The sequence below is a fragment of the Pseudoalteromonas sp. S2893 genome, from assembly GCF_005887105.1.
GTDB lineage: Bacteria > Pseudomonadota > Gammaproteobacteria > Enterobacterales > Alteromonadaceae > Pseudoalteromonas > Pseudoalteromonas atlantica.
The window spans coordinates 115,343-164,500 of record NZ_PNCY01000011.1; the positions used below are offsets into that span (position 1 = coordinate 115,343).

The 49,158-nt window shown below is 41.3% G+C and carries 38 protein-coding genes and 1 riboswitch (1 of these 39 running past the window's edge); of the genes, 12 read left to right on the top strand and 26 right to left on the bottom strand.

Annotated elements, in window-relative coordinates:
* From CWC04_RS07150 to dapB, 7 genes are all read right to left on the bottom strand, one after another.
* Positions 1 to 455: the 5' portion of a cupin domain-containing protein gene (locus CWC04_RS07150; RefSeq protein WP_138685007.1), read on the bottom strand. It extends 58 nt beyond the left edge of the window; the window shows 455 of its 513 coding nt (coding positions 1-455); its start codon is at positions 453 to 455; the stop codon falls past the left edge of the window.
* A 189-nt stretch (positions 456 to 644) separates the two neighbouring features.
* Positions 645 to 1,298 carry a 3,4-dihydroxy-2-butanone-4-phosphate synthase gene (ribB, locus tag CWC04_RS07155; RefSeq protein ID WP_138685008.1) on the bottom strand — a complete coding sequence of 218 codons (654 nt, stop codon included), beginning with the start codon at positions 1,296 to 1,298 and terminating at the stop codon, positions 645 to 647.
* Positions 1,299 to 1,522: 224 nt separating this feature from the next.
* A riboswitch (FMN riboswitch) is annotated at positions 1,523 to 1,704 on the bottom strand.
* Positions 1,705 to 1,771: 67 nt separating this feature from the next.
* Positions 1,772 to 2,830 carry a S66 family peptidase gene (locus tag CWC04_RS07160; protein ID WP_126007485.1) on the bottom strand — a complete coding sequence of 353 codons (1,059 nt, stop codon included), beginning with the start codon at positions 2,828 to 2,830 and terminating at the stop codon, positions 1,772 to 1,774.
* 354 nt (positions 2,831 to 3,184) lie between these two features.
* Positions 3,185 to 3,661 (bottom strand): transcription elongation factor GreA, encoded by a 477-nt coding sequence (gene greA, locus CWC04_RS07165; RefSeq protein ID WP_126007487.1) that lies wholly within the window; start codon positions 3,659 to 3,661, stop codon positions 3,185 to 3,187.
* 46 nt (positions 3,662 to 3,707) lie between these two features.
* Positions 3,708 to 6,926: a carbamoyl-phosphate synthase large subunit gene (gene carB, locus CWC04_RS07170; protein ID WP_024033384.1), complete on the bottom strand. Its 3,219-nt coding sequence runs from the start codon at positions 6,924 to 6,926 to the stop codon at positions 3,708 to 3,710.
* Positions 6,927 to 6,942: 16 nt separating this feature from the next.
* Positions 6,943 to 8,079: a glutamine-hydrolyzing carbamoyl-phosphate synthase small subunit gene (gene carA / locus CWC04_RS07175; protein ID WP_004588094.1), complete on the bottom strand. Its 1,137-nt coding sequence runs from the start codon at positions 8,077 to 8,079 to the stop codon at positions 6,943 to 6,945.
* Positions 8,080 to 8,443: 364 nt separating this feature from the next.
* Positions 8,444 to 9,241, bottom strand: coding sequence for a 4-hydroxy-tetrahydrodipicolinate reductase (gene dapB / locus CWC04_RS07180; RefSeq protein ID WP_138685009.1), 798 nt, complete (start codon positions 9,239 to 9,241; stop codon positions 8,444 to 8,446).
* Positions 9,242 to 9,580: 339 nt separating this feature from the next.
* Between dapB and CWC04_RS07185 the strand changes: the two genes are divergently transcribed.
* The 3 genes from CWC04_RS07185 (at position 9,581) to CWC04_RS07195 (ending at position 12,993) form a co-directional block, all read left to right on the top strand.
* Entirely contained in the window at positions 9,581 to 10,894 is a 1,314-nt protein-coding gene (locus CWC04_RS07185; protein WP_138685010.1) for a Na+/H+ antiporter NhaC family protein, read from the top strand.
* A 134-nt stretch (positions 10,895 to 11,028) separates the two neighbouring features.
* Positions 11,029 to 11,817, top strand: coding sequence for a nucleoside-binding protein (locus tag CWC04_RS07190; protein ID WP_138685011.1), 789 nt, complete (start codon positions 11,029 to 11,031; stop codon positions 11,815 to 11,817).
* Between the two features lie 162 nt (positions 11,818 to 11,979).
* Complete coding sequence (locus CWC04_RS07195; RefSeq protein ID WP_029774341.1) at positions 11,980 to 12,993, top strand: alpha/beta fold hydrolase; 1,014 nt, start codon at positions 11,980 to 11,982, stop codon at positions 12,991 to 12,993.
* A gap of 71 nt (positions 12,994 to 13,064) precedes the next feature.
* On the opposite strand, the gene CWC04_RS07200 is transcribed toward CWC04_RS07195, so the two are convergent.
* Positions 13,065 to 13,862 carry a M48 family metallopeptidase gene (locus CWC04_RS07200; RefSeq protein ID WP_004588099.1) on the bottom strand — a complete coding sequence of 266 codons (798 nt, stop codon included), beginning with the start codon at positions 13,860 to 13,862 and terminating at the stop codon, positions 13,065 to 13,067.
* 194 nt (positions 13,863 to 14,056) lie between these two features.
* On the opposite strand from CWC04_RS07200, the gene CWC04_RS07205 reads away from it, so the two are divergent.
* Positions 14,057 to 15,256 (top strand): Bcr/CflA family multidrug efflux MFS transporter, encoded by a 1,200-nt coding sequence (locus CWC04_RS07205; RefSeq protein ID WP_024033378.1) that lies wholly within the window; start codon positions 14,057 to 14,059, stop codon positions 15,254 to 15,256.
* Positions 15,257 to 15,284: 28 nt separating this feature from the next.
* Here the strand turns inward: CWC04_RS07205 and grpE are convergent, their stop codons facing one another.
* Together grpE and CWC04_RS07215 are read right to left on the bottom strand one after the other, a co-directional pair.
* A complete protein-coding gene (grpE, locus tag CWC04_RS07210; RefSeq protein WP_054983111.1) occupies positions 15,285 to 15,899 on the bottom strand; it encodes a nucleotide exchange factor GrpE in 615 nt (204 codons plus the stop codon).
* A gap of 58 nt (positions 15,900 to 15,957) precedes the next feature.
* On the bottom strand, positions 15,958 to 16,923 hold the full coding sequence (locus CWC04_RS07215) for an HrcA family transcriptional regulator (RefSeq protein WP_031289855.1): 966 nt from the start codon (positions 16,921 to 16,923) through the stop codon (positions 15,958 to 15,960).
* A 284-nt stretch (positions 16,924 to 17,207) separates the two neighbouring features.
* On the opposite strand from CWC04_RS07215, the gene nadK reads away from it, so the two are divergent.
* The 3 genes from nadK to recN all read left to right on the top strand — a co-directional run bounded on the left by nadK (position 17,208) and on the right by recN (position 20,483).
* Positions 17,208 to 18,092: an NAD(+) kinase gene (gene nadK, locus CWC04_RS07220; RefSeq protein ID WP_004588103.1), complete on the top strand. Its 885-nt coding sequence runs from the start codon at positions 17,208 to 17,210 to the stop codon at positions 18,090 to 18,092.
* 75 nt (positions 18,093 to 18,167) lie between these two features.
* Positions 18,168 to 18,734, top strand: a complete 567-nt coding sequence (locus CWC04_RS07225; RefSeq protein WP_138685012.1) for a hypothetical protein — start codon at positions 18,168 to 18,170, stop codon at positions 18,732 to 18,734.
* 75 nt (positions 18,735 to 18,809) lie between these two features.
* Positions 18,810 to 20,483, top strand: coding sequence for a DNA repair protein RecN (gene recN / locus CWC04_RS07230; RefSeq protein ID WP_138685013.1), 1,674 nt, complete (start codon positions 18,810 to 18,812; stop codon positions 20,481 to 20,483).
* A 361-nt stretch (positions 20,484 to 20,844) separates the two neighbouring features.
* On the opposite strand, the gene CWC04_RS07240 is transcribed toward recN, so the two are convergent.
* The 4 genes from CWC04_RS07240 to CWC04_RS07255 form a co-directional block, all read right to left on the bottom strand.
* Positions 20,845 to 21,864: a GGDEF domain-containing protein gene (locus tag CWC04_RS07240; protein WP_249326073.1), complete on the bottom strand. Its 1,020-nt coding sequence runs from the start codon at positions 21,862 to 21,864 to the stop codon at positions 20,845 to 20,847.
* A gap of 220 nt (positions 21,865 to 22,084) precedes the next feature.
* Positions 22,085 to 23,500, bottom strand: coding sequence for a glutamate synthase small subunit GltD family protein (locus CWC04_RS07245; RefSeq protein WP_004588108.1), 1,416 nt, complete (start codon positions 23,498 to 23,500; stop codon positions 22,085 to 22,087).
* A gap of 9 nt (positions 23,501 to 23,509) precedes the next feature.
* Positions 23,510 to 27,967: a glutamate synthase large subunit gene (gltB, locus tag CWC04_RS07250; RefSeq protein ID WP_138685015.1), complete on the bottom strand. Its 4,458-nt coding sequence runs from the start codon at positions 27,965 to 27,967 to the stop codon at positions 23,510 to 23,512.
* 844 nt (positions 27,968 to 28,811) lie between these two features.
* Positions 28,812 to 29,150, bottom strand: a complete 339-nt coding sequence (locus CWC04_RS07255) for a Grx4 family monothiol glutaredoxin (protein ID WP_004588110.1) — start codon at positions 29,148 to 29,150, stop codon at positions 28,812 to 28,814.
* 267 nt (positions 29,151 to 29,417) lie between these two features.
* On the opposite strand from CWC04_RS07255, the gene CWC04_RS07260 reads away from it, so the two are divergent.
* From CWC04_RS07260 to CWC04_RS07275, 4 genes are all read left to right on the top strand, one after another.
* Entirely contained in the window at positions 29,418 to 29,999 is a 582-nt protein-coding gene (locus CWC04_RS07260) for a Fe-Mn family superoxide dismutase (RefSeq protein WP_004588111.1), read from the top strand.
* 209 nt (positions 30,000 to 30,208) lie between these two features.
* On the top strand, positions 30,209 to 32,131 hold the full coding sequence (locus CWC04_RS07265; protein ID WP_004588112.1) for a PrkA family serine protein kinase: 1,923 nt from the start codon (positions 30,209 to 30,211) through the stop codon (positions 32,129 to 32,131).
* A 26-nt stretch (positions 32,132 to 32,157) separates the two neighbouring features.
* The gene (locus CWC04_RS07270; RefSeq protein WP_138685016.1) at positions 32,158 to 33,441 is read left to right on the top strand and encodes a YeaH/YhbH family protein; all 1,284 of its coding nucleotides are present in this window, start codon (positions 32,158 to 32,160) and stop codon (positions 33,439 to 33,441) included.
* Positions 33,442 to 33,458: 17 nt separating this feature from the next.
* Entirely contained in the window at positions 33,459 to 34,973 is a 1,515-nt protein-coding gene (locus CWC04_RS07275; RefSeq protein WP_138685017.1) for a SpoVR family protein, read from the top strand.
* A 123-nt stretch (positions 34,974 to 35,096) separates the two neighbouring features.
* Here the strand turns inward: CWC04_RS07275 and CWC04_RS07280 are convergent, their stop codons facing one another.
* Positions 35,097 to 36,062, bottom strand: coding sequence for a sensor domain-containing diguanylate cyclase (locus tag CWC04_RS07280; protein ID WP_138685018.1), 966 nt, complete (start codon positions 36,060 to 36,062; stop codon positions 35,097 to 35,099).
* Between the two features lie 3 nt (positions 36,063 to 36,065).
* Positions 36,066 to 37,070 carry a response regulator gene (locus CWC04_RS07285; RefSeq protein WP_004588116.1) on the bottom strand — a complete coding sequence of 335 codons (1,005 nt, stop codon included), beginning with the start codon at positions 37,068 to 37,070 and terminating at the stop codon, positions 36,066 to 36,068.
* A gap of 216 nt (positions 37,071 to 37,286) precedes the next feature.
* On the opposite strand from CWC04_RS07285, the gene tpx reads away from it, so the two are divergent.
* A complete protein-coding gene (gene tpx, locus CWC04_RS07290) occupies positions 37,287 to 37,874 on the top strand; it encodes a thiol peroxidase (protein WP_138685019.1) in 588 nt (195 codons plus the stop codon).
* A 113-nt stretch (positions 37,875 to 37,987) separates the two neighbouring features.
* Here the strand turns inward: tpx and adk are convergent, their stop codons facing one another.
* The 10 genes from adk to CWC04_RS07335 all read right to left on the bottom strand — a co-directional run bounded on the left by adk (position 37,988) and on the right by CWC04_RS07335 (position 49,051).
* Positions 37,988 to 38,632 carry an adenylate kinase gene (adk, locus tag CWC04_RS07295; protein WP_004588118.1) on the bottom strand — a complete coding sequence of 215 codons (645 nt, stop codon included), beginning with the start codon at positions 38,630 to 38,632 and terminating at the stop codon, positions 37,988 to 37,990.
* A 182-nt stretch (positions 38,633 to 38,814) separates the two neighbouring features.
* Entirely contained in the window at positions 38,815 to 40,728 is a 1,914-nt protein-coding gene (gene htpG, locus CWC04_RS07300; protein ID WP_138685020.1) for a molecular chaperone HtpG, read from the bottom strand.
* Between the two features lie 145 nt (positions 40,729 to 40,873).
* Complete coding sequence (locus CWC04_RS07305; protein ID WP_138685021.1) at positions 40,874 to 42,778, bottom strand: MFS transporter; 1,905 nt, start codon at positions 42,776 to 42,778, stop codon at positions 40,874 to 40,876.
* A 266-nt stretch (positions 42,779 to 43,044) separates the two neighbouring features.
* Positions 43,045 to 43,653 carry a recombination mediator RecR gene (gene recR, locus CWC04_RS07310; RefSeq protein ID WP_004588121.1) on the bottom strand — a complete coding sequence of 203 codons (609 nt, stop codon included), beginning with the start codon at positions 43,651 to 43,653 and terminating at the stop codon, positions 43,045 to 43,047.
* 6 nt (positions 43,654 to 43,659) lie between these two features.
* Positions 43,660 to 43,986 (bottom strand): YbaB/EbfC family nucleoid-associated protein, encoded by a 327-nt coding sequence (locus CWC04_RS07315; RefSeq protein WP_004588122.1) that lies wholly within the window; start codon positions 43,984 to 43,986, stop codon positions 43,660 to 43,662.
* A 59-nt stretch (positions 43,987 to 44,045) separates the two neighbouring features.
* Positions 44,046 to 46,514 carry a DNA polymerase III subunit gamma/tau gene (gene dnaX, locus CWC04_RS07320; RefSeq protein ID WP_138685022.1) on the bottom strand — a complete coding sequence of 823 codons (2,469 nt, stop codon included), beginning with the start codon at positions 46,512 to 46,514 and terminating at the stop codon, positions 44,046 to 44,048.
* Positions 46,515 to 46,517: 3 nt separating this feature from the next.
* Entirely contained in the window at positions 46,518 to 47,063 is a 546-nt protein-coding gene (gene apt, locus CWC04_RS07325; RefSeq protein WP_004588124.1) for an adenine phosphoribosyltransferase, read from the bottom strand.
* Between the two features lie 172 nt (positions 47,064 to 47,235).
* Complete coding sequence (locus tag CWC04_RS19995; protein WP_004588125.1) at positions 47,236 to 47,358, bottom strand: hypothetical protein; 123 nt, start codon at positions 47,356 to 47,358, stop codon at positions 47,236 to 47,238.
* 72 nt (positions 47,359 to 47,430) lie between these two features.
* A complete protein-coding gene (locus CWC04_RS07330; protein WP_138685023.1) occupies positions 47,431 to 48,183 on the bottom strand; it encodes an HvfC family RiPP maturation protein in 753 nt (250 codons plus the stop codon).
* A 10-nt stretch (positions 48,184 to 48,193) separates the two neighbouring features.
* A complete protein-coding gene (locus CWC04_RS07335; protein WP_502705335.1) occupies positions 48,194 to 49,051 on the bottom strand; it encodes an HvfB family MNIO-type RiPP peptide maturase in 858 nt (285 codons plus the stop codon).
* Positions 49,052 to 49,158 lie beyond the last annotated feature (107 nt).

Consider the following 49,158-nt stretch of genomic DNA (forward strand, 5'->3'; position numbering starts at 1 on the left):
CAGTCTTGACGAGCTGGTGCAAAAAAATCAATATCCACCGTATCTTGGATAAAGTGAAATTCGTGCGGTACATTGGCCGGTATTACCATCATGTCACCCGCTTTCATAAGGTATTGTTTACCGCCAGAAAACACTTTAGCCTCGCCTGACATGATCCACGTCACTTGTTCATTTGGGTGTTTATGAAGCGGTACTTTGCCGCCTTTTTTAGCCACCCATTTTACAAACGTTGATTGCGTACCATGAAAATATTGACGTGTTAAATATGGACCCATTTGCTCTTTGGGTTGGCTGTCGAGATTAAGTAAAAAAGGGGCGTTGGTAATGTGCTGATTATAACTATCCATTATGCCCATTTGGGGTGCAGGCGTTATTTGCTGTTCAAGTTTACTTTGCGCTGCCCATACGCCACTGCTTGTTAAAGCAGTTGCTAGTAAAAGCGTGTTAATTTTCATAGTTTCACCTAAATAATAAACTGTGTGCGGTTGCACTGACTATTTAGGCAAAGTTTACAGGCTGAGGATTTTTGAAAAAGCCGCCTAGGCAAGAAACATTTTCAAATAAAAACGAGTAATTAATTACTTATTACAAAACAAAAACCCAGCAATAAAGCTGGGTTTTACTTAGGTAATGCTTAAAAACGCTTAACTGACCTTTAATTCTTGCATTTGTATGTACTGTACTAAGTCTTCAATCGTTACCACTGTCATGCTGTGTTTATTAGCATAATCACTTACCTGTGGTAAACGCGCCATGGTGCCATCAGGATTAGTGAATTCACAAATAACTCCAAACGGTTTTAAACCAGCCAGCTGCATTAAATCAACAGATGCCTCGGTGTGGCCGCGGCGAACTAAAACCCCACCTGTTTGTGCTTTTAAGCCAAATACATGGCCTGGGCGCGATAAATCACTGGGTTTGGCGCTATCGGCTGTGGCGGCTTTAATCGTTGTTACTCGATCGGCTGCCGATACGCCGGTTGTAACACCGTGTTTAGCCTCTATTGTGACTGTGTAGGCTGTATTATTTTGGCTGGTGTTGTGAGTTACCATTTGCGGTAGCTCGAGCTGCTTAATACGCTCATCGCCCATACACAGGCACACAATACCGCTGCCTTCGCGGATCATTTCCGCCATTTGTTGGGTGGTTAAATGCTCGGCAGAGAAAACAAAATCACCTTCGTTTTCGCGGTTCTCGTCATCAACAACAAGTACGCCTTGGCCTTGCTGCAAAGCAGCGATGGCGTTTTCTACGCGGGTGTGGCTTTCGCCAAATTGGCTAAGTAAAGACTGAATCATTATTATATTCCACATAAAAATAAATAGATTCAGGACACTGAAAGGCATGGCAAAACACACAAACTAAATTGCGCACTTTTTGCCACTAAACAGCTTATACCAATCCGCTTAATTAAGTGATTTATTTTGAGGTTGGAAAAACGTGTCGCTCAAAATGATTAAGTATTATTGCGAATTGGTATTAAACACGCAGCCACAGGCCACGTGTTTGCATACGCTACAAGCTATATTCTCTTTCATCCGGACTATAACCGTCGGCTCTGGCATCTCACCAGATCTGCTTGACCTTTATTTAATACATTAAAAAACGATTATTAAATAAAGCGCTCGCGGGCTCGTTTTATTCAAAAACTAATGAGTAAAACATACCGCCGGTGGGGAATTTCACCCCGCCCTGAGAATGTACCGTGAAGTTATCTGTTCACGGCCTGCGCATTATACGCGTGTATTTATACGTTATTCAAAAATAAACGTTAAATAAGTTCAGTGTTTAGTGAGGCATTGAGTACGTTACCTTGGTTAATATCGGCCGTGAGTGAGCATTTTGCGCCATTAACTAAGTTTAAATTTGGCTGCACATGGCCAATATCAGCATCTATTATTACCGGGAATAAACACCCACCCAATGCCACATCTAGCGCATGGCGGTAATCAAATGCATCGTGATGACTTTGTGTTATTTCGCTGCGCCCTAAAATAAGGCCGTTAATATCATCAAATACACCGGCAAGTTTGAGCGACAGTAAAAATCGTGCCACGGTTGTAGGGGTAAGCTCTGAATTTTCTAGGTATAAAATTAGCCCTTCGTTCGCACTGTGTTTTTTAAAGTCGTGCAATGCTAAAAATGGCGAATCCAGCAATAATCCTACCGTATCAAGGCAACCGCCAAATAAGCGCCCAGACATCTCTATTGTGCGCTCATCGGTGTAATTGAGGCACTGCCACTGGGTAGGCTCGCTTGGCGCTAGCAGCTCATCGGGGTTTTGTGCGTAATTGGGTTTATTTTTTTGATAATAAGCAGAAGGTCCTTGCTCAAATTTACTTCCCGACTCGTAGGTAATGGTTTCAAAAATTTGTAAGCTGTAGGGGTTTGTTTCATCAGGGTGAAGCTGCATTAGGTTGGCACTATGAAGTGTTGCCCATTGGCACTTAGCCGTAAGTGCACAGGCAATTGTGCTCACATCAGAAAAGCCCACCAGCCATTTAGGTTTGGCCTCTTTTATGGCGTTAAAATCGAGCAGTGGCAAAATTTCCATCGCCAGCTCTCCGCCCATTGGCGGCATAATGGCGGCAACCTCATCATCTAGCAAAAAGCCCATTAATTGCTTGGCATGCGCTTTTGCATCTAATTCATCGCGGGGTTTATTTTGGCGTAAAAACTCCCCTTCTACTACCTCGTAACCACGGTGTTTTAAACCGTCTATCACTCTATCTAATCGTGCATGGTATTTTTCTTTTAAGCCCGACGAAAGCGAGCAAATAGCAATTTTAGAGCCTACTTTTAAAGGCGCTGGATAAAGTATATTAGCCATGAATGTTCCTTTTAATAAAGTGATTCCACTGTGTAAAAGCCGTTATGCATTTACACATTACCTATATGAATGTACCTATATCAACACGCACAGTCTTTATGCAATATGAATAAGCGTAGAGTGTGTTTAGCATTTATGCAGTCACCATTTTATTTATAAATTTTTTAACGGGTAATGGCGCGCGCTTTTTATAGCAATCTACTAATGCCAATCCGTTTAATTAAATAATCTATTTTGAGGGGTGGTGTTATATATGCGGTTTATGAGGGTAAGTTGGCATTAGCTAGTTTTTAGGCATAAAAAAACCGATGCAATTGCATCGGTTTTTGCTAGTACATTACTGTGAGCTAAATATTAAAGATACTCAACGTCAATGATTTCGTACTCAACGTCGCCTTTAGGCGTTTTAATGGTCACAGCATCATCTGTTTGTTTACCAATTAAACCGCGCGCAATCGGTGAGTTAACAGAAATTAAGTTACTTTTAATATCTGCTTCGTCATCACCCACAATACGGTAGGTTACTTCGGCATCTGTTTCTACATTTACAATAGTGACAGTAGTACCAAAAATAACTTTACCTGTATTAGGCATTTTAGTTACGTCAATAATTTGCACATTTGAAAGCTTAGCTTCAATTTCTTGAATACGGCCTTCACAAAAACCCTGTTGCTCACGCGCAGCGTGGTATTCAGCGTTTTCTTTTAAGTCACCATGTTCACGTGCAATCGCAATATCATTTACGATTTTAGGACGGGTAACTGTTTTTAATTCGTTAAGCTCTTCGCGCAGTAACTCTGCGCCACGAACTGTCATCGGAATTGATTGCATACTTTTCTCACTTAACACCAAGGCCTAGTGGCCTTGGTACATTTCCTTAGTTCAATCGCTGGTGTAGCTCTTGAACTGACGTCACTTTACTACGGTCGTCCGCTTGGTTAGCAGTACAGTTAGCAAATGCCGCGTTCAAGGTTGTCGTGTAGTTGGTTTTGTTTTGCAATGCACCACGACGCAACACCTTCGAATCTTCGATCGCTTGGCGACCTTCGGTGGTATTTACGATATAGCTGTACTCTTTATTCTTGATGTTATCAAGAATATGCGGGCGGCCTTCATATACTTTGTTTACACGGCGTACTTCAATACCGGCCTCTTTTAAAGCCTCTGCTGTGCCACCTGTTGCATCAATTTCAAAACCAAGGTCTGTCATGGTTTTAGCAAGTTCTACAACACGAGACTTATCGCTGTTACGTACAGATAGTAACGCGCGACCACCGCGTGGTAAAGTGTTGCTTGCACCTAATTGTGCTTTTGCGAACGCTTCGGCGAAAGTATCGCCAACACCCATCACTTCACCTGTAGAGCGCATCTCTGGGCCACGGATAGGATCCACACCTTGGAACTTAGCAAATGGTAAAACAACTTCTTTAACGCTGTAATACGGTGGAATTACTTCTTTAGTAATGCCTTGGCTTGCTAAAGACTGACCCGCCATACAACGCGCGGCTACTTTTGCAAGTGCAATACCGGTCGCTTTAGATACAAACGGTACAGTACGCGCCGCACGTGGATTCACTTCAATTAAGTACACTTTGCCATCTTTTACAGCAAATTGTGTATTCATTAAGCCCACTACGCCAAGCTCAAGTGCCATATCGGTTACTTGTTTGCGCATAACATCTTGCACTTCTTGTGATAAAGAGTGTGCAGGTAATGAACATGCTGAGTCACCCGAGTGAACACCCGCTTGCTCAATGTGCTCCATTATACCGCCAATAATTACTTGCTCGCCGTCACAAATGGCATCAACGTCCACTTCGATTGCATTATCTAAGAAGTGATCAAGTAGTACTGGCGCTTCATTTGAAGCTTGTACCGCTTCGGTCATGTAACGCCGTAAGTCTTGCTCATCGTAAACAATTTCCATTGCACGGCCACCCAGTACGTACGATGGACGCACAACCAGTGGGAAGCCAATTTCACCTGATTTAAGTAATGCTTCTTCAGTTGATGTAACTGTTGCGTTTTCTGGTTGTAGTAAATCAAGACGCTCTACTAACTGTTGGAAACGCTCACGGTCTTCTGCGCGGTCAATCGCATCTGGTGAAGTACCAATTACTGGCACACCATTCGCTTCAAGTTCACGTGCTAGTTTAAGTGGTGTTTGGCCACCGTACTGTACAATCACACCTTTTGGTTTTTCAACACGTACAATTTCTAATACGTCTTCAAGTGTAATTGGTTCAAAGAATAGACGGTCAGAGGTATCGTAATCGGTAGAAACCGTTTCAGGGTTACAGTTAACCATGATGGTCTCATAGCCGTCTTCGCGTAGCGCAAGGGCTGCGTGCACACAACAGTAGTCAAACTCAATGCCTTGGCCGATACGGTTAGGACCGCCGCCAATAACCATGATTTTGTCTTTGTCTGACGGGTTCGCTTCACACTCTTCATCGTACGTTGAGTACATGTAAGCTGTGTCTGAGCTAAATTCGGCAGCACAGGTATCAACACGCTTGTACACAGGTACAATGTTTAACTGATGACGCTTTTTGCGAATTTCGGCTTCAGATACACCAGCAATTTCAGCAATACGTGGGTCGGCGAAGCCTTTACGCTTAAGTTTACGTAAAAACTCTGCATTTAAGCCGGCCATGCCACCTTCAGCGATTTTAGCTTCGTCTTTTAAAATGTCTTCTATTTGTACTAAGTACCAAGGGTCAACTTTGGTAAGTTCAAATACTTCTTCTACGCTCATACCGTGGCGCATTGCATCGGCAATGTACCAAATACGCTCAGCGCCTGGCTCGCGTAGTTCACGGATGATTTTTTCGCGCGCTTTCGGGTCATCAAGTGCCACAATTGGGTTAAAGCCCGTTGCGCCTACTTCAAGACCGCGTAATGCTTTGTGTAACGATTCTTGCTGGTTACGACCAATCGCCATTACTTCGCCCACTGATTTCATTTGCGTTGTTAAGCGGTCGTTCGCGCCAGCAAATTTTTCAAAGTTAAAGCGAGGAATTTTTGTTACTACGTAGTCGATTGATGGCTCAAATGACGCTGGTGTTTTACCACCTGTAATGTCGTTTTGAAGTTCATCTAACGTGTAACCAATTGCTAACTTAGCGGCAATTTTAGCAATAGGGAAACCCGTTGCTTTAGATGCCAGTGCGGATGAGCGAGATACACGTGGGTTCATCTCAATGATAACCATGCGGCCATCATCAGGGTTTACACCAAACTGTACGTTTGAACCACCGGTTTCAACACCAATTTCACGCAGTACCGCCATAGAGGCATTACGCATTAATTGGTATTCTTTGTCGGTTAGGGTTTGTGCTGGTGCAACGGTGATTGAATCACCAGTGTGTACACCCATTGGGTCAAAGTTTTCGATAGAACATACAATGATACAGTTGTCTTTTTTGTCGCGAACAACTTCCATTTCATATTCTTTCCAGCCAATCAGTGATTCATCAATCAACAACTCACTTGTTGGTGATAAATCTAGGCCGCGCTCACAGATTTCGTTAAATTCTTCCATGTTGTAAGCCACACCGCCACCGGTGCCGCCCATAGTGAAAGAAGGACGAATAATACACGGAAAACCAATACGTGTTAGCGTATCGTGTGCTTCATCCATAGAGTGAGCAATTTCAGCACGTGGACATTCAAGGCCAATGTTTTTCATGGCTACGTCAAAGCGTTCACGGTTCTCTGCTTTGTCGATTGCATCGGCGGTTGCGCCAATAAGCTCAACGCCGTGTTTAGCCAGTACGCCGTGCTTATCTAAATCAAGTGCACAGTTTAATGCAGTTTGACCACCCATTGTTGGTAGTACTGCATCTGGCTTTTCTTTTTCAATAATTTTTTCTACCACTTCCCAATGAATAGGCTCGATGTACGTTGCATCGGCCATTTCTGGGTCGGTCATGATAGTCGCTGGGTTTGAGTTAACTAATATAACTCTAAAGCCTTCTTCTCTAAGTGCTTTACACGCTTGAGCACCAGAGTAATCAAATTCACAAGCTTGGCCAATTACAATTGGGCCTGCGCCTAAGATAAGAATGCTTTTTAAATCGGTACGTTTTGGCATTATTACTCCAGTTAAATTAGTTATTACGCGCTTGCATCAGGTCGATGAAGTGGTCAAATAATGGGGCTGCATCGTGCGGGCCTGGGCTTGCTTCTGGGTGACCTTGGAAGCTAAACGCTGGCTTATCAGTACGATGAATACCTTGTAGTGTTCCATCAAATAACGATTTGTGCGTGGCACGTAAGTTACTTGGTAGTGTGTCTTCATCGGCAGCAAAACCGTGGTTTTGTGCGGTGATCATTACTACATCGCGGTCTAAGTCTTTTACTGGGTGGTTACCACCGTGGTGGCCAAATTTCATTTTTACTGTTTTAGCACCTGAGGCCAGTGCTAATAATTGATGCCCTAAACAAATACCAAAAATTGGTGTATCGGTTTCTAAAAAGGTTTTAATTGCATCAATAGCGTAAGTACATGGCTCTGGATCGCCAGGACCATTAGATAAGAAGATACCATCTGGGTTTAAAGCAAGTACATCGGCGGCTGAGGTTTGCGCTGGTACAACGGTTAATTTACAACCGCGATCAACTAGCATACGTAAAATATTACGTTTAACACCGAAGTCGTAGGCTACTACATGAAACTTTTCATCATCGCTGCTAAGGGTTTTAAATCCTTGGCCTAATGTCCAGCTTGATTCGCGCCACTCAAAATTTTCCTTGGTTGAGACAACTTTTGCTAAATCCATACCTTTTAAACCTGGGAAGGTTTGCGCGGCTTGTAACGCTTTGTTTTCGTCTAACTCGTCACCGGCAATAATACAGCCGTTTTGTGCGCCTTTGTCGCGCAAAATACGGGTAAGCTTTCTGGTGTCGATGTCCGCAATACCTAAAATATTACGTTGTTTTAAGTAATCATCTAACGATTGCTCGTTACGAAAGTTACTTGCTAGCAGTGGCAAATCACGGATCACTAGGCCTTTAGCCCAAATTTGATTCGCTTCTTCGTCTTCGCTGTTGGTACCCGTATTGCCGATATGTGGGTACGTCAAAGTTACGATTTGTTCCGCGTATGATGGATCAGTCAAAATTTCTTGATAACCAGTCATAGACGTATTGAATACTACTTCACCGACTGACATGCCGTCAGCGCCGATTGCAGTACCGCGAAACACTGTGCCGTCTTCTAGGACTAACAGAGCGGATTTAGTCAAGTTAAACCTCCTAACAGTAAAAAACGGGAGTAAGCAAATGCTTAACACCCCGCCAATACCCAGAGGGATCGTCAAAACCAGATTTTTTTGTGAGCTTAAATTGTTTTACGCAGTCTTAAATGATGCCGATATAAAACGCTAAACCTTCAATCATTTTTCTTGCCTAAAACTCTTTTCATTCCCACTGAAACCCCTGGTTTTACTAGCCACTTGGGTATAATTGGAAACACGCATTTAGTAATTTTTGGCAAATTGGCTGCATTCTACATGAAGATGCTATTTAGGTCTAACGTTATTTAGATAAATACTACAAATAAGTCGTTTTAGGCAAAAATAGACCCAAACAGCTAAAAAAGTAACTAAACTACTTCAGATCTAGCACATCTTGCATATCATAAAGTCCTGCTGGTTTATTTTGTAACCACTGCGCAGCCCTTATAGCTCCTAATGCAAAGGTCATTCGCGAACTTGCTTTATGGGTTAATTCAAGCCTTTCGCCCATAGTTGCGAAATAGGCGGTGTGTTCACCTACTATGTCCCCGCCTCTTAGTACTGAATAGCCAATTTCATTTTGCGATTTTGCGGTTTCTACTTGGCTGCGGTCGTATACCGCTACTTCATCGTGATCCCACCCTTTAGCCTGTGCAATAGATTCACCAATGGCTAATGCTGTGCCCGATGGCGCATCTATTTTATGACGATGATGCGCTTCAAAAACTTCTATATCTAGGTCGTCACCAAACTTAGTGGCCGCTGTTTGCACTAGGTTAAGTAGCACATTAACGCCAACGCTGTAGTTACGCGCAAACACAATAGGAATATGTTTAGCAGCATTTTCTAATAATGCCATGTCTTCGCTAGTTAAACCTGTGGTGCCTATAACCATAGGCAGTTTTTTATCGAGCGCTGTTTTTAAGTGATTGCGCATACCTGCAGGTAACGTAAAGTCGATAAGTACATCAACATCAGCAACCTTGCTCTCGTCGCTAAAGCTAATGGCTTTGTCGGCTGCACTGTTTACTTGATTTACATTAATACCCAATAACGATGAGCTGCTGCGAACATACGCACCACCAAGTTGTGTTTGCTCTTTAATTGTCGCGGCTTCTAATAGGGCTAAGCCCATTCTGCCGTTAGCACCAAAAACACCTATTCGATTCATTGTTATTGCCTTAATCTGATTTAGTTGGATCTGTTGTTGCGTACCCTGACTAATTTGCCGACCTAAACTTGCTTTGAGCAATTATTAGCCACATATAATCGCACACCGGTAGATATTATCTAAAAGTCGTGCAATAGTCAGGTAAGCCCTTAATTAAATAATAATAACAATACCAGTTTACTTTAGCCATCTATACATTTAAACTTCTCTTTCGCGTCGATTTGGTCTTTGGCTTGCGGGCGCTGTGGTCATCTACTTTTCAATTAAAGAGTGATCTACTAAATTCAGCTAAAAGAGGAGTTTTGGCTGTGGTTATATTAACTGGTTATGAGGAATACAATGCAGCCAACATTTAATAAAAACAAAGCAATTCTATCTTTGCTTCCCCTTCTTACCTTTGTAGCCCTTTTTTTAGGCTCAGGTTTATATTTACAATCGCAAGGGGTTGATTACGCTTTTTACCAGCTCCCAGCGCCGGTTGCTATACTACCCGCTATTATGCTTGCCTTTATTTTAAACAAAGGCACTGTAAACCAATGTGTTGAAACCTTTATTAAAGGCGCAGGACACAACAACATTATTACCATGTGTTTAATTTATTTACTTGCTGGTGCATTTTCGGCAGTAGCAAGTGCCACCGGTGGTGTGGATGCGGTTGTAAACGCTGGCTTGTCACTTATTCCCCCGTCGCTGTTATTACCTGGGCTTTTTTTAATTGCTGCGGTTGTCTCTACTGCAATGGGTACATCAATGGGTACCATTGGTGCTATAGGGCCAATTGCTTATGCGGTATCCGTTAAAACAGGCATCGACCCTGCGCTAATGGCCGGTACTATAGTTTCGGGCGCAATGTTTGGTGATAACCTTTCTATTATTTCAGACACAACCATTGCAGCAACGCGTACGCAAGGCTGTGAAATGAAAGACAAGTTTAAAGAAAACTTAAAAATAGCGGTTCCTGCTGCCGTATTAACCATTGCTTTGCTGCTTTATTTAACACCTGCTCCACAAGCAGTAGAAACTAAAGATTTTGATTTATTATTAGTGCTGCCTTATGCCTTTATTTTAGTATTAGCTGTTGCCGGTATGAACGTGTTTGTGGTGCTATTTAGCGGTATTGTATTTGCTGCGCTAATGGGCTTTACCGGCAGCTACGAAGGCGCAAGCTTCGTAAAAGATATTTACAAAGGCTTTACCGATATGCAGGAAATATTTTTACTTTCTATGTTTATTGGTGGCTTATCTGAATTTATTCGTATTAACGGTGGCCTTGATTTTCTGGCACAAAAAATTCAAGCCATTACAAAAGTGATTGCCAAGTGGCACCGCAAAGTAGCTGATCAGCTTGGTATAGCTGCGTTGGTATTAACCAGCAACGTGTGTATTGCCAATAACACGGTATCAATTATTGTTGCAGGCCCTATTGCTAAAAAACTTGCTGATGATGGCGAAATAAGTGGTAAACGCTCTGCAAGTTTACTCGATATTTTTGCTTGTGTTACGCAAGGCTCACTGCCCTATGGTGCTCAAGCATTACTGTTAGGTGCTACGTTTAAAATTAGCCCGTGGGAAGTATCAACGTCATCTTACTACTGCTTTATTTTAGCCTTTACTGCCATGGCCGTTATTTGTTTGCGCCGCAATAAAGCCTGAATTTTGTGCAAAACCATATGTTGCAGCTTAATAAATAAGCTGCAACATATGTTAAAATAATAATCTACAAATCAATACCTTGTGCTATAATGCGCGCTTTCGCGTGTCACTAAAATTATAGTTAAATACAGATTATGAAATTTAAAAAAATACTTCCCCTCGTCACCCTTACGTCAATCGCTTTATCATCTTCTGCCCTTGCTGCTAATTGGAGCAGTACCGCATTACATGTTAATAATGGCGACCAAAAAAACCCATTTACCAAGCAAGAATCAGACACTACTGTTTACTCGCTGCAACATGCATCGGGCTATCATTACGGTGATAACTTTTTCTTTATTGATTACAGCAAAGACGATACAACCGACGGCTACCAAGATAGCGACTTTTACGGCGAATGGTATTCTACGGTAAGCTTATCGGCTATTAGCGGTGAGAAAATTGGCGCAGGTGCATTATTAGATGTAGGCCTTACTGGCGGAATTAACGTTGCCGGCGATGCCAAAATGATGAAATACCTACCGGGTGTTAAATTAAGCTGGGATGTACCTGGGTTCAACTTTTTTCAAACACTTGTCACTGCCTATATTGATGACAGTGAAGGCGTAGCAAAAGGCGGTGCCCCTATTGAAACTAACAGCTGGATGTTTGATGTAGCCTTTGAATACCCGTTTACCGTAGGCTCGCAAAAATTTAGCTTTAAAGGACACGCTGAGTACATTGCAGAGCGCGAAGATGAATTTGGTAACGACGTAGAAGCGTGGATACTTGCACAGCCTATTTTAGTATGGGATATGGGCCACGCGTTAGAAATGAAAGAAAACACCCTATTACTGGGTATGGAACTGCAATACTGGCATAATAAGCTAGGCACTGAGGTCACTGAATCGGTTCCACAAATACACGTTGAGTGGACTTTTTAAGCCCTTACAGTGTAAAACAGAGTCAACATTACTTTTAAACGGAGCACTTAAACAGTGCTCTTTTTTTTGCCATGAAAACTATTTAATTGAACACCCTTTAATACTTAGTTATTGTCTTACTTTAATTAAAGCCGTGTGCTTGCCTTTAATAGGAGTAAGGAAATGCCAGCGATTAAAGTTATTTGTTTGTCTGCATTATTAGCCTTTACTAATAATGCATTTGCCAGTAGTACAGAGCCCTCTAAAACCCTCTCTTACGATGCACTTTTAACAAATTACCAGTATGATTTTAAAGTAAATTATTTTGATATTGCTTCACAAAAGCAATCGCTAAAAATGGCGTATATTTATTTAAAACCCACGCAAAAAAATATGCCAACAGTGACGCTAATGCACGGTAAAAACTTTAATGCCGACTACTGGAGCCCCACAGCTCGTTACTTACAGTCGCTTGGGTTTGGGGTGCTGATCCCCGATCAAATTGGTTTTGGTAAATCTTCAAAGCCCACTAACTATCAATATTCATTTGCGGCGCTTGCGCATCATACACATGCATTAATGGACTCGCTAAATCTTGAAAAGTCGATTGTTGTTGGCCACTCTATGGGGGGAATGCTAGCGAGCCGTTTTGCATTAATGTACCCAGATACAACCACTAAACTGATTTTGCTTAATCCAATAGGGCTTGAAAACTACTTACACTATGTAAAATACAAAGACACCAACTTTTTTTATAAAAATGAGCTTAACAAAACGCCCGAAGGTGTTAAAAAATACCAGCAAAAAAACTATTACGATGGTCAATGGAATACCCAGTATTCAGCATTAACCGACTTTATTACAGGGCAAATACAAGGCCCAGATAAAGAGCAAATTGCCTGGGTTAACGCTAAAACCTACGATATGATTTTTACCCAACCGGTGATCACTGAATTTAAAGACTTAACGGTGCCCGTTAAATTAATTATTGGTACGCGTGACAGAACAGGCCCTGGCCGAAACTGGAAAAAAGACGGGATAGATTATCAGCTGGGGCGTTACGACAAATTAGGAAAACACGCTGCTGCGCTCATTCCTGATGCGCAACTGTTTGAGCTTGATAATTTAGGTCATTTACCGCAAGTAGAAGATTTTGAGCGATTTAAGGCAGTGTTTAAACAAGCACTAAGTGAGTAATAGCTTGATGCTTAATAAAATAAAGCCCCTGTAAGTAAACTGCTTACAGGGGCTTTTTATATAAAACTAATTTACAGCGTACATTGCGGGTTTTTACCCTGCGATTTAGCCGTACTTTGCTCGCTAAGAGCTTCGCTCATTTGCGCTTGTAGATTATTAATTCGATTGCTCGGTGCAGGGTGAGTAGATAAAAACTCAGGTGTGCTACCACTGCCTGCTGCGCTCATATTTTGCCAAAGCGTGACCGACTCTTGTGGGTTAAAGCCAGCTTGCGCCATTAAATCTAAGCCAATGGTATCGGCCTCTGATTCGTGTGAACGGCTAAACGGTAAAACTACGCCGTACTGCGCCCCTAAGCCTAAACCTTGCATAATTTCGTTGCGGTATTGTACATTGCCCATTTCAAGCGCTGCGCTGCCTAATTGCATACCGGTATCTAAAATTGAGCTTTGCGATACACGCTCATTTGAATGCTCTGCTATAACGTGGCCCACTTCGTGCCCTAGTACGGTTGCAAGCTGATCTTGATTGGTGGCTATTTTTAATAACCCCGTATGAACACCTATGTAGCCACCTGGTAATGCAAAGGCATTTGCCGACTCATCTTCAAATACCACGACTTCCCAATTTTGTGAGGCGTATTCTTTTGGTAAAACAGCCACGACCTTTTCAGCAATACAATTTACATACGCATTGGTTTTTGCATCTTTATTGATTGGCTGTGATTCCTTCATTTGAGCAAAACTTGCGGTGCCCATTTCACTCATTTGTTGATCTGAATACAGCGCAATTTGAGTACGCCCCGTAGGCGATGTTTTACAGCCGGCTAAAACTGCAGTTGCGAGTAAGGCAAGGGCTAGTTTTTTCATGGTGTTTCCTTCAAGTCTTTAATTTTTATTAGTTGTAGAATAGCAAACACGGTGCCAGTTTAGAATCTTTGCTCTTTATTACGCCGCTTTTTATTTTTAATAAATAAATGACCTTGCCAGACAAACTAAGTTTATACCCTTGCATAGCCCTGTTACACTATAAGCCTTGTTTTTAGTGAATGTTGAGTGACTACATGGACGCCTCGGCCTCGTCTTTTAATACCCGAATTTTGTTACCCTTGTTAGCCAGTATTGTTGCTATAACGCCGCTGGCTATAGACATGTACTTACCGGCCATGTTGGTTATTGCGAACGATTTACAAACCACTATGCCAAATGTACAAATTTCGCTAAGTATTTATTTGGCTGGCTACTCGCTAGGCATGTTATTTTTTGGCCCTATTGCCGATCAACTCGGACGACGAAAACTAGCCCGTATTGGCTTAACCTTATTTGGTGCAAGCTCATTTGCGCTGGCTTTTACCACCGAAATACACACCTTTTGGGTACTTAGAGCCGTGCAAGCATTCACCGGCGCGGCAGCCACTGTGGTTGTGCCTGGCGTAATTAGGCATATTTATCAAAAAAACACCGCTAAGGGCATGTCGTATGTATCTATGATTATGATGGTAGCGCCCTTAGTTGCCCCCTCTGTGGGGTCGTTTATTTTAGGGTTCTCGGTATGGTCAACCATATTCTTGGTTCTTGCTGCCTATAGCTTTTTAATTTTAGCGTTTGTACAAGTGTATTTAATTGATATCCCCATTCATAAAAATGAGAAAAAAGGCCTAGCCTTGTTTTTCGACAGCTATAAAACGGTACTTAGTAATAAAGATGCACGTGCAGACATATTAAGCTCTATGTTTGTCTCGTTTGGCTTTTTTTGCTTTTTAACCTCAGTGCCTTTTGTATACTTAGATTTATATAATGTATCTGAGCAATTATTTGGTATTTTATTCGCATTTAATGTCATGGCACTTATGTGTGGTAACTTTTTAAATACCCGAATTGTACCAAGAATTGGCTCTCGAAAAATGCTGTACATAGGGCTTGTATGTGGCTTTGCCTCTGGGCTGGCACTGCTTACGTTTAGCTTGTTGCAGCTTTCTTTATATTACATTGTAGCGGCCATTGCGCCTTTAATGATGAGCCTAGGGGTAACGGCGAGTAATGCTGATTCATTAATATTAATGAAGTTTGAAAAAAACACCGGTACCGCCACCGCTGTTATTGGAACGCTGCGCTTTGGCAGTGGCGCGCTCGTTGGCCCATTGCTTGCGGTGGTGCATGCAAAAAGTGCTGTGCCGTTTTCAAGCTTAATGTTTAGCGCCGTGCTATTAACTATGCTGGTGCAGTTAATCCACTATAAAATAGACAAAAAAAATGCCTCATAATGAGGCATTTTTTACAAACAGTGACTAATTAAGCGTCTGCTGCTTTAGATACCATAACCATTGCAGGGCGTAATAAACGGCCATTTAATGTGTATCCTTTTTGCATTACTGCAAGTACCGTGTTTGGTGAAACATCGTTACTTGGTTGGATAGACATTGCTTGGTGGAATTCTGGATTAAATTGCTCACCTTGTGGGTTAACAATTTCAACGCCAAACTTTGCAACCGCATCGTTAAAGCTTTTAACTGTCATATCAATACCTTCAAGCAATGGCTTTAGGGTTTCGTTTTCTTTATCAGAAAACTCAATAGCACGCTCTAGGTTATCGATTACTGGAAGTAATTCGTTAGCAAACTTTTCCAGTGCAAATTTATGTGCTTTTTCTACATCTTGTGCAGCACGACGACGAATGTTATCTACATCTGCGGCGGCGCGTACAACGCTGTCTTTTTGATCCGCAATGGTTTGCTTTGCGGTTTCAAGCTCTGCGTATAGCATTGCAATTTCAGCTTCAGGGCTTTGCTCTTGGTCTGCTTCGTGTTGCTCTGCGGCTTCTACTGCTGCTTCAACATCAGCTTCCATTTGAGCTACTTCTTCGTTTAGTTCTACTTCTTGCTCTGGGTTTTGTGTCTGCTCAGACATAAAATACGTGCTCCAATTCTTTACAACTGCGGTAATTATGGGGATTGAATAAAAAGATTCAAGAGTTAGATGGCTCTAATAATTTAAATTCTTGGATTAATTGTTCAATTTGCGCCGATTTAGGGCAAATTACGCAAAAGCGGCTTTGATACTCTTGATTTTGAAAGTACGGCACACTAATTACTATCAGCTCATTACACTCTGTAAACGGTAAGTTTTCAGTGTTTAAAACTGATACACCGTTTTTAAATGCGAGTTTATCTTCGACAAAATTTAAAAATGAAACGCCAATATTTAAGCTTTGTTCGCAATCGACCTTTTTATATAAATAGTTTTCGCCTACTACAATACTGTTATCTGATCCAAGCTTGTGACTAAGCTGGCGCGTCCACTGTGTCAGTGAGTCATGGCAATTACGCGGTGCGGTGTTTGCCATTGCTTGCATTCTGTACAAACCTTCCATTAAGGTTTGTTGGCTAAATACTGTGTTTAACCAAGTTGCAAATTGATAACGCACGGCATCTGAGGAATCATCAGGTTTGTTGATACAAATATTATGGCTTTGCCCTGCTCTATCTATTAGCAGTACAAGCCAATCGTTAGAATCAAACTCAAGCACTTCTACTCTAAACACTTGTTGTGAGCTTGCTTGAGGTAAGCCTACACAACAACATACTTGATACTTTTTACTTAAGCCATGGGCCAGCTCCACAAGTTGTGCTTGCTTTGGCTGCCAGTAATTAGCTATTTCAGCTAACGGAAAAAACTCATCAAACCAATAATCAAACCCTTGGTTTGTAGGTACACGCCCTGCCGATGTATGAGGGGAATATAACAAGCCTACTTTTTCAAGTCGCGCCATAGCATTTCGTACCGTGGCAGAACAAACCGCCATGCCTTTTTGCTTCGCTATTTTTGTTGATGGAACGGGCAACCCTTCACCATTACAATAAAGGCTCATCACTGCTGAAAAAATTTGTTGATCTCGCGGGTTTATATTCATGTTATCTACATCTTGTTGCATGAAAGAGATATCGGGGCAGTTAAAACAAATTCAAGCCTAAAGCACGCTTTAAGTGAATATGTTGTTGCATGCATTACAATAAAACACTGCTGCAACTATTTTTAAGCATTAAATACAAAAATTAAAGGGGTAATTTAATCTGTTGAGCCAATAATCAGCTCTTAGGTGAGCTTGGCAATATGCAGGCGTAATTGAATCATTATCATATTGGTAAATCTGTGTTTTCAAACACTTCTGTTTTGAGTTACCCTACAAAAATATTATTACTTTTTATTGCAGCCGTTATGCACTCACCGTTTAAAACTATTGGCCTTATAGGTAAACCAAACCACCCTAAAGCTGCGGCTACGTTACAGCGTTTACATACTTTTTTATCGGCTCTTGGCTTTACCGTGATTGTAGAAAAGCGCACCGGTGGGCAGTTATCGGATGTCCCTGATACTCATCAAGTTGACCTTGTTAGCTTAGGCGAGCAAGCCGACCTTGCTATTGTTGTAGGGGGTGATGGCAATATGCTTGGTGCTGCTCGCGTACTGGCACGCTTTGATGTAGCTGTAATAGGCGTAAACAGAGGTAATTTAGGGTTTTTAACCGACTTAAACCCAGAGGGCTTTGAAGGTAGCCTAGAGCAAGTGTTAAGCGGCGAATATTTAGAAGAAAAACGCTTTTTGCTCGAGGTGGAAGTATACCGCCATAACGAACTTAAAAGTGCGAATTCAGCCGTTAACGAAGCGGTGCTACACGCCGACAAAGTTGCCCACATGATCGAGTTTGAAGCTTTTATTAATAATGATTTTGTGTTTTCTCAGCGCTCTGATGGCTTAATTGTATCAACCCCTACCGGCTCTACAGCTTATTCTTTATCGGGTGGCGGGCCCATTTTAACACCTGAGCTTAATGCAATTTCGTTAGTGCCTATGTTTCCGCATACATTATCAAGCAGACCCTTAGTGGTTGATGCCGATAACGAGGTACGCTTAAAGTTAAGCCTTGAGAACACTGACAGCTTACAAGTCAGTTGCGACAGCCATGTAGTGCTTGCCGTTTTACCCGGCGATGAAGTGGTTATTAAAAAAGCCGACAGAAAACTGCGCTTAATTCACCCAAAAAACTACTCTTACTACAACGTTTTACGTACTAAACTTAATTGGGGCAGCCGTTTATACTAATTTTATTGCCAAGCGTAGTGCTTTAGCGCAAAATACAAGACAAATAAAAATTAATCAAACTAGGAATATCTAGCAATGACTTATGTTGTTATCTTTGCTTTGTTATTACTTATCACTTTGCTTGGCGCTTATATTAGAGTTGAAAACAATAGAAAAAAAGCGTTAGAAACCAAGAAAAAACAATTTAACGAACGTGTTGCCCAAGTAAACACTCGCCTCAAAACCAAGCTAAACAATTTATTAGAAGCCAAAATAATAAGACCTAAGTATGTAGCGCAAATTCAGGCAATTGTGACCAATTTTTTTGTGGTTCAGCCCCATACTGATGAAAACCTACAGCATTTAGAAGATATTAGCGACAGCTTAGTGAGCACGCTTTCGATTGAGTTTCAAAAAGCACTGCAAAGTGAAAACGCCCAAGCGCTACAAGATAATATACAGTACTTTGTGAGTGAGTTACCCCAGCAAGGCATACTATATAATAAAGCATTTTATCACGAAATTTTACCCTCATTGATTGTACAAATTAAAACTGACACACCTGTAAGCCCAAGCGAAAGCCTTGAAAATACTGACGAAACCCCTTCTGATGAAAGTACTGACTCTGATAGTCAGTTTTCTCAAAATGCGAGCGTTGCTTAAAAAGTAAAAAATTAATTTGCAAAAAACCTAAACACTGTATAAATTAACAGTTAATTCACTGGATGGATGAACAGTATGTTAATTGGTTTAGAAATTAAAAATTTTGCAATTGTAAGTAACTTAAGCACTGAGTGGCATAACGGCATGACGGCGATCACGGGTGAAACCGGCGCGGGTAAATCGATTGCCATTGATGCACTTTCACTGTGTTTAGGCGAGCGCGCTGAAGCGTCGGCGGTTCGCCCTGGTACAGATAAAGCAGAAGTGTGCGCACAATTTGATTTAACTGCCCTTCCTCTTGCTAAAGCATTTTTAGAACAACACATGCTAACGAGTAACGACAACGAATGCCTACTTAGACGCGTTGTATGTAAAAATGGCCGCAGCAAAAGCTATATTAATGGCAGCGCTGTTACAGCAGCTCAACTTAAAGAGCTGGGACAGTATTTAATTTCTATACACGGACAGCACGCTCATCAGCACCTTTTAAAAGCTGAACACCAGCTGCAACTGCTAGACGCCTACGCAGGCCACAACCAGCTTGTAAAAGCGGTTAGCCAAAGCTTTAAATTATATGCAAACCTGCAAAAAGAATTTAAACAGCTTGAGCAACAGCAATTACAACAAGCCGCTCAAAAACAATTACTCGAATACCAAGTTGCCGAATTAGATGAGTTTGCCTTACAAGACGGCGAGTTTGAACAAATAGAAGCCGAACATTACAAGCTGAGTAATAGCCAAACCATTTTAGAAGCCTGCCAGCGCGAACTTCAACATTTATACGAAAGTGATGAGCAAAATGCCTGTTCAATGCTGCAACACAGCGCTCAGCAATTTGCCGAGCTTGCAAATTATGACGAAAGCTTAGCAAGTGTAGCTGCATTATTAGATGAAGCCGCAGTGCAAGTTGAAGAAGCAAGCAGAGAAGTAAGAAACTACGCAGAGCAAGCCGACTTAGACCCTGCACGATTAACAGAAGTAGAAGCGCGCTTAAGTGGCGCGATGGACTTAGCCCGTAAGCATCATATAAAGCCTCAAGAGCTGGTTGAGTTTCATCAAGGTTTAACACAAGAGCTAGAGTCAATTAGTAACAATAGCTCACGTTTGGCGCAATTAGACGATGAAATAAGTAATGCGCTAAGTGCATACCAGCACGCCAGTGATCAGCTAAGCGAAAGTCGCCATAAATATGCTAATACATTAAATCAATTAATTAGTGAAAGCATGGCTAATTTATCGATGGAAAATGGGGTCTTTGAAATTCAGCTTACCCAAGAAGCTGAGCGCCAACCCAATGCATTAGGTTTTGATAGCGTCTCGTTTTTGGTCTCTACTAACCCAGGGCAGCCATTGCAACCTTTAGCTAAAGTTGCCTCGGGTGGTGAGCTGTCGCGTATTAGCCTTGCCATACAGGTGATCATTGCCCAAAAAGTGACAACACCAACGCTTATTTTTGACGAAGTGGATGTAGGTATATCAGGTCCTACCGCCTCCTCTGTAGGGAAGTTATTACGCCAACTAGGAAAATCAACACAGGTTATTTGTGTAACCCATTTACCCCAGGTTGCAAGTAGTGCGCATCAGCAGTTTTTTGTAGCAAAAGAAATAGCACAAGGCGAGACCTTTACTCAAATGCTCAGCCTAAATAAAGATGGCCGTATTAATGAAATTGCACGCTTACTTGGTGGCGATAATATAAGTAAAACCGCTAAAGCAAATGCTAAAGAGCTTATTATGGCGCACGCCTAAGTTATACTTTTGCTACAACAGTGGAGAGACGTTTTAAATGCAAAGCATGCTGATAAATTTTTGCCATGTTACTGGGTGGCTACTTGTTGTTTTAAGCTTTTTACTTATCGGGTTTAGTAAGTTTAAGCACGCAGAATTTAAGCTAAAACTCTTTAGCTTTTTAAAACTTATATTGGTTTATCAAGTAACGGTAAGTGTTTGGCAGTGGTTTATTATTGGCAACATAGTGGCTAATAATCAATGGTTACTTTTATTAGCACAGATACTGTGCAGTGCAATGTGCTATCTAAGTTTACAGCGGCGAAAAAGTAAAAGCCGCTCCAACCTTGATAGTTTTTCTATGGATTAACTAACACAAGCGTTAAGAGCAAGTTCTATTTTTACCTTGCTCTTTTGCTTTGTATAATCGCTCGTCGGCAAGCTTTATGTCTTGGGCTATGGTTGTATCTAACTGGCTTTGCACAAGCCCCATACTTATAGTTAATACCACCGATTTTCCATTCATCCGCACTGGATTTTTTTGTAATTCTGCATGAATTTTTTCTGCAATACTTTGCCCCTGATCTTTGTCGCTGTTTGGTAGTGCAATTAAAAACTCTTCACCGCCCCACCGAGAAGCAATACCTTGCTTTGGCATGCTCTTTTTTAAAATATTGGCAAGTTGGGTTAACGCTTCATCACCAAAGTCGTGGCCGTAGTTATCATTAATGTTTTTGAAATTATCAACATCAGCTAGCAAAATTACATACGGCTGCTTATTATTTTTATGAAGATGTTTAAGCTCAGCAAGTTCTTTCATCATAAAACGTCTGTTAGGTAAATCAGTTAAATGATCTATTGTGGCAAGGCGCTCATTTTTTTGACTCAGCGCGACTATTTTTTCATTGTATTTTTCGCGTGAGCGCTCATAAAAACCACTTAATAAAGCAACAATAATAAAAGAAATGACCACCCTTAGTGGAAGTGCTTCAGGCTGATAATCATAAATATTAAAGTTATCTGTAATAATAAAGCCGGCGATCACGGCAAATAAAAAGGCAACAATATCAAATGTTCCTTTTTTAAGGCCTCTAATAGAGTAAGTCACCGGTGATACAATAAATATCCAAATTGGCCCAGTACCTTCAGCTCCGCCCGAGATCACTAAGTACAGCATTAAACAGTAAAGGTTATATAAAATGGTGGTCGCTGATTTTTCGACTGCGCGGTAAAGACTAAAAGCCCACGCATAAAAACCAGCTGAAACTAGCAGCATAATACCAAGCACTACATCAGCATTAGACAATGCATTACACGCCATAGCGAAGGTAGCTATAAATCCGATGGTCGAAAAAAAGCGAACAATTAGCTTTCTTTCTCTGTTGTCTGAGTATGCATTCATATTATTATTTTTTATTTGCAAGCGAGCTTTAAAAGCTCATTTTCCGAGGATTTAAAAAAAGAAGTTAGCAGCAAGTTTGTACTGAAATAGTACTTTAAGCAAGATTTACACGTTAATTATTGGTTAATGACAATTTTTTAATACTTTTTCATTTGAAAAAAAGCAAAAAAAAGCAAGCCAGTTGGCTTGCCTTTATTATATTTAAAACTTAACGAGATAATTAAACCTCTAAATAATCCATAATACCTTCAGCAGCGTTACGCCCTTCAAAAATAGCCGTTACCACTAAATCAGAGCCTCGCACTATATCGCCACCTGCAAATATTTTCGGATTAGTTGTTTGATGAGTAAATTCACCTTGCTCTGGTGCGTTAATGCCGCCCCAGTGGTTAATTTCTACATCATACTTTTCTAACCAGTCCATTTTGTGTGGTTTAAAGCCAAACGCCATAATAACCTGGTCTGCCTCAAGTACGTGCTCAGAGCCTGGTACAACTTCTGCTCGGCTACGGCCGTTTTCATCAGGCTCACCCAGTTGCGTTTTAACCATTTTAACGCCTGCAACATGGCCATTATCGTCAAGTACAATACCCGTTGGCTGTACATTAAAGGTAAAGTTTACACCTTCTTCTTTAGCGTTTTTAACTTCACGCTTAGAGCCAGGCATATTTTCTTCATCACGGCGATAAGCACAAGTTACTTTAGCTGCATTTTGGCGAATAGACGTTCGCACACAGTCCATCGCGGTATCACCACCGCCAAGTACCACAACCTTTTGATTGGCCATATCAATGCACGCTTGGTTTTTTTCATCGTAACCCATAACGCGATTTGTGTTACCAATTAAAAATGGCAGTGCGTCGTGTACGCCTGGCGCGTCTTCGTTTTCAAGACCAGCACGCATACTCTGATACGTACCTACACCTAAAAATACCGCGTCGTAGTCAGCTAAAATTTCGTCCATAGTGATATCTACACCCACTTCAACGTTTAGCTTAAATTCCACACCCATTTCGGTGAAAATTTCACGGCGCTTTTGCATTACTTCTTTTTCAAGTTTAAAAGAAGGGATACCAAAAGTAAGTAATCCACCAATTTCTGGGTGACGGTCAAAAACCACTGGCTTTACACCGTTACGCACTAAAATATCTGCGCACCCTAAACCAGCCGGACCCGCACCAATAATAGCTACTTTTTTATCCGTCCATGTCACGTATGACATGTCTGGTTTCCAGCCCATTTTAAATGCGGTATCGGTAATGTATTTTTCAATATTACCTATCGTTACTGCGCCAAACTCTTCATCAAGCGTACATGAACCTTCACACAGTCTGTCTTGTGGACAAACGCGTCCACACACTTCAGGTAAACTGTTTGTACGATGAGAAAGCTCAGCCGCTTCTAAAATACGGCCAGTTCTAATTAGTTTTAACCATTGTGGAATGTAGTTATGCACAGGGCATTTCCATTCACAGTAAGGGTTACCACAGTCTAAACAACGGTCAGCTTGTGAATTTACCTGATTCTCAGAAAAGGGTTCGTAAATTTCCACGAAAGATTTTTTACGCGACGAGATTGGTTTTTTGCGCGGATCAACACGCTGCACGTCTATAAATTGATATACATTTTCGCTCATACTGCCCCCTTATTGCGCTTGAACACGAAGTTCTGCGCTACTGCGAGCGCGGTGCCCGAGTAAACTTTTTACATCACTTGATTTTGGTTTAACTAGTTTGAACATAGGTAAGTACAGTTCAAAATTAGCTAAAATGGTTTCTGCTCGACATGAACCCGTAAGCTCTAAATGCTCGGCAATTAGGCCACGCAAATGCTCTTGGTGCGAACTTAAATCATCAAGTGTTACTACTTCTACAAGCTCTGGATTAATGCGTTTTTCAAAGTCACTTCGCTCATCTAAAATATAAGCAAAACCACCTGTCATACCCGCACCAAAGTTAACGCCTACATTACCTAGCACACATACAACGCCGCCAGTCATGTATTCACAGCCGTTATCACCTACGCCTTCAACAACGGCTTGCACGCCAGAGTTACGTACTGCAAAACGCTCACCAGCACAGCCTGCGGCAAATAACTTACCACCTGTAGCACCGTATAAACATGTGTTACCAGCAATAGTCGCTTTATGACTTTCAAACGATGATCCCAGTGGTGGGCGTATAACAAGCTTACCGCCTGCCATGCCTTTACCCACGTAGTCGTTTGCATCGCCAATAAGGGTCATCTCTAGGCCACCGGCATTCCAAACACCAAATGATTGCCCTGCTGTACCATGTAGTTCAATAGATACCGGATCTGCAGCCATACCTTGATTGCCGTGCTTAGAGGCTATGTAACCCGACAGCATTGCGCCCACTGAACGGTCTGTATTACATATGCGGCTCACGAGCGAAATACCCGATGAGTTATCAATCGCTTGTTGCGCTTTACCTAGTAACGTTTCGTTAAGTTCGCCTAAATAGTGCGAGCTATTTGGTGCGCTGCAAAATAAGGTTTCGCCCGTTGGGTTATTTGGCTGAGCAATTACAGACGATAAATCTATTTTCTTTTGCTTCGCTGTTTTACCTTCAATCGCTTCTAATAAGTCTAAACGACCAATTAAGTCAGTTAGATTAGCAACACCTAAGCTTGCCATAATTTCACGTGCTTCTTGAGCTATAAACTTAAAGTAGTTCATCGCCATTTCTGGTAAGCCGTGGTAATGCTTTTGACGAAGTGTTTCATCTTGCGTTGCAACACCGGTCGCACAGTTATTTAAATGACAAATACGTAAGTATTTACAACCTAGCGCCACCATTGGGCCTGTACCAAAGCCAAAGCTCTCTGCACCTAAAATAGCGGCTTTAATGATATCTAAACCCGTTTTTAAACCACCATCTGTTTGCAGGCGAATACGGTGACGAAGACCATTTTCAACAAGCGCTTGCTGGGTTTCTGCAAGGCCAAGCTCCCACGGGCTACCCGCGTATTTAACTGACGTTAATGGGCTTGCACCGGTACCACCATCGTAACCTGAGATAGTAATTAAGTCGGCGTACGCTTTAGCTACGCCTGTGGCAATTGTGCCTACACCCGGCTCAGATACTAACTTCACCGATATCATCGCTTCTGGGTTTACTTGTTTTAAATCGAATATTAGCTGGGCTAAATCTTCAATTGAGTAAATATCGTGATGCGGTGGTGGTGAAATTAATGTTACACCGGGTACCGAATAACGAAGCTTTGCAATATATGGCGTTACTTTTTCGCCTGGTAATTGCCCGCCTTCACCAGGTTTAGCACCCTGCGCCACTTTAATTTGAATTACATCAGCATTACGAAGGTAGTGCGGCGTTACACCAAAACGACCCGAGGCAACTTGTTTAATACGTGAGTTTTTCTCGGTGTTGTAGCGCAACTTATCTTCACCGCCTTCACCTGAATTTGAACACCCGCCTAAGCGGTTCATTGCAATGGCAAGCGCTTCATGCGCCTCAGGCGAAAGTGCACCAATACTCATAGCTGCAGAGTCAAAGCGCTGGTATAAAAATTCAGCCGGCTCAACATCATCAATGCTAATGCCTTTTTCTGGTAATTTAAGCGCTAACATATCGCGCAGCGTTGCAATAGGACGGTTATTAACTAAATCAGCATAGGCTGCGTAGTCTTTATAATCGCCTGAACGTACGGCCTTTTGTAGCGTTTGAATAACATCTGGGTTGTAAGCGTGGTATTCACCACCGTGAACGTATTTTAATAAACCGCCATGGCTCAGTAATTTACGCTTACTAAAAGCAAGTTTATGTAGCTTTTGCTGATCAATATCAAAATCGCTAAAACAGGCGCCTTTAATACGACTTGCCACACCTTTAAAGCACATGTCTACCATAGCATCAGATAGACCAACCGCTTCAAAAAGCATTGAACAACGGTACGATGCAATTGTACTTATGCCCATCTTAGACATAATTTTGTACAAGCCTTTATTAATGGCTTTTCGGTACGAAAGCGTCACTTCGCAGTACGATTTATCAATCACTTTACTGTCGCTCATCGCAACCAGTGACTCGTATGCAAGGTATGGGTAAATTGCGGTGGCACCGAAACCAAGTAATACGGCAAATTGGTGTGCATCGCGTACGCTACCCGTTTCAATAATAATATTAGACTCACAACGTAAGTTATTATCTACTAGACGTTTTTGTACAGCACCTACCGCCATAGCAGCAGGAATTGGTAATTGGGTTTCGCTAAAGTTACGGTCAGATAAAATAAGCATTACACAGCCGGCTGCTGCTTTTTCTTGTGCAGCGTCGCAAATACGTGCAACCGCTTTTTCTAAACCTTCCTCTGCTGTGTATGTAATATCAATTTTACAGTAACTGTAATGCTCGTCATCGGCATTTAGTAGCTGCTGCATGTCTGCATACATTAAAATTGGCGTATCAAACTGTAGGCGCTTAGCGTGGCCTGTAGTTTCATTAAATACATTTTGCTCACTACCAATACACGTTGCCAGTGACATTACGTGGTTTTCACGCAGCGGGTCTATTGGCGGGTTAGTCACTTGTGCAAACTTTTGGCGGAAGTAATCGTACAATGAACGATGCCCTTCGCTAAGTACTGCAAATGGCGTGTCATCACCCATAGAGCCTGTTGCTTCTTGGCCGTTTTCACCCATTACGCGAATAACACTATCGAGCTCTTCGTTAGTGTAACCAAACATTTTTTGGTATTTAACAAGTGTTTCGTCATCAAATGAGCGATTACCCGCATCTTGCTCGGTAAGCTCTTCAAACGGGGTTAAACGTTTAACGTTTTCTTCAAGCCATGACTTATAAGGATGACGCGATTTTAAATCTTGGTCGATTTCGTCTGAGTGCCAAATTTTGCCTAATTTAGTATCAATTACTAACAGCTCACCTGGTCCTACACGGCCTTTTTCGACCACTTCATCTGCAGTGTAATCCCAAATCCCTACCTCAGAGGCAAGTGTAATAAAGCCATCTTGAGTAATAACATAGCGCGCTGGACGCAGGCCATTTCTGTCAAGGTTACAGGCTGCAAAACGCCCATCAGACATAACAATGCCCGCAGGGCCATCCCACGGTTCCATGTGCATAGAGTTAAAGTCGTAAAATGCGCGTAAGTCATCATCCATAGCACGGTTCTTCTGCCATGCAGGTGGCACAAGCATACGCATAGCACGGAATAAATCCATGCCACCTGCTAAAAACAGCTCCAGCATGTTATCTAAGCTTGAAGAGTCAGAGCCGGTTTCGTTTACAAACGGCGCTGCACTTTGTAAATCAGGAATAAGTGGTGATGAAAACTTATACGAACGTGCACGAGCCCATTGGCGGTTACCCTCAATGGTATTAATTTCACCATTATGCGCTAAATACCTAAATGGTTGTGCTAAAGGCCAACGCGGCTGAGTATTAGTAGAAAAACGCTGATGGAATACACAAATAGCGCTGGTCATACGAATATCAGCTAAGTCTAAATAAAAGTTAGGCAAATCTGCAGGCATCATAAGGCCTTTATAGATAGTCACTAACCCCGATAAACTCGCAATATAAAACGACTCATCCTCTGCTAAACGCTTTTCTGCACGGCGACGTGCTACATATAAACGTCGCTCTAAATCTTTAGAGCGCCATCCTTCAGGCGCACTAACAAAAATTTGCTCAAAACCAGGTAATTGCTGTGTAGCAATTGGCCCTAGCATTGAAGGGTCAGTAGGCACTTCACGCCAACCGAGTATTTTAAGTGTTTCTTGTTCTAATTCTTCACATAAAACCTGTTTTGCAGCTTGTGCTAAAACGGGATCTGAATTTAAGAAAACCATGCCTACGGCGTAATTTTTACCTAAGTGCCAATTATGCTCACTCGCAATAGCACGGAAAAAACTGTCAGGTTTTTGTAGTAATAAACCACAGCCGTCACCTGTTTTACCATCGGCAGAAATACCACCGCGGTGCTGCATGCGATCAAGTCCAGTAATAGCTGTACGAATAAGCCGATGACTAGCTTGACCATTTACTTGGGCTATTAAGCCAAAGCCACAATTATCTTTTTCTAATGTTGAGTCGTATAACATAGACCCCTCCCTTGCTGCACTGTTAACGTGAATGAACTGCTCGACGATTTGCTAACAGACGCACAAAACTAGCCTCTATAGTAAATAGAGTCAATATTATTTTGAATACATATTCACATTCTTGAATATTTCTCACTTCAAGGCAAGATTTCTTTTTTACCCACAAATTTTAACAATTAACGCTTATTTGCGCGTTATTTTTTCATGACACTGGTGTCAATTTTAACATTTTGTAAAAACAAAGGCGCCAAAGCAATACCCTTTACGTAAACGTAAAGCACCAAACCAATGAATAAATATTCACTAATTTCTAACGGGTTCAGTTAACATTTAGATAGTTTAATGCGTTTTAAATAAATTAGAGGCTTAGGATCGCGCTTTTTTAGCGTTCATTAGTATAGTTATTAATTGTGGTGTCGTTTTTAGTGCAGATGTAGTGAATTTTTATTTATTACCAATTCGCTTGATTGAGCGAACTATTTTGAGGCTGGAAAAACGTGTTGATAGCTAGGAAAAACTCGCTACTTGGTTGTTCTAAAAAGAATTCTTTAACGCAAATAGCGACACGTTTAGCCCCGTAAAATGATTACGTCTTATTGCGCATTGATATAAAACTCATATTTTAATTAAAATTCGCGCTTATATTAAGTAGCTTTGTTGCTTACTTATCCTGACTAGGTGCACCTAAACGAGGAGCAAGTGCTGAGTTTGCTAACTATTGAGCACAGATTAATGGTTATAATTACCCACTGATGGGCTGTTCAAGAGATTAAGACGTAATAAAGTTATATAGGCACAAAAAAGCCACGTAAAACGTGGCTTTAATAATCTAGCAAAGTAGCAATTACTCTGCGTCAGCTTCTTTATACTTAGCTGCAGTTTCAGTGATCAGTGGCTGTAATTCACCACGTTGAAACATTTCAATGATAATGTCACATCCACCTACTAATTCGCCCTCAACCCAAAGCTGTGGGAAAGTAGGCCAATTTGCGTATGCTGGTAACTCAGCGCGAATATCTGGATTAAGTAAAATATCAACATAGGCAAATGGTTCGCCACATGACATTAGAGCTTGTGACGCTTGTGAAGAAAAACCACAATTTGGTAATTTAGGCGACCCTTTCATGTAAAGGATAATTGGGTTTTCTGAAATCTGCTGTTTAATTTTATCAATGGTTTCCATCTACAACCTCAAAATGACGATAGCTTGATATACCTAGGGCTTGAAAATAAATCATTGTGGCCACAGATATATAACTTAAAATGGGCAAATAAAGCCGCAATTGAAATAGTCTTTAGCAATAGCATTGCTGTTTGCTTAAACTTGAGTAAAATACTCAACAATTATAGTAACACTATATTTTCGTTTGGTATAGGTAAGTGGTCTGTTCTATCAGGCATTACGTACTATCAAGCGAGTTATCAACCAAAAGAAGATGGAGATAAAAAAATGGCATTTGAACTACCGTCACTACCATATGCAATTGATGCACTTGAGCCTCATATTTCACAAGAAACTCTTGAGTATCACCACGGTAAGCACCACAACACTTACGTTGTTAAATTAAACGGTTTAATTCCAGGTACTGAATTTGAAAACAAATCTTTAGAAGAGATTGTTTGTTCTTCTGAAGGTGGCGTATTTAACAACGCTGCACAAATTTGGAACCACACTTTCTACTGGAACTGTCTATCTCCAAATGGCGGCGGCGAGCCAACAGGTGCTATCGCTGACGCTATTAACGCTAAATGGGGCTCTTTTGACGCGTTTAAAGATGCATTAAACGACAAAGCGGTTAATAACTTTGGTTCTAGCTGGACATGGTTAGTTAAACTAGCTGACGGTTCATTAGATATCGTAAACACGTCTAACGCAGCAACGCCGCTTACAGACGAAGGTGTTACACCAATCCTAACTGTGGATTTATGGGAACACGCTTACTACATTGATTACCGTAACGTTCGTCCTGATTACCTTAAAGGTTTTTGGGCGCTTGTTAACTGGGAATTCGCGAACGCTAACTTCGCTTAATTAGCTATTATACGCTGATTTAAAAAGACGCCTCGGCGTCTTTTTTTATGCCTTTATAAAATTAAAACCGCCTTTATACGCGCTAAATTGCTAATTTAGCCACATGATCTTTTTTCACTTAAATTTTTAATTTTATTGCACAAAAATACCAATCTCTGACTAAACTTTAAAAAGTAAGCACCTTTTTAAAGCGGGTTTCGGAGGTTATTATGACTATTTTTGAGCACTACCAAGCACGATACGAAGCAGCACAAGAAGAAGAATACAGCATTAGCGAATTTCTAGAAATTTGTAAAAATGACAAATCAGCTTATGCCAGCGCCCCTGAGCGTTTACTTATGGCAATAGGCGAGCCGCAAATGGTTGATACTGCAACCGATGCACGTTTAAGCCGGTTATTTTCTAATAGAGTGGTTGCACGCTACCCTGCCTTTGCAGACTTTTACGGCATGGAAGATGCCATAGAACAAATTGTCTCCTATCTAAAGCATGCGGCTCAAGGCCTAGAAGAATGCAAACAAGTCCTTTATTTACTCGGCCCAGTTGGGGGAGGTAAATCTTCAATTGCAGAAAAACTAAAATATTTAATGCAGCAAGTGCCTATCTATTCAATTAAAGGCTCTCCGGTAAACGATCACCCGCTCAGTTTGTTTGACCCAGTAGAAGATGCCAACGTTCTCGAAAAAGAATACGGTATTAAACCACGTTATTTAAAAACGATTATGTCGCCATGGGCAGGTAAACGGTTAAAAGAATTTAACGGCGATATTAGCCAATTTAGAGTCGTCAAACGCTACCCCTCTATTTTAAATCAAATAGGTATAGCCAAAACCGAGCCCGGTGATGAAAACAATCAAGATATTTCAGCATTAGTGGGCAAAGTAGATATTCGCCAGCTTGAGCATTTTGCACAAAACGACCCCGATGCCTACGCTTACTCAGGCTCTTTATGTTTAGCCAACCAAGGTTTAATGGAATTTGTAGAAATGTTTAAAGCCCCTATCAAGGTGCTGCATCCACTCCTTACCGCAACGCAAGAGGGTAACTACAACGGTACCGAAGGTATTAGCGCTCTGCCGTTTAACGGCATGATTTTAGCCCACTCAAATGAGTCAGAATGGCAAACATTCAAAAATAATAAAAACAATGAAGCGTTTTTAGATCGTGTTTATATTGTAAAGGTCCCTTATTGCCTGCGCGTGACCGAAGAAATAAAAATCTACGACAAACTTATTCAACATAGTGAACTTGCCAGTGCACCGTGTGCACCAGGTACGCTTAAAGCGTTAGCGCAATTTACTACCTTATCTCGATTAAAAGAGCCTGAAAACTCTAGTATTTACTCAAAAATGCGAGTCTATGATGGTGAAACCCTAAAAGATACCGACCCTAAAGCAAAGTCTTATCAGGAGTATCGAGATTACGCAGGGGTAGATGAAGGCATGACCGGCCTTTCCACTCGTTTTGCTTTTAAAATTTTGTCGCGCGTATTTAATTTTGATACCACCGAGGTTGCAGCTAATCCGGTGCATTTATTTTATGTTTTGGAGCAACAAATAGAGCGTGAACAATTTAGCGCCGAAGTGGAAGAGCGCTATTTAAGTTTTTTAAAAGGCTATTTAATTCCGCAATATGTTGAGTTTATTGGTAAAGAACTACAAACCGCGTATTTAGAGTCATACTCTGAATATGGCCAAAATATTTTTGACCGCTATGTGATTTATGCTGATTTTTGGATACAAGATCAAGAATACAGAGACCCAGATACAGGACAGTTATTTGACCGCGCCTCGTTAAATGCAGAACTTGAAAAAATAGAAAAACCCGCCGGCATTTCTAATCCCAAAGATTTTAGGAACGAAATAGTTAACTTTGTATTACGTGCACGCGCCCACAATAATGGTAAAAACCCGTTATGGACAAGCTACGAAAAACTACGCACTGTGATTGAGAAAAAAATGTTCTCAAATACCGAAGATCTACTCCCTGTTATTTCCTTTAATACAAAAACCTCCGCTGAGGATCAACAAAAACACGAGGACTTTGTTAACCGCATGGTTGAAAAAGGCTACACGCAAAAACAAGTGCGTTTACTTTCTGAGTGGTATTTACGGGTTAGAAAATCGCAGTAACCTTCATGTAGTTTAGGGGGAACAGTATGGCGCATTTTATAGATAGACGCTTAAATGGTAAAAACAAAAGCACGCTTAATCGTCAGCGCTTTATTAGGCGCTATAAAAAGCAAATAAAAGAAGCAGTGTCTGATGCGGTTAATAAACGCAGCGTTACCGACTCTAGTTCAGGGGAGAGTATATCTATCCCGCAACGAGATATTAGCGAGCCCATTTTTCACCAAGGTAAAGGGGGCGACAGAGAACAAATTCACCCTGGCAACGATCAATTTTCAACAGGTGACAAAATTGAGCGCCCTAAAGGCGGCCAAGGTGGTGGCGCAGGCGATGGCGATGCAAGTGATTTAGGCGAAGGCCAAGATGACTTTGTGTTTTCTATTTCTAAGGATGAATACCTTGATTTACTCTTTGAAGACCTAGAGCTGCCCAACTTACAAGAAAACCAGCTAGATAAGCTTGTACAAATGAAAACTCATCGGGCTGGTTTTTGTAGCGATGGTATGCCCAGTAATATTGATATAGTACGCTCATTACAGGGCTCACTCGCCAGAAGAGTCGCCATGAGTGCGGGTAAAAAAAGACGCCTAGCAGAGCTTGGAGGTCAACTTGCGATGGAGCGTGAGCAAGCCGACAGCGACCAAGCCATCATTGCGTTATTACAAGAGGAAATTGAGCAACTTAAACAGCAAATAAAAGCCGTACCATTTATTGATAATTACGACTTACGTTTTCGTAATTATGAAAAACGCCCCCACCCCACCAGCAAAGCCGTTATGTTTTGTATCATGGATGTATCAGGCTCGATGGATCAGGCCACAAAAGACATGGCAAAGCGTTTTTATATTTTGCTGTATCAATTTTTGACCCGAAGTTATAAAGACATTGAGGTGGTGTATATACGCCACCACACACAAGCTAAAGAGGTCGACGAACAAGAGTTTTTTTATTCTCAAGAAACTGGCGGCACTATTGTCTCCAGTGCCCTTAAATTAATGAACGAAATAATAAAAGAGCGCTATGATTCAGAGCAATGGAATATATACGCAGCGCAAGCATCCGATGGCGATAACTGGGCAGACGATACCCCACACTGCGGTGAAATATTACGTAATAAGCTACTTAATGCGGTACGCTACTTTGCCTATATAGAAATTACCACGCGTGCGCACCAAAGCTTGTGGCGCGAATACCAAAACATCACCCAAACCCATAGCAACTTTGCAATACAACATATTCAAAGTGTTGAAGACATTTACCCTATGTTTAGGGAGCTATTTAAAAAAAATCGTCAACAACAAGGGGCTGCTTAGCCTAAGCGAGGTTTACTATGAGCACTGAACGAATTAGCGATGGCCCAGATTGGACCTTTGAGCTGCTTGAGCAATACCAAACTGAAATAGCCCGTGTTGCAGCGCATTACCGGTTAGACACTTACCCTAACCAAATTGAGGTAATAACAGCTGAGCAAATGATGGATGCTTATTCAAGCGTAGGCATGCCTATAGGCTACAGCCATTGGTCATATGGTAAAAAATTTATACAAACCGAACAAAATTATAAGCGTGGGCAAATGGGGCTGGCTTACGAAATTGTGATTAATTCAAACCCCTGTATTGCTTATTTAATGGAAGAAAACACACTCCCTATGCAGGCACTGGTTATGGCGCATGCCTGTTATGGCCATAACTCATTTTTTAAAGGAAACTACTTATTTAAAACATGGACTGACGCCGACTCCATCATAGATTACTTAGTGTTTGCTAAAAATTATATTAGCCGCTGCGAAGAAAAATACGGTATTACACAAGTAGAAAGCTTAATTGATTCGTGTCACGCATTGATGAATTACGGCGTAGATAGATATAAACGCCCGCAGCAAATTTCCCTTTTTGAAGAGCAAAAACGCCAAAAAGAGCGTGAAGACTACATGCAATCTCAAGTAAACGAGCTATGGCGCACTATCCCTGCTCAACAGCAAGAAGCTAAAAAGCAAGAAAGGCATTTTCCGCAAGAGCCGCAAGAAAACATTTTATATTTTATTGAGAAAAACGCGCCTTTATTAGAGTCTTGGCAGCGAGAAATAATACGTATTGTACGAAAGATATCGCAATATTTTTATCCGCAAAAACAAACCCAAGTGATGAACGAAGGCTGGGCTACCTTTTGGCACTACACCATTTTGAACCACTTATATGATGAAGGTAAATTAACCGACTCCTTTATGATGGAGTTTTTGCAAAGCCATACCAACGTGGTTTATCAGCCACCTTATAACAGCAATTACTATTCAGGTATAAACCCGTATGCATTGGGTTTTAATATGATGGTGGATATTCGCCGTATTTGCGAAAACCCAACAGATGAGGATAGACGCTGGTTTCCTGAATATGCAGGCACTAATTGGCTAGACACACTACATTTTGCAATGGAAAACTTTAAAGATGAAAGCTTCATAAGCCAATTTTTATCACCTAAGTTAATTCGTGATTTTAAGCTATTTACTATTGTCGATCACAGCCGTAATCCACATCTAGAGGTAGGCGCAATACATGATGATAGCGGTTATCAGGCTATACGCGAAGCGCTTTCAGCGCAATATAATTTGAGTAATCACGAACCTAACATTCAAGTATATAATGTTGATGTTAGAGGCGATCGTTCTTTAACGTTGCGTTATGTTCCTCACAATAACATCCCCCTTGCTGACTCGCATAAAGAAGTGCTAAAACACCTGTACAGGTTATGGGGATTCAAGGTTCAATTACAGCAAGAGACCAGTACAGGCGATGTGTCTACTCTTGGCCAATGCCCAGCAGATGATACTCGCCATACTACAGAGTAAATAAAATGCCTGATAAAAAATGGCATTTTAATCAAGCCCTTGTTAAGTATTTACTGCCAAAGCTTGCGGGGCAATTAGATGCATCCTTGGTTACTTTAATTTAGCAGTAATATTACCGTGGCCTTAATTTTTTATATCCTCAAAATCGGTTACTCTGTTACGGCCATGCTCTTTTGAGTGATACAGGGCTTTGTCAGCGGCTTCAATCCACCGCTCATGTTTTGCAAAGTCAGGGCTATTTCCTGCAAAACCAACACTCACAGTCATCTCTATTTTTGTGTTTTTATAAACAAAAGGGTTGGCTTCTATTAACGCTCTTATGCGCTCGGCAAATATTGCTGCGCCTTGCTTGTCGGTATCGAGTAAAGTAACAACAAACTCCTCCCCACCATAACGCCCTGCTATATCGGTTTCACGAAGCGTCGTTCGTAGCAGTTCTGAAAGGTGGCGTAGCGCTTCATCGCCACAGCTATGGCCATGCTCATCATTAATTTTTTTAAAATGATCGATATCAAACATCAATAATGTGCTGCTGCCACCGCTGCGCTTAACACGCAAAAACTCTTGGTGCAGTGTGCTTTCCCAATGCCCACGGTTAAACAGCTGCGTTAAGCTGTCAGTTTGGCTTACTTGCTCTAAACGCTTATTTAAATCTTCTAATTCTTTTTTATTGACTGCCACATCGGTAACATCATAAATAATGATACAAATATGACTTACTTCACCCAGTGTGTTGGTAAGTGGAATAAAGGTCGCATTTTGGTACATGTAATCCGCTTTACCGGTAATGGGACGGTAGTTTTTAAAACGAAAGATGTAAGGTTGCTGCTCCCAGATAGTAAAAGAGCGGTTTTTAAGTACAAATACAGACTCTGACTTGCTTCTAAACCATTTTTCATCGATTGAAGGAAATAAATCAAATAGGTCTTTGTCTTTTACAGCACTTGGCAATAGCCCAGAATGGTTTTCCATAAAGCCATTCCACACACACACTTTATAATTTCTATCCAGTACAACCAGGCCCACATCAACCGTGTTAAACATATCCATTAACCAATGGATCTCATTCATTTCTAAATCAGCGGCCATAACTTAGTCTTCTAATAGGTAAGCAACTTTGTATTTCAAAGTTTTAAGTGAATCTTCGGTAAATAACAGCATAAGATCGCAGTTAATATCGTGGTTTTCGATGCCGTAGCTTATTTCTATCGCTAAGGTTCTTTGCCAACGAGATTTATTTGATTTAACCAATTCAGATACGTCGCGATGTTGGCCAAGTACAATGGGATGACCTTGGCTAAAAGACATATCTAGCTGTTTAGAAAGCCCCGTTAAAATTGAGCCTATTAAAATATTACTAATATCCATAAGTAGCTCAAGCTCAACTTTGTCGTTCAGCTCACCGTCGTAATTCATCAGTGACGCAATTTCTTTAAAGCTTGAGTCGTTTAATAAAAGTAATGCCTCGCCCGATACGCCACCGCCAATAAAGCCTTGGCACACCCCTGATGTTGCAGCATTATTGTCAATTGACTGCAGCGCCATATCCAGTTCATTAACTTCAAGCACATTCACATTCGGAATTGGTAGCTCTACAAACACATTCAAAAGCCGTGCAAGCAAATCGCCTGCTTGGCCCATAGCGACATTTGTAAGCTCTTGGTATATATCGCGCACATCTGGGTCTACTTGTTCACCTAAAGAATGAGCAAGGCGCTCGCGCATGGCTTTATCTTTAATGCCATGATGCTCGATAATATCGGCAAGTTTTTCAGGTGAGCAAGGTTTTTGGATAAAATCAATGGCGCCTAATTCAAGTACGCGTTGGTGCGCATTTGGCTGAATATCGCCAGATACAACCACGGTTAGGATATTAAGGCCTTGCTCTTTCATAGCCATAAGGACTTCGTAACCGTCCATTTCAGGCATGTTTAAATCAAGAAAAAGGATTTCGGGCTCGATTATTTTTAGTTTTTTGATGCAATCAACACCATCTTGAGCAAACTCTACTTTAATATCCCAGTCATCTGGTAAAGAGCGGGCTAGCTGGCGCCTCGCTAATTTTGAGTCGTCACATATTAATACGGATGTTGACATACTATCTCTCTATTATTTAACCCAATGTTGTCAATAGGCCTTATGACTTTATTAAAGATACATTTTGTAACTACATGTTAATAAAAGTTCATGCAGTTTACAATTTATATATCACAGAACTTATTATTACTTTTACAGTGATATTTAATCGCTTGGTCAGTGATATTGAGTATAATACACTCAAACCTATTGCGTTAATTTAAAAGGAAATAACCTATGGTACGCTCTCTTATTTTTGCACTAAGCACACTGGCTTTAAGCTCAGTTGGGCACGCATCACAGTACCCAGAAAACACGCTTGATGCAGGTAAGGTCTCTGCTCAGGGTAAGCCTGTCACTTTGTTAGGTAAAGGTGTAAGTGTAGGTGATAATGCGCCAAATTTTAAAGTGGTTGATGGTGGTTTTGCCCCTGTAAATCTTAATGATTATAAAGGGCAAGCTGTATTAATCAGTGTGGTGCCAAGTTTAGATACTGGCATTTGTAGCTTACAAACCAAACATTTTAATGAAAAAGTAGCGACGCAATTTCCTGCTATCGCAATACTGACCATCAGTGCCGATTTACCTTTTGCTCAAAAACGCTTTTGTAATGCTGAAAACATCGACAAAGTAACAGCCCTTTCTGACTCTGTATGGCGAGACTTTGGCCAAAAATATGGCTTAATTATAAAAGATATGGGGCTACTAACTCGCGCTGTGCTTATTTTAGATAAAAGCCATACAGTGATATACAAACAGCTCGTGTCTAATTTATCTACCGAGCCAAACTACGACCCAGTAATAGAAAAGCTAAGAACGTTGTAGGTAACAGGGCGTGTTGACCTTTGGTGGTTTAATTTTAAATTGTTAAAAGCTACTAAATACAAAAAAACCGCCCGAGGGCGGTTTTTTAATACCTAAGCTGTGTTTAGATTATATTAACCTAAAAGCTCTGCTAGTTGCTGGCTTACTGTTTCAACAGCTTGCGTACCATCAATTTTATGGTACTGCGTGTTACCTGCTTGCGCTTCAGCTTGGTAGTAATCAACCAATGGCATAGTTTGCTCATGGTAAATAGCTAAACGTTTACGAACTGTTTCTTCCGTGTCATCGGCACGAATAATAAGCTCTTCGCCTGTTTCATCATCTTTACCTTCCACTTTTGGTGGGTTGTAAACAACGTGATAAACACGGCCAGAGCCAGGATGTACGCGACGTCCACCCATACGCTCAACAATTACTTCATCAGCAACGTCAAACTCAATAACGTGATCAACCACAACGCCATTTTCTTTCATAGCATCTGCTTGTGGAATAGTACGTGGGAAGCCATCAAGTAAAAAGCCTTGTTCGCAGTCTGGTTTAGCAATACGCTCTTTCACTAAACCAATGATGATATCGTCAGAAATTAATTGACCTGCATCCATTACTTTTTTCGCTTCTAAGCCAAGTGGTGTACCTTCTTTAATGGCTGCACGAAGCATATCACCGGTAGAAATTTGTGGAATACCGTATTTGTCCATTAAAAACTGAGCTTGAGTACCTTTACCAGCACCTGGCGCGCCCAAAAGAATAATGCGCATATCATTGTCCCCTAGTATGGATATTTATTTTAAAGCCTGAATTCTTCCACAAGCGCTGCAGATACTCAAGCAACTTATACTAATTGCCTACTTTAGAGCACATAAAAAAAGGAAGCATACGCTTCCTTTATAATTATGGTTATATTTTAGGCTCTTTTAGCAATTAAAAGAGCCTGTTAGCCTTACTTATTTAAATCAAGCATTAACTTGTTTAAACGTGTTACGAACCCGGTAGGATCTTTTAATGTACCGCGTTCAGCAAGTAAAGCTTGGTCTAGTAATACATGAGACCACTGTGCAAACTTATCTTCGTCTTGCTCATCGTTTAAGTGCTTAACTAACTGATGCTCAGGGTTAAGCTCAAACACTGGCTTAGCCTCTGGTACAGGTTGCCCTACTGACTCCATAAGCTTTTGCATTTGCGAGCTCATGTCGTTCTCATCGCTAACAACACAGGCAGGAGAGTCTGTTAAGCGATGCGTAAAGCGTACTTCTTTAACTTCTTCACCTAGCGCTGTTTTAATGCGCTCAATTAAGCCTTCTACTTCTTTTTCAGACTCTTCTTGCGCTTTTTTCGTTTCTTCGTCATCAAGCTTACCTAAATCAAGGTCGCCACGGGTAATTGACTGGAATGATTTTTCGTTAAACTCAGTTAAGTGGCTCATCATCCACTCATCAACACGGTCACTTAGTAATAATACTTCGATGCCTTTTTTGCGGAAGATTTCTAAGTGCGGCGAGTTTTTAGCCGCTGTAAACGAATCAGCAACCACGTAGTAAATTTTATCTTGCTCATCGTTCATACGCTCAATGTATTGCTCAAGCGATACATCTTGTGTTTCTGAGTCAGTATGCGTAGATGAGAAGCGTAACAATTTAGCAATGGCTTCTTTATTCGCTGTATCTTCTGCTGGGCCTTCTTTGATTACTTGGCCAAACTCGTTCCAAAATGTTTGGTAGTCTTCGGCTTTGTTTTTAGCCATACGCTCTAGCATTTTTAAGATACGAGACGTACACCCTTTACGAATCGCTTGCGTTACTTTGTTATCTTGTAAAATTTCGCGCGATACATTTAGCGGTAAATCGTTTGAATCAAGTAAGCCTTTTACAAAGCGCAAGTAACTTGGCATAAACTGCTCAGCGTCATCCATAATAAAGACACGTTGAACATACAGTTTTAAGCCACTTTGGCGCTCACGGTTCCATAAATCGAACGGCGCTTTTTTAGGGATATACAATAAGCTTGTGTACTCAGTTTTACCTTCTACTTTATTGTGCGCCCAGTTTAGCGGCTCTTCCCAATCATGGCTTACATGCTTGTAAAACTCTTTGTATTCTTCATCAGAAACCTCTGACTTATCACGTGTCCATAAAGCGGTTGCACGGTTAATGCTTTCCCACTCACCTGGAACTGCTGGGATTTTTTCGCCGTCTTCGCTTTCAGACTCAGGCACTTCTGCTTTATACATTTGTACAGGCGTAGAAATATGATCTGAGTATTTAGTAACAATGCTACGTAAACGGTATTCATCCGCGTATTCTTTTTCTTCTTCACGCAGGTGTAAAATGATATCCGTACCACGGCCTTCTTTTTCAATTTCTTGTAACGTGTACTCACCTTCACCTTGTGACTGCCACTCGTACGCTTGTGTTTCACCCGCTTTACGCGTGCGCACTGTCACTTCATCAGCCACAATAAAGGCTGAGTAAAAACCAACACCGAATTGACCAATTAATTGCGAGTCTTTACTTTGGTCACCGGTTAAGTTTTTGAAAAACTCAGCAGTACCCGACTTAGCAATAGTTCCTAAAGAGCTAATCACTTCTTCACGCGTCATACCAATACCATTATCAGAAATGGTAATAGTGTTCGCTTCTTTATCTGCGCTAATACGTACACGTAAATCGGCATCACCTTGGTAAAGGTCGCCATTTGAAAGCGCTAAAAAGCGTAGCTTATCGGCGGCATCTGATGCATTTGATACAAGCTCACGTAAAAATATTTCTTTATTCGAATATAACGAATGAATCATTAAGTTTAATAGTTGTTTTACTTCTGTTTGAAAGCCTAATGTTTCTTTTTGTGCTGCAGTCATTTATGTATCTCCAATTAGCAAAGTGTCTGCGTTATGCACTTAATATGGGGTGAGGTGGAGTAACTTCAAGGGAAAAATTTAAAAAAGCAGCTTTTGCGCTGACATAAATAAAAAGCCACATAAAAATGTGGCTTTTAGGGTTAAATTACGGTGTATTTTTAGCGTGCTGGGCTTTTAAAGCACTGACTTGTTCGTGTAAATAATTAGCACTTACCTGCTCAGCTTCAATCGGCTTTCCCACACTCACCGATACTAACGACCATTTAAGGCGTGGTAGTTGCCACTTGGCTTTACGGCTAAACATACTGCCCCACAAGCCACCTAAGTGAACGGGCACCACAGGAACAGGTGTGCGCGCTATAATGCGCTCAATGCCCCGCCTAAACATGTCCATTTCACCATTACTTGTTAGTTTTCCCTCAGGAAAAATACCAACTAACTCACCGCGTTCAAGCGCTGCGGCAACCTCATCAAATGCTTTTGCAAACGCTTTTGGGTTAGCTTTTTCGCTATCAATTGGAATAGCTTTTGCCATTTTAAATAGCCAATGCAGCGCTTTTGAGTAATAAATGGGGGCAAACACCATAAAGCGTATAGGCCTAGGCGAAGTGGCTAAAATAAACATCCAATCTACAAAGCTTACATGGTTAGCTACAATAACGGCTGCGCCTTCGCTTGGAATATTTTCATGCCCTTTTGTGCGCACGCGATACATGCATATGGCTAAAATATAGATAACAAAGCGCAAGAAAAATTCCGGCACCTTAGTGTAAATATAAATAGAGATAAGCAAATTAAGCCCCGCCAAAAGCAATAGTAACGGCGAAATATGCCACTCTAAAACAGAGAGCGTTACAATACTTAATATGGCACTGCCAACCATAAAGAGCGCATTAAGCACATTATTAGCAGCAATCACCCGCGAACGACTTGCCTCCTCGGTACGCTGTTGAATAAGCGCATACAGCGGCACAGTATAAAAACCGGATGCAATACCAATACCTGCCATCCAAACAAAATGCCATACCATGTCGCCCGTATTGAGTACTTGTTTTAGCGTTAATAAATTTTCAGTGGGCGCGATATATTCACTAATAGCCGGCTCTTGGCTTAATAAATACAAAAATAGCGTAATTAAAATAGCGCCAAAAGGTACAATGCCCAGCTCAATACGTGAGCGCGAGAGCTTTTCGCACAACAAAGACCCCACGGCAATGCTTAGCGAAAACACCACCAGCGCACTGGTTACAACGAGTTCATCGCCACCCATTACATGCTTAACGTAATTAGGTAATGCCGTTAAAATAACCGCGCCTATTAGCCAAAACCAGCTTATACCCAACACCGATTTACCAACCGATTCTGTTTGGGCATTAAGCGCTTTAAATACATTTTTAGTGGATGAAAAAATATTATAGGTAAAGTGCAAATTAGGATTATTGGCTTGGCTTATAGGAATAAAGCGGCTACTGAAAAAGCCAAGTACTGCAAGTATCAGCACGGCAATACTAATAATTGTTGGACCTGTTGTTTGAGTAATGTAATAGGTGCCAAAAATAGTACCAATTAAAATAGCGACAAAAGTGGCAGACTCAACCAAGCCATTGGCTTTTGTTAATTCGTTAGGTGCCACATGTTGCGGTAATATTGAATACTTAAGCGGGCCAAAAAAAGTACTTTGCAAGCCCATAAAAAACACGGTGGTCAGCATTAGCCACACATATTGCGTAAAAATAGAGGCTGCGCCAATAACCATAATCGGTATTTCGCAAAATTTAACAAGCCGGATCAGCTTTGATTTTTCTGTTTTTTCGGCTAATTGCCCCGCCATTCCTGAGAATAAAAAAAACGGTAATATAAATAAGCCCGCTGCAAGGTTTGAATACAGCGCACCATCGCCAAGGGTTGCAGCTTGAAACACTAACAATATAAGCACGGATTGCTTATACACATTATCATTCATAGCCGACAAAAACTGCGTTACAAATAGCGGTAAAAAGCGCTTACTGCTGAGTAAACCGCCTTTATTGTCGTGTTTATTATTTTGCATAGTACTCCTTACTAATCAGATAAATTCCTGATGTTTTTATACCAACTTGAGCGATATTTTTAAGGCGCGTGAGCCGTACGACTATTACGTTATTTAGTTGTTGTTAGTCAATAATTTATAACACAACGTCGCCAAGTTTAACTCATTTATTAATTTAATATGATTACCGGCAAACTCACACACGTTATACGGTAATTAAATAGCAAACACAAAAAAGCCCACATATTTTACTATGTAGGCTTTTAAAACGATTTCAGATAGTTGTGTTAGTCCTGCATAACCGCTCGGCGGCCACTAAATGCATGCATTAACGTGGTGCCATCTACTAAATCAAGCTCGCCACCAACAGGTATACCATGCGCTATACGCGAGGCCCCTACTTTATATTTATGGCAAAGCTGGGCAATATAATGTGCAGTGGTTTCGCCCTCAACCGTGGGGTTGGTAGCTAAAATCACTTCGTTAATACCGCCGTGCGAGAGCTTTTGTTCAAGTATATCAAGGCCAATTTCTTTAGGCCCAATACCATCAATTGGCGATAAGTGCCCCATAAGTACAAAATATAAACCAAGGTATTGGCCTGTTTGCTCTATTGCCAACACATCGGTAGGCGACTCAACAACACACAGCACACCACTGTCTTGGCGTTTTGTACTTAAGCAAATATCACACTGCGCTTGCTCAGTAAAAGTGCGGCACGACTGACAATGCCCAACCGCGCCCATGGCTTTGGTCAATGCGTTACCAAGTTGAGTACCGCCTTTACGATCGCGCTCTAATAAATGAAACGCAATGCGCTGAGCCGACTTAGGACCAATACCCGGTTGGCAACGTAGCGCTTCTATAAGCTGCGTTAAACTATCTGAAAGTTGCATATTTGCTTAAAACGGCATTTTCATACCTGGTGGTAATTGCATACCGCCAGTTACTTTGCCCATACGCTCTTGCGTTTCGTCAGCAACGCGGCGAACAGCATCGTTACATGCTGCAGCAAGTAAATCTTCAATCATGTCTTTGTCGTCTTCCATAAGGCTTTCATCAAGCTCAACACGACGCACATTATGATTACCAAGCATGGTTACTTTTACAAGGCCTGCGCCGGCTTCGCCAACAACTTCCATTGTCGCGATTTCGTCTTGGGCTTTTTGCATGCGCTCTTGCATTTGCTGCGCTTGCTTCATCATGTTACCCATTCCACCTTTAAACATAATTTTCTCTCTTTCTTTTAAACTCTAGTTGTCATGAAGATAAGGGCGATTGTATTTAATTACAATGCCTGAATACTGTTTTCGTCAATTTCGGCGCTAAATAGCTGCTGAAATTGTACTATGTTTTCATCAGATGTGATCACATCAATTGCTTGCTGGTGTCGCCCTGCATCTATTTTTTGCTGAATTAAATAAGGCGAGTCAATCACCCCTTTTGCAAAGTTAATACTCAGCGATACGTTATGCCCGTATATACTTGATAACGCCGCATCGAGCTTTTGCCTAAGCATGGGCGTATCTAAGTGTTTTTGCGATTCATCCACGTCAATATGTAAACTGTCGCCTTGCTTAGTAAAAATCGAGTGTAATGCAAATTGGCGCATTCGCCCACCAAGCCCCATACGCTTAATTAAATAAGCCCACTCATCTTGCTGATGCGCAAATTTAATCTCGCTAATTGGGCTTTGAAAATCATCTGGGACCGGTATAGCGGGCTCTTGCTCTATTACCTCAGGCTTTTTTTGCGGATTAATTTGCTCCAGCAGCTCAGGCGCTAAGTTTTCAGTAATTGTTTGATGCTTTTCTTTAAAATCAACCTTACGCGCTGGCTGGCTTTGCGTTACTGGCTCAGCTGGCGTTTGGCTCCCTGTTACTGGGAGCGTTGGCTTTTTTTCGCTATCGCCTTGCGCATGGTCATGCCATGGCGGTGAATCGTTTTGTGACTCACTCGCTTGCGGGCTTGTATTATGTGGCTTTGCTTCGCTGTTAGGCGTAGCTTGGGCAGGTGTTTTTGGTGTTTGCGCTTGCTCAGGGGTATTTACACTCCCCCTTGAAAGCCTGCCTGCCCCCGATATATTTCTATCCCGTAAAATTCGCGCAATTGCTGATTGTGCTTGAGCTTCTTGTTCACGCACACTGCTATCTTTAGCATCGGCGTTTTCAGGCGCGGGTTGTGTGTGTTGCACTACAGGTGCAGGGTTATAACCTTGATCTACCGCACTGCTCATAACATCATCAAATTGTGCGGCTAAGCTTTGCTCCATATTACTGTGTTGCAGATAGGCATCGTCTTCACTTTGGCGCTCAGCAGCATCGTCACTCTTAGCTATGTGCTCACTTTGCTGCACAGGGCTCGGTATATCATTTTGCGGGCTTTGAGCCGCAGGTGATGCGCTGTTGCTGTTTTGCTCACTTGGCGAGCGTGTTAGCTGCTCTGTGGACGGTTGCTCTACTGGTTCATCACTTGTTTGGCTTTGCGCTGTGCTTTGGTTTTGGCTTTTCTCAACCATTGCTTGCGGAGCAGGGGTTTCGTCTTGCGATGGTGTTTTATTTTTATTTAATATATCACGCAGCGCATCGGCACGGCCTTTACTACTGGTAGGCGCAGGTATTGCTGCACTTGGTGCGTCACTAGGCTCAGGAAGCGATTGAGCAGGCGTTGTACCTGCAGACTCAAATGCTAATAAACGCAGCATTATCATTTCAAAACCTAAACGAGGCTCTGGCGCCCATTGTAAGTCTTTTTTACCGTTTAATAGTAACTGGTAATAAACCTGTATTTGTTGAGCCTGGGTGTGTTGAGCAACATGGCTAATATAATCGGCATTTTTATCATCAAGTTGCGCTGCTTGCGGGACAAGCTGAGTTAATTGAATAAGATGAGTTAATGCAATTAAATCATCAAGTAGAGCAATATAGTTAGGATTACGGCTCGCAACTTGGGCTATTTCGTCCATCAGTGCGCCACCATCTTGTGCTAACAAAGCAGCAAGCAAACTTTGGCTGTAATGTGTGTCCATTAAACCAAGCATAGCTTGTACGGCTTGATTGTTTATGTCGCCGTTGGTTTGCGCAATAGCTTGATCTGTTAAGCTCAACGCGTCACGCATACTGCCATCGGCGGCTTTTGCAATAATACTTAGCGCATCTTTATCAAAGTTTAATTCCTCTTGAGTAAGGACATGCTCAAGCTGAGTTTTAATTTCGCTTTGCGAAAGTGCATTTAAGTTAAACTGTAAACAGCGCGATAAAATGGTAACTGGTAACTTTTGCGGATCAGTGGTTGCTAGTAAAAATTTCACATGCTCTGGCGGCTCTTCCAACGTTTTTAATAACGCGTTAAAGCTATGCTTAGAGAGCATGTGTACTTCATCTATTAGGTATACTTTGTAACGTCCACGCGTGGGGGCATATTGAACGTTATCAAGAATTTCACGAGTATCTTCTACTTTGGTGCGAGAAGCGGCATCGATTTCAAGTAAGTCAATGTATCGCCCTGCTTCTATGTCAGTACAACTGCTACATTGCCCACAAGGAGATGCCGATATACCCTCATCACAATTTAAGCTTTTAGCAAAAATACGCGCAATGGTCGTTTTACCCACACCACGGGTTCCAGTAAATAAATAAGCGTGATGCAGTCTATTTTGCGTTAGCGCATTAACAAGCGCTTGCTTTACATGAGACTGGCCAACCAATTCATGAAAGGTTTGCGGACGCCATTTTCTCGCTAGAACCTGATAACTCATCAATTACTCGCCTTCAAACTCAACCAGTTTTAAGATTTTAATACCCATTTTTTCTATACGCTGCTCACCACCAAGCTCAGGTAATGAAACAACAAACGCTGCATCAGTGGCTGTGCCGCCTAATTTTGCAACTAGCTTTGCTGTGGCTTCAATTGTGCCACCGGTAGCTAATAAATCGTCAACTAATAATACTTTGTCGCCTGGGACAATAGCATCAACATGAAGCTCTAATGTGTCTTCACCGTATTCAAGTAGGTAATCTTGGCGAATCACTTCGCGTGGTAGCTTGCCTGGCTTACGAACAGGAATAAAAGGGATCCCTAACGCGTAAGATAGCGGTGCACCAAAAATAAAGCCGCGAGATTCTGTACCAATAATTTTTGTAAAGCCTTGGTTTTTATATTCGTTTATAAAAGCATCGATTGTTGCTTTAAAGGCTTCTGGATTTGCCATTAGTGTTGTTACATCACGAAACATAATGCCTGGTTTAGGATAGTCGGCAATGGTTGCGATACTGTTTTTAATAATAGCGGGTGTTACTTGAGTCATAAGTTTAATTGCTCAATAGTTTATATTTCAAAGCAGCTGATTATAACCTTAACTGACGTTAAAATGCGAGTTTGCTGTTATTAATACCAAGGTGGTTTGAAAATTATAAGGGTGGAGGAAGAAAAGAAGCTTAAGGCTGATATAAACAACAGCCTTAATAGAGCAAGGAGCTTTAAGTTAGGCTTGTGATCCAGCCTAAAATCGCATTTAAACAGCCAATACCCACAAAAACTGCTAAAAAAGCAATAAAGTAAGTAGCGTTAAACGGATCTTTAAAGTCTTTATCATCTGACATTGGTATAACCTTTTTTTAAGCACGACAAATAAGGCTGCCATGATAGACGAAGTAAAAACATCTATAAAGACCTTAATGTTGATTTTTTGTCACGATAATACCGCGCTCGCACATTGCATTAAGCGTACTTAACGCACCATGCGCAATTTGTTGTTCGCTAAAATTAGGCGCGTGGACTAAAACCTGCTGGCATACACTTTCAAACTCTATGCCCGCATTGGATTCTATTATTGAAAGTAGCAAGGCGGTCATTGCATTTGTAGCTAAAAACTGTACGTCGTCGTTATCATCTCTGTATACAACAAAGTAATTTGGCTGCTCAGATGGCGTGCTGGGTTTATACTCTGTGCTGATATTTTGAACCGCATATTGGTAGCTTAAATTACGCGCTACACTCGATAAGTAAAGTGCAGAACTGGTTAGTTCAGTGCTTTTTAAGCGTTGCTCGTTGGTATCTTCATTAGCCACAGAAACATCAAGCTCTATCCACTCATAATGTGCCAGCTCAAGCATAAATGCATAATCGTACTCTTGCAGGGTATAACCGCTCGACAAGTAATTAATAAACTCCCCTGCTATGTCTAAAAAATAAGGCGACTTACAGTCATGCTCACTAAAAAAAGCCCTTATTAATTTTTGCCATTGCTGCTGTGTATATAAAGTTTTAAGCACCGGAAAACCAGATGAGATGAACCCTGCAATATTATTAAAAAATAAGTCGCGGTAAATCGCCATGCGTCTATCTTCAATATCGTTTGGCTTTGGGTTATGCTCAGGCTCACGTATGTGCGCCATAAACTCATTTTGGCTGTCAATAAAGCTCATATTTCTTCCTTTATGCTAATTGCTGAGTAGGCGATGCGCATAACTGCTTATTTTGTAAATCGTGAATAATATCAAGCTCTTTTGTAAGTGTATTTATACTTGGAATATTAAAATCACGCTCCAATAAGGTAGGAAACACCCCATGCGCTTGGTACGCTTTATCAAGCAAGTCCCATACGGGGTCAATAACATCAGCGCCGTGGGTATCAACAATTAAATCATCGGCTTCATTGTAGTGCCCAGCTACGTGCCCATATGCAATGCGTTTTGAAGGTAGCCCTAGTAAAAACGCTTCGGCGTTGTAACCATGATTAATTGAATTTACATAAATATTATTTACATCAAGCAGTAGTTTACAATCGGCTTGCTCTAAAATCGTGTTTGTAAATTCAAGCTCAGATAACTGCTGGCCAGGCGCCGCATAATAAGAGACATTTTCGATGGCTATTTGGCGCTCTAAAATATCTTGCACTTGTTTGATGCGAGGTACAACGTGTGCAATGGCATCTTCAGTAAAAGGGATTGGCATTAAATCGTACATATGCCCTTTTCCAGAGCAGTAACTTAGGTGCTCACTGAATAGTTTAATGTTGTGCTGATCAAAAAACGTTTTTAGCGATTTAACAAATTCAATATCAAGAGGTTCAGGCGAGCCGATAGAAAGCGATAAACCATGGCAAGCAAAATTATTGGCGTCAGTTAAGGTTTTAAATTGTTTTTTAAAGCGCCCTCCCAGCTTAAGCCAGTTTTCAGGCGCTACTTCCATAAAATCGATTTGCTTTGGTGTATGCGCTAGTAGTTCATCAAGCATCTCTCGACGAAGACCTAAGCCCACCATCCCAAATGCTGAGTTTTGTGTTGCTCTCATCATTATCTCCTAAAACAAAAAGGGCCTTTTGGCCCTTTTAGCATAACGTATATCTGAGTAAATCAGGTACTTAAATCAGCCTGTTATTGGCCGCCACATTTGCCTTC

What these genes read in the sequence shown, in the direction of transcription:
- ribB (WP_138685008.1), bottom strand. Translation starts at nt 1,298, where the DNA reads ATGATTCAGTCTTTACTTAGCCAATTTGGCGAAAGCCACACCCGCGTA.
- CWC04_RS07160 (WP_126007485.1), bottom strand. Translation starts at nt 2,830, where the DNA reads ATGGCTAATATACTTTATCCAGCGCCTTTAAAAGTAGGCTCTAAAATT.
- greA (WP_126007487.1), bottom strand. Translation starts at nt 3,661, where the DNA reads ATGCAATCAATTCCGATGACAGTTCGTGGCGCAGAGTTACTGCGCGAA.
- carB (WP_024033384.1), bottom strand. Translation starts at nt 6,926, where the DNA reads ATGCCAAAACGTACCGATTTAAAAAGCATTCTTATCTTAGGCGCAGGC.
- dapB (WP_138685009.1), bottom strand. Translation starts at nt 9,241, where the DNA reads ATGAATCGAATAGGTGTTTTTGGTGCTAACGGCAGAATGGGCTTAGCC.
- CWC04_RS07185 (WP_138685010.1), top strand. Translation starts at nt 9,581, where the DNA reads ATGCAGCCAACATTTAATAAAAACAAAGCAATTCTATCTTTGCTTCCC.
- CWC04_RS07190 (WP_138685011.1), top strand. Translation starts at nt 11,029, where the DNA reads ATGAAATTTAAAAAAATACTTCCCCTCGTCACCCTTACGTCAATCGCT.
- CWC04_RS07195 (WP_029774341.1), top strand. Translation starts at nt 11,980, where the DNA reads ATGCCAGCGATTAAAGTTATTTGTTTGTCTGCATTATTAGCCTTTACT.
- CWC04_RS07200 (WP_004588099.1), bottom strand. Translation starts at nt 13,862, where the DNA reads ATGAAAAAACTAGCCCTTGCCTTACTCGCAACTGCAGTTTTAGCCGGC.
- CWC04_RS07205 (WP_024033378.1), top strand. Translation starts at nt 14,057, where the DNA reads ATGGACGCCTCGGCCTCGTCTTTTAATACCCGAATTTTGTTACCCTTG.
- grpE (WP_054983111.1), bottom strand. Translation starts at nt 15,899, where the DNA reads ATGTCTGAGCAGACACAAAACCCAGAGCAAGAAGTAGAACTAAACGAA.
- CWC04_RS07215 (WP_031289855.1), bottom strand. Translation starts at nt 16,923, where the DNA reads ATGCAACAAGATGTAGATAACATGAATATAAACCCGCGAGATCAACAA.
- nadK (WP_004588103.1), top strand. Translation starts at nt 17,208, where the DNA reads ATGCACTCACCGTTTAAAACTATTGGCCTTATAGGTAAACCAAACCAC.
- CWC04_RS07225 (WP_138685012.1), top strand. Translation starts at nt 18,168, where the DNA reads ATGACTTATGTTGTTATCTTTGCTTTGTTATTACTTATCACTTTGCTT.
- recN (WP_138685013.1), top strand. Translation starts at nt 18,810, where the DNA reads ATGTTAATTGGTTTAGAAATTAAAAATTTTGCAATTGTAAGTAACTTA.
- CWC04_RS07240 (WP_249326073.1), bottom strand. Translation starts at nt 21,864, where the DNA reads ATGAATGCATACTCAGACAACAGAGAAAGAAAGCTAATTGTTCGCTTT.
- CWC04_RS07245 (WP_004588108.1), bottom strand. Translation starts at nt 23,500, where the DNA reads ATGAGCGAAAATGTATATCAATTTATAGACGTGCAGCGTGTTGATCCG.
- gltB (WP_138685015.1), bottom strand. Translation starts at nt 27,967, where the DNA reads ATGTTATACGACTCAACATTAGAAAAAGATAATTGTGGCTTTGGCTTA.
- CWC04_RS07255 (WP_004588110.1), bottom strand. Translation starts at nt 29,150, where the DNA reads ATGGAAACCATTGATAAAATTAAACAGCAGATTTCAGAAAACCCAATT.
- CWC04_RS07260 (WP_004588111.1), top strand. Translation starts at nt 29,418, where the DNA reads ATGGCATTTGAACTACCGTCACTACCATATGCAATTGATGCACTTGAG.
- CWC04_RS07265 (WP_004588112.1), top strand. Translation starts at nt 30,209, where the DNA reads ATGACTATTTTTGAGCACTACCAAGCACGATACGAAGCAGCACAAGAA.
- CWC04_RS07270 (WP_138685016.1), top strand. Translation starts at nt 32,158, where the DNA reads ATGGCGCATTTTATAGATAGACGCTTAAATGGTAAAAACAAAAGCACG.
- CWC04_RS07275 (WP_138685017.1), top strand. Translation starts at nt 33,459, where the DNA reads ATGAGCACTGAACGAATTAGCGATGGCCCAGATTGGACCTTTGAGCTG.
- CWC04_RS07280 (WP_138685018.1), bottom strand. Translation starts at nt 36,062, where the DNA reads ATGGCCGCTGATTTAGAAATGAATGAGATCCATTGGTTAATGGATATG.
- CWC04_RS07285 (WP_004588116.1), bottom strand. Translation starts at nt 37,070, where the DNA reads ATGTCAACATCCGTATTAATATGTGACGACTCAAAATTAGCGAGGCGC.
- tpx (WP_138685019.1), top strand. Translation starts at nt 37,287, where the DNA reads ATGGTACGCTCTCTTATTTTTGCACTAAGCACACTGGCTTTAAGCTCA.
- adk (WP_004588118.1), bottom strand. Translation starts at nt 38,632, where the DNA reads ATGCGCATTATTCTTTTGGGCGCGCCAGGTGCTGGTAAAGGTACTCAA.
- htpG (WP_138685020.1), bottom strand. Translation starts at nt 40,728, where the DNA reads ATGACTGCAGCACAAAAAGAAACATTAGGCTTTCAAACAGAAGTAAAA.
- CWC04_RS07305 (WP_138685021.1), bottom strand. Translation starts at nt 42,778, where the DNA reads ATGCAAAATAATAAACACGACAATAAAGGCGGTTTACTCAGCAGTAAG.
- recR (WP_004588121.1), bottom strand. Translation starts at nt 43,653, where the DNA reads ATGCAACTTTCAGATAGTTTAACGCAGCTTATAGAAGCGCTACGTTGC.
- CWC04_RS07315 (WP_004588122.1), bottom strand. Translation starts at nt 43,986, where the DNA reads ATGTTTAAAGGTGGAATGGGTAACATGATGAAGCAAGCGCAGCAAATG.
- dnaX (WP_138685022.1), bottom strand. Translation starts at nt 46,514, where the DNA reads ATGAGTTATCAGGTTCTAGCGAGAAAATGGCGTCCGCAAACCTTTCAT.
- apt (WP_004588124.1), bottom strand. Translation starts at nt 47,063, where the DNA reads ATGACTCAAGTAACACCCGCTATTATTAAAAACAGTATCGCAACCATT.
- CWC04_RS19995 (WP_004588125.1), bottom strand. Translation starts at nt 47,358, where the DNA reads ATGTCAGATGATAAAGACTTTAAAGATCCGTTTAACGCTACTTACTTT.
- CWC04_RS07330 (WP_138685023.1), bottom strand. Translation starts at nt 48,183, where the DNA reads ATGAGCTTTATTGACAGCCAAAATGAGTTTATGGCGCACATACGTGAG.
- CWC04_RS07335 (WP_502705335.1), bottom strand. Translation starts at nt 49,051, where the DNA reads ATGAGAGCAACACAAAACTCAGCATTTGGGATGGTGGGCTTAGGTCTT.